General features: G+C 41.4%; 52 protein-coding genes, 1 tRNA gene and 1 pseudogene (2 of these 54 cut by a window edge). 17 read left to right on the forward strand and 37 right to left on the reverse strand.

Features of this window, described 5'->3' with window-relative positions:
• Positions 1-2160: the 5' portion of an MFS transporter gene (locus CF596_RS02160; protein WP_096901072.1), read on the reverse strand. 39 nt of this gene lie to the left of the window's left edge; 2160 of the gene's 2199 nt are visible here — the first part of the coding sequence; its start codon is at positions 2158-2160; its stop codon lies off the left edge, out of view.
• A gap of 227 nt (positions 2161-2387) precedes the next feature.
• On the opposite strand from CF596_RS02160, the gene CF596_RS02165 reads away from it, so the two are divergent.
• Positions 2388-5048, forward strand: a complete 2661-nt coding sequence (locus tag CF596_RS02165) for an ATP-binding protein (protein WP_242439120.1) — start codon at positions 2388-2390, stop codon at positions 5046-5048.
• A 121-nt stretch (positions 5049-5169) separates the two neighbouring features.
• Here the strand turns inward: CF596_RS02165 and grxD are convergent, their stop codons facing one another.
• Positions 5170-5511 carry a Grx4 family monothiol glutaredoxin gene (grxD, locus tag CF596_RS02170; protein WP_019837647.1) on the reverse strand — a complete coding sequence of 114 codons (342 nt, stop codon included), beginning with the start codon at positions 5509-5511 and terminating at the stop codon, positions 5170-5172.
• Between the two features lie 161 nt (positions 5512-5672).
• Here grxD and CF596_RS02175 point away from each other — a divergent pair, with 161 nt between their 5' ends.
• The gene (locus tag CF596_RS02175) at positions 5673-6884 is read left to right on the forward strand and encodes an aspartate aminotransferase family protein (RefSeq protein WP_096901074.1); all 1212 of its coding nucleotides are present in this window, start codon (positions 5673-5675) and stop codon (positions 6882-6884) included.
• An 82-nt stretch (positions 6885-6966) separates the two neighbouring features.
• Here the strand turns inward: CF596_RS02175 and CF596_RS02180 are convergent, their stop codons facing one another.
• From CF596_RS02180 to surE, 3 genes are all read right to left on the reverse strand, one after another.
• Entirely contained in the window at positions 6967-7896 is a 930-nt protein-coding gene (locus tag CF596_RS02180) for a LysR family transcriptional regulator (protein WP_096901075.1), read from the reverse strand.
• 95 nt (positions 7897-7991) lie between these two features.
• Positions 7992-8819 (reverse strand): peptidoglycan DD-metalloendopeptidase family protein, encoded by an 828-nt coding sequence (locus tag CF596_RS02185; RefSeq protein WP_096901076.1) that lies wholly within the window; start codon positions 8817-8819, stop codon positions 7992-7994.
• A 106-nt stretch (positions 8820-8925) separates the two neighbouring features.
• On the reverse strand, positions 8926-9702 hold the full coding sequence (surE, locus tag CF596_RS02190; protein WP_096901077.1) for a 5'/3'-nucleotidase SurE: 777 nt from the start codon (positions 9700-9702) through the stop codon (positions 8926-8928).
• A 211-nt stretch (positions 9703-9913) separates the two neighbouring features.
• On the opposite strand from surE, the gene CF596_RS02195 reads away from it, so the two are divergent.
• The 4 genes from CF596_RS02195 to CF596_RS02210 all read left to right on the forward strand — a co-directional run bounded on the left by CF596_RS02195 (position 9914) and on the right by CF596_RS02210 (position 12898).
• The gene (locus tag CF596_RS02195; protein ID WP_026438310.1) at positions 9914-10285 is read left to right on the forward strand and encodes a hypothetical protein; all 372 of its coding nucleotides are present in this window, start codon (positions 9914-9916) and stop codon (positions 10283-10285) included.
• Positions 10286-10602: 317 nt separating this feature from the next.
• A complete protein-coding gene (locus CF596_RS02200; protein ID WP_004971644.1) occupies positions 10603-10995 on the forward strand; it encodes a hypothetical protein in 393 nt (130 codons plus the stop codon).
• 117 nt (positions 10996-11112) lie between these two features.
• Positions 11113-12261 carry a D-alanyl-D-alanine carboxypeptidase PBP5/6 gene (gene dacC / locus CF596_RS02205; RefSeq protein ID WP_096901078.1) on the forward strand — a complete coding sequence of 383 codons (1149 nt, stop codon included), beginning with the start codon at positions 11113-11115 and terminating at the stop codon, positions 12259-12261.
• 106 nt (positions 12262-12367) lie between these two features.
• Entirely contained in the window at positions 12368-12898 is a 531-nt protein-coding gene (locus CF596_RS02210; RefSeq protein WP_004971648.1) for a gamma carbonic anhydrase family protein, read from the forward strand.
• 42 nt (positions 12899-12940) lie between these two features.
• Here CF596_RS02210 and CF596_RS02215 read toward each other — a convergent pair whose 3' ends face one another.
• Positions 12941-13123, reverse strand: a complete 183-nt coding sequence (locus tag CF596_RS02215) for a hypothetical protein (RefSeq protein ID WP_143228671.1) — start codon at positions 13121-13123, stop codon at positions 12941-12943.
• Positions 13124-13280: 157 nt separating this feature from the next.
• Here CF596_RS02215 and CF596_RS02220 point away from each other — a divergent pair, with 157 nt between their 5' ends.
• The 5 genes from CF596_RS02220 to CF596_RS02240 all read left to right on the forward strand — a co-directional run bounded on the left by CF596_RS02220 (position 13281) and on the right by CF596_RS02240 (position 17810).
• Positions 13281-13766: an NUDIX hydrolase gene (locus CF596_RS02220; protein ID WP_096901080.1), complete on the forward strand. Its 486-nt coding sequence runs from the start codon at positions 13281-13283 to the stop codon at positions 13764-13766.
• A gap of 4 nt (positions 13767-13770) precedes the next feature.
• Entirely contained in the window at positions 13771-14904 is a 1134-nt protein-coding gene (mnmA, locus tag CF596_RS02225; protein WP_096901081.1) for a tRNA 2-thiouridine(34) synthase MnmA, read from the forward strand.
• 12 nt (positions 14905-14916) lie between these two features.
• A complete protein-coding gene (hflD, locus tag CF596_RS02230; RefSeq protein ID WP_096901082.1) occupies positions 14917-15648 on the forward strand; it encodes a high frequency lysogenization protein HflD in 732 nt (243 codons plus the stop codon).
• A 55-nt stretch (positions 15649-15703) separates the two neighbouring features.
• Positions 15704-17092: an adenylosuccinate lyase gene (purB, locus tag CF596_RS02235; protein WP_019837658.1), complete on the forward strand. Its 1389-nt coding sequence runs from the start codon at positions 15704-15706 to the stop codon at positions 17090-17092.
• 91 nt (positions 17093-17183) lie between these two features.
• Positions 17184-17810, forward strand: coding sequence for a DUF2238 domain-containing protein (locus CF596_RS02240; protein ID WP_096901083.1), 627 nt, complete (start codon positions 17184-17186; stop codon positions 17808-17810).
• A gap of 30 nt (positions 17811-17840) precedes the next feature.
• On the opposite strand, the gene CF596_RS02245 is transcribed toward CF596_RS02240, so the two are convergent.
• The 8 genes from CF596_RS02245 to CF596_RS02280 all read right to left on the reverse strand — a co-directional run bounded on the left by CF596_RS02245 (position 17841) and on the right by CF596_RS02280 (position 28030).
• Positions 17841-18467 (reverse strand): cytochrome b/b6 domain-containing protein, encoded by a 627-nt coding sequence (locus CF596_RS02245; RefSeq protein ID WP_096901084.1) that lies wholly within the window; start codon positions 18465-18467, stop codon positions 17841-17843.
• 167 nt (positions 18468-18634) lie between these two features.
• Positions 18635-19597 carry a protease SohB gene (gene sohB / locus CF596_RS02250; RefSeq protein WP_096901085.1) on the reverse strand — a complete coding sequence of 321 codons (963 nt, stop codon included), beginning with the start codon at positions 19595-19597 and terminating at the stop codon, positions 18635-18637.
• A gap of 216 nt (positions 19598-19813) precedes the next feature.
• Positions 19814-20740 (reverse strand): phosphate ABC transporter ATP-binding protein PstB, encoded by a 927-nt coding sequence (pstB, locus tag CF596_RS02255; protein ID WP_096901086.1) that lies wholly within the window; start codon positions 20738-20740, stop codon positions 19814-19816.
• A gap of 13 nt (positions 20741-20753) precedes the next feature.
• A complete protein-coding gene (gene pstA, locus CF596_RS02260; protein ID WP_096901087.1) occupies positions 20754-22142 on the reverse strand; it encodes a phosphate ABC transporter permease PstA in 1389 nt (462 codons plus the stop codon).
• Positions 22142-23521, reverse strand: a complete 1380-nt coding sequence (pstC, locus tag CF596_RS02265) for a phosphate ABC transporter permease subunit PstC (RefSeq protein ID WP_004971674.1) — start codon at positions 23519-23521, stop codon at positions 22142-22144. The genes pstA and pstC overlap by 1 nt, the downstream gene beginning before the upstream one ends.
• A gap of 100 nt (positions 23522-23621) precedes the next feature.
• Positions 23622-24644, reverse strand: coding sequence for a substrate-binding domain-containing protein (locus tag CF596_RS02270; protein WP_096901088.1), 1023 nt, complete (start codon positions 24642-24644; stop codon positions 23622-23624).
• Between the two features lie 475 nt (positions 24645-25119).
• Complete coding sequence (locus CF596_RS02275; RefSeq protein WP_096901089.1) at positions 25120-26652, reverse strand: aspartate aminotransferase family protein; 1533 nt, start codon at positions 26650-26652, stop codon at positions 25120-25122.
• Between the two features lie 4 nt (positions 26653-26656).
• On the reverse strand, positions 26657-28030 hold the full coding sequence (locus CF596_RS02280; RefSeq protein ID WP_004971681.1) for a diaminobutyrate--2-oxoglutarate transaminase: 1374 nt from the start codon (positions 28028-28030) through the stop codon (positions 26657-26659).
• Positions 28031-28524: 494 nt separating this feature from the next.
• On the opposite strand from CF596_RS02280, the gene CF596_RS02290 reads away from it, so the two are divergent.
• Positions 28525-29229, forward strand: coding sequence for an SIMPL domain-containing protein (locus CF596_RS02290; protein WP_096901090.1), 705 nt, complete (start codon positions 28525-28527; stop codon positions 29227-29229).
• Between the two features lie 102 nt (positions 29230-29331).
• Here the strand turns inward: CF596_RS02290 and proB are convergent, their stop codons facing one another.
• Genes proB through CF596_RS14560 form a run of 3 tightly spaced genes read right to left on the reverse strand, consistent with a single transcriptional unit; the run spans position 29332 to position 31942 of the window.
• The gene (proB, locus tag CF596_RS02295; RefSeq protein WP_096901091.1) at positions 29332-30465 is read right to left on the reverse strand and encodes a glutamate 5-kinase; all 1134 of its coding nucleotides are present in this window, start codon (positions 30463-30465) and stop codon (positions 29332-29334) included.
• Between the two features lie 27 nt (positions 30466-30492).
• Entirely contained in the window at positions 30493-31707 is a 1215-nt protein-coding gene (gene cgtA, locus CF596_RS02300; RefSeq protein ID WP_004971687.1) for an Obg family GTPase CgtA, read from the reverse strand.
• A 46-nt stretch (positions 31708-31753) separates the two neighbouring features.
• Entirely contained in the window at positions 31754-31942 is a 189-nt protein-coding gene (locus CF596_RS14560) for a hypothetical protein (RefSeq protein ID WP_131261149.1), read from the reverse strand.
• Between CF596_RS14560 and CF596_RS02305 the strand changes: the two genes are divergently transcribed.
• Positions 31923-33119 (forward strand): MFS transporter, encoded by a 1197-nt coding sequence (locus CF596_RS02305; RefSeq protein ID WP_096901092.1) that lies wholly within the window; start codon positions 31923-31925, stop codon positions 33117-33119. The two genes, CF596_RS14560 and CF596_RS02305, sit on opposite strands and share 20 nt — an antisense overlap.
• Positions 33120-33183: 64 nt before the next feature.
• Here the strand turns inward: CF596_RS02305 and CF596_RS02310 are convergent, their stop codons facing one another.
• The 5 genes from CF596_RS02310 to uvrB all read right to left on the reverse strand — a co-directional run bounded on the left by CF596_RS02310 (position 33184) and on the right by uvrB (position 39385).
• Complete coding sequence (locus CF596_RS02310; RefSeq protein WP_096901093.1) at positions 33184-33546, reverse strand: helix-turn-helix domain-containing protein; 363 nt, start codon at positions 33544-33546, stop codon at positions 33184-33186.
• A 217-nt stretch (positions 33547-33763) separates the two neighbouring features.
• Entirely contained in the window at positions 33764-35221 is a 1458-nt protein-coding gene (locus CF596_RS02315) for a glyceraldehyde-3-phosphate dehydrogenase (RefSeq protein WP_004971695.1), read from the reverse strand.
• Positions 35222-35486: 265 nt separating this feature from the next.
• Positions 35487-36410: an EamA family transporter RarD gene (gene rarD, locus CF596_RS02320; RefSeq protein ID WP_096901094.1), complete on the reverse strand. Its 924-nt coding sequence runs from the start codon at positions 36408-36410 to the stop codon at positions 35487-35489.
• Between the two features lie 177 nt (positions 36411-36587).
• The gene (locus tag CF596_RS02325) at positions 36588-37187 is read right to left on the reverse strand and encodes a lipocalin family protein (RefSeq protein WP_004971700.1); all 600 of its coding nucleotides are present in this window, start codon (positions 37185-37187) and stop codon (positions 36588-36590) included.
• Between the two features lie 170 nt (positions 37188-37357).
• Positions 37358-39385, reverse strand: coding sequence for an excinuclease ABC subunit UvrB (gene uvrB / locus CF596_RS02330; protein ID WP_096901095.1), 2028 nt, complete (start codon positions 39383-39385; stop codon positions 37358-37360).
• A gap of 252 nt (positions 39386-39637) precedes the next feature.
• On the opposite strand from uvrB, the gene CF596_RS02335 reads away from it, so the two are divergent.
• Positions 39638-40426 (forward strand): hypothetical protein, encoded by a 789-nt coding sequence (locus tag CF596_RS02335; RefSeq protein ID WP_004971705.1) that lies wholly within the window; start codon positions 39638-39640, stop codon positions 40424-40426.
• 57 nt (positions 40427-40483) lie between these two features.
• Here CF596_RS02335 and CF596_RS02340 read toward each other — a convergent pair whose 3' ends face one another.
• A complete protein-coding gene (locus tag CF596_RS02340; RefSeq protein WP_004971707.1) occupies positions 40484-40663 on the reverse strand; it encodes a hypothetical protein in 180 nt (59 codons plus the stop codon).
• A 218-nt stretch (positions 40664-40881) separates the two neighbouring features.
• Between CF596_RS02340 and CF596_RS02345 the strand changes: the two genes are divergently transcribed.
• The gene (locus CF596_RS02345) at positions 40882-42117 is read left to right on the forward strand and encodes a pyridoxal phosphate-dependent aminotransferase (RefSeq protein WP_004971708.1); all 1236 of its coding nucleotides are present in this window, start codon (positions 40882-40884) and stop codon (positions 42115-42117) included.
• Between the two features lie 198 nt (positions 42118-42315).
• Here CF596_RS02345 and CF596_RS02350 read toward each other — a convergent pair whose 3' ends face one another.
• Positions 42316-43143 (reverse strand): DMT family transporter, encoded by an 828-nt coding sequence (locus CF596_RS02350; protein ID WP_096901096.1) that lies wholly within the window; start codon positions 43141-43143, stop codon positions 42316-42318.
• Positions 43144-43282: 139 nt separating this feature from the next.
• Positions 43283-43749, reverse strand: a pseudogene (locus CF596_RS02355) (hypothetical protein).
• A 250-nt stretch (positions 43750-43999) separates the two neighbouring features.
• Between CF596_RS02355 and CF596_RS02360 the strand changes: the two are divergent.
• A tRNA-Asn gene (locus CF596_RS02360) sits at positions 44000-44075 on the forward strand.
• 281 nt (positions 44076-44356) lie between these two features.
• Here the strand turns inward: CF596_RS02360 and CF596_RS02365 are convergent.
• From CF596_RS02365 to CF596_RS02415, 11 genes are all read right to left on the reverse strand, one after another.
• Complete coding sequence (locus CF596_RS02365; RefSeq protein WP_004971715.1) at positions 44357-45010, reverse strand: tRNA-(ms[2]io[6]A)-hydroxylase; 654 nt, start codon at positions 45008-45010, stop codon at positions 44357-44359.
• Between the two features lie 39 nt (positions 45011-45049).
• The gene (gene pdxJ, locus CF596_RS02370; RefSeq protein WP_026438307.1) at positions 45050-45775 is read right to left on the reverse strand and encodes a pyridoxine 5'-phosphate synthase; all 726 of its coding nucleotides are present in this window, start codon (positions 45773-45775) and stop codon (positions 45050-45052) included.
• Positions 45776-45786: 11 nt separating this feature from the next.
• Positions 45787-46500, reverse strand: a complete 714-nt coding sequence (gene recO, locus CF596_RS02375; protein ID WP_178865723.1) for a DNA repair protein RecO — start codon at positions 46498-46500, stop codon at positions 45787-45789.
• Between the two features lie 8 nt (positions 46501-46508).
• Positions 46509-46709: an NF038104 family lipoprotein gene (locus tag CF596_RS02380; RefSeq protein WP_019837686.1), complete on the reverse strand. Its 201-nt coding sequence runs from the start codon at positions 46707-46709 to the stop codon at positions 46509-46511.
• Between the two features lie 22 nt (positions 46710-46731).
• Positions 46732-47754: a GTPase Era gene (era, locus tag CF596_RS02385; RefSeq protein ID WP_171062564.1), complete on the reverse strand. Its 1023-nt coding sequence runs from the start codon at positions 47752-47754 to the stop codon at positions 46732-46734.
• A 2-nt stretch (positions 47755-47756) separates the two neighbouring features.
• Complete coding sequence (gene rnc, locus CF596_RS02390) at positions 47757-48458, reverse strand: ribonuclease III (RefSeq protein ID WP_004971722.1); 702 nt, start codon at positions 48456-48458, stop codon at positions 47757-47759.
• Entirely contained in the window at positions 48430-48801 is a 372-nt protein-coding gene (locus CF596_RS02395) for a DUF4845 domain-containing protein (RefSeq protein ID WP_096901098.1), read from the reverse strand. Before CF596_RS02395 ends, rnc begins: the two co-directional genes overlap by 29 nt.
• Positions 48802-48825: 24 nt before the next feature.
• Complete coding sequence (gene lepB / locus CF596_RS02400; protein ID WP_004971724.1) at positions 48826-49653, reverse strand: signal peptidase I; 828 nt, start codon at positions 49651-49653, stop codon at positions 48826-48828.
• Between the two features lie 21 nt (positions 49654-49674).
• Positions 49675-51492, reverse strand: a complete 1818-nt coding sequence (lepA, locus tag CF596_RS02405) for a translation elongation factor 4 (RefSeq protein WP_004971725.1) — start codon at positions 51490-51492, stop codon at positions 49675-49677.
• Positions 51493-51810: 318 nt separating this feature from the next.
• Positions 51811-52257: a thioesterase family protein gene (locus CF596_RS02410; RefSeq protein WP_096901099.1), complete on the reverse strand. Its 447-nt coding sequence runs from the start codon at positions 52255-52257 to the stop codon at positions 51811-51813.
• Positions 52258-52424: 167 nt separating this feature from the next.
• Entirely contained in the window at positions 52425-53807 is a 1383-nt protein-coding gene (locus CF596_RS02415; protein WP_096901100.1) for a Do family serine endopeptidase, read from the reverse strand.
• 331 nt (positions 53808-54138) lie between these two features.
• Between CF596_RS02415 and nadB the strand changes: the two genes are divergently transcribed.
• Positions 54139-55773 (forward strand): L-aspartate oxidase, encoded by a 1635-nt coding sequence (gene nadB / locus CF596_RS02420; RefSeq protein ID WP_096901101.1) that lies wholly within the window; start codon positions 54139-54141, stop codon positions 55771-55773.
• Between the two features lie 178 nt (positions 55774-55951).
• Here the strand turns inward: nadB and CF596_RS02425 are convergent, their stop codons facing one another.
• Positions 55952-57671, reverse strand: partial view of an HAD family hydrolase gene (locus tag CF596_RS02425; RefSeq protein WP_096901102.1) — the 3' portion only. It continues 410 nt past the right edge of the window; the window shows 1720 of its 2130 coding nt (coding positions 411-2130); its start codon lies off the right edge, out of view — the gene reads right to left on this strand; the stop codon is at positions 55952-55954.

A 57671-nucleotide genomic window follows, 5' to 3' on the forward strand; every position in this document is an offset into this window, starting at 1 on the left:
TTGATGGTCACGTAACAATTTCGCCACCCACACCACTAAAATTAAAATAGGGATTCCAATTAATGTGGTCATGAGGAAAAAGTTTGGATAACCAATATTGGTCACTATAGTACCTGAATAACCACCTAAAATCTTAGGAGTCAAGGTCATGAGTGAGCTAAAAATTGCATATTGCACAGCAGTAAATGACACACTGGTTAAACTGGATAAAAATGCGATAAAAGCCGCGCCCGCTAAACCTGAAGCCAAGTTATCGACAATAATCGCAAAATATAACCATGCTGTGCTATATGGCTTAATCACCTTGCCCTGAATTTCAACCATATTGTTTGAAGATGATTGAACGATCGGCAAAGGTTGTATATCTACATCCAAAGCATTGCCTTCATGTGTGTTTAAATCGACCTGATAGGTTTGGCTGTGTTGTTGTACAGTTTGCTGTCCATTTAATAATACAGCTTGCAGTTGTTTACTTGGTGAGTCTGCCAAAAGCTGCCCTGCAATCGCTGCCGTAAAAATTCCTTGTGCATCTAGTTTTGCATCAAAATTTTGACCATCTAGCTGCAGTACAATTTTTTGCTGTTCGGTTAAGGCAGGCCCTGCATATTGCCCACGTACGACAATACTGTTGCTGGCTTCATTTTCGCTAATACGATTATCCGAAGTCAGTGGTAAAAACTGGAGTTGTGCAGTTTCAATCTCAGTTTGGTGCAAATACGGCATCGACACTAAACGTGACGGCGTATCGCCCGTTTGGTATTGCGCACGTACCTGAATTTCATCCTGTGTTGCTAAAACCTGACTAGGCACAGCCACTTTCCAATATCCAACTTCATCGGCCTGGGTTTGATATTGTTGCTGCCCCACAGAAACTTGCACATCGCTCAGTTGCTGTCCTGACTTCACCAGACCAATAAAAATAAGATTGGTGGATGATGCCAACACCGCGCCAACAAACATTAATTTCATAATGTTCATACGCTGTGCCAGTAAACCGCCCAAGAAGCCACCCACTAAACTGAAAATGACCCCATAAACCTTAACCGCTTCGGCAATTTGTTCTTTGCTAAAGTTCAAATCCTGATAGAACACATTGGAAATTACACCTGCAATAATGTCTGAAACTCGATAAAAACCAATCAAGAGTAATAACACCAGTGCCAGTTTCATGCCGTAGCGTTTAAAGAAATCTGCAACAGGATGCACCCATGTTTCAAATGCCATCTGTTTATTGACTGCGCCCAATTTGACCAAAATTGTGCCCATGCCTACAGCAGCCGCACCCGATGCAATAAAACGTAAAGCTTCTATAGAAAATAATAAAAATGCATCTTTGAGTTGGAATTGTTGTTTTAAGGCTTCGGTAAAATTACCCGAAAAGACGTAGCACAATACAAAACTGAATACCGCAACAAAAAACACCGTAACCAGACGAAAATAGTCGCGTCGTTGATAATGCTTGCTGACCCGATTCACTTGCGGTTCACGAATCACCAAAGTCGTGATAATGCCAATCAGCATCACCGCAGCCATCGCCAAATAAGTAATTTTCCATGCACTATAAATATAGTTGCCTTTAGCAGTACCTAAAGATGCAGCCAAAAATAAAGCACCTGCCCCTGCAACAATCATCCCAATGCGATAGCCCGCGTTATAGGTCGATGCCAACACGGTTTGCATTTGAGTTTCAGCCAGTTCGATACGGTAAGCATCAATCACAATATCTTGCGTGGCTGCAGAAAAGCCCAGTAATACTGCACCCAATGCCATTTGATATAAATGCGCCTGTCCCAAAGCTGGGTCAGAAAATGCCATCACCGCAATTGCACAAACAATTAAACATTGGGCGATGAGCAGCCATGCCCGACGTCGCCCTAGTTTTTTGGTTAAATAGGGTACGGGTAATTCATCAATCAATGGTGCCCAAACAAATTTAAAGGAATAACCTAGAGCAGCCCAACTAAAGAAAGTGACCGCACTTTTGTCAATGCCTGCTTCGCCCAACCACAAAGATAGACTGGAAAAAATCAGTAAAATTGGAATACCTGCAGAGAAGCCCAAAAACAGCATAATCAGCGCACGACGGTCTAAAAATGCCGTAAATGCAGCTTTCCACCCTGTATTTTGTGCTGAAGTTTGCCCAGTCTGTTGTGTGGTCATTCGATTATTATTTTCTATCAAGTCAAATTGTTGTTATTCAATCGCGGAATAGCTTCTGTTTCAACAGTATTTATGAAATTATCCACAACAGCCTTGTCATTTTGTAGTAAAAATTACGGCTTAGCTTGAATTTTCCGCTTAAACCTGTATACCTTTAAACTTCTAACTGCAATATTTCGTTTTGGATTTCTACAGTGACCCAAAGACTTGATCAAATCACCCCATCAATGACAACCAACACAACAACAGCAGCGCAAGATGAACAACAACCGCTTCTCAGCTCTGCCTTTGAACAAAGCGAAATACAAACGACTTTAGAAAATACACGACTCAAAGCAACACAACTAACCCATATTCCAAATTACGATAACATTCCCGCTTCGACCCGACGCATTAAACCGCTGAATAATTTTTTAGGACAAGATCGGGCACGCGCTTCGGTGGAAGCAGGTATTTCCCTGCCATATTCTGGCTACAATATTTTTGCAGTGGGTACGGCGGGATTGGGCAAACGTACCATGGTCAAGCGTTTGCTGCAGCAACATGCCAAGAGCATGCCCACACCGAATGACTGGGTTTATGTCAATAATTTCAAACACCCGCGCCAACCGATTGCCTTGCAACTGCCTGCAGGTCAAGCGCCTAAATTTCAAAGTTTGTTACATCAAACTTGGCAAACTATTTTAAAGCAACTCGAACGTCGCTTTACCGCAGAAACCTATCACAACCGCATTGAAATGATTCGTCAGCAAGCGGGTGATGAACAGCAACAAGCCTTAGTTGAGCTGACCAGTGAAGGTGAAGAACTCGATTTAAAACTGATTGCGCAGGAAGATGAACATTGCTTTGTACCCGTGCATCTGAAAAATGACAAAATGCAGGAAATGTCTAAGGAAGATATTAACGCCTTGGACAGCAAAACCCGTGCAGAAATTGCGTCCAATATTCGTTATATGAATAAAAAACTGGAGCGTTTGGGTTTGCATTTAGGCGATTTAGAAGATGACGCACGTGACAAAGTACAAGACCTGAACCGTGATATTGCCAAACAAGTGGTAATGCCACGCATTGATATTATTCAAAATAAATATCCTAGTGTCGAAGGTTTGACTGAATATTTACAATACTATGCCGAAGATATTATTAATAATGTCGAGTTTGTTTTAGAACAGGAAGAAGATGATTTCCGTCCTGGCACCTTTAGCCGTATTCCTGCGCGCTACCAAGCCAATATTATTGTGACGCACAAACCCAACAGCGGTGTACCTGTTATTTTTGAAGATTTTCCAACCCATTACAATTTATTGGGGCATGTAGAACAACTCACGCAAAACGGCACCATTACCACTGACTTCACCTTAATTCGTGCAGGTAGCTTACATAAAGCCAATGGCGGCTTTTTGATGCTCGAAGCAGAGCAGTTACTGGAACAGCCTTATGCATGGCAAGGACTGAAACGCGCTTTAAAATCGGGGCAATTGAAACTTTCATCTTTGGAACACATGCTAACTTTAACAGGCAGCATTTCCATTGAACCGCAAGCCATTCCACTGAATATTAAAGTGATTTTACTGGCAGAGCCTGAAATTTATTATGAAATTTTAGAGCTAGAACCCGAACTTGGCAGCGTGTTTAAAATCCGTGCCGACTTTACCGATACATTACAACGTAATGACGAAAACGAGCAGGCATATATGCAGCTGATTGCCGACTATGTGCAATCTGACAAATTATTACCATTTGACCGTTCTGCTTTGGCGGCTTTACTTACTGACTCAAGCCGTCAAGCTGAAGATCAAAGCTCACTCTCCTTACATGCCCTCACCTTGGGTGATTTAATTCGTGAATCGCATCACCATGCGGCACAGGCGGGCGATAAAACGGTTTCCGAACAGCATATCAATACCGCACTGGATCATCGCAAATATCGCTTAGGCTATTTAAGAGAACTGTACTGGCAAGATTTATCACGCGGTACGCAGTTAATAGAAACTCGCGGACATCGTTTGGGGCAAATTAATGCCCTGTCGGTCATTCACTATGCCGATGTCGAATTTGGTCTGCCTTCGCGCTTAACTGCCTCAGTCTATCAAGGTGGCGGCGATATTTTAGATATTGAACGCAGTGTTGAACTTGGCGGTTCTTTACATGCCAAAGGTGTGTTGTTGATGGCCAGTTTCCTCAAAGCACATTTTGGTCGTGAGCAAATTTTGCATTTTTCTGCTGCCCTCGCCTTTGAACAAAGTTATGGTCAGGTCGATGGCGACAGTGCAACGGTAGCTGAGCTTTCAGCTTTGATTTCTGCAATTAGCCAACTACCTATTGACCAATCTTGGGCCATTACAGGTTCAATGAACCAACTTGGTCAAGTACAGCCAATTGGTGGCGTGAATGCAAAAATTGAAGGTTTCTTTGATGCCTGCAAACTGCAAGGTTTAACTGGCAAGCAAGGCGTGATTATTCCGCGTCAAAATATGCAGCACCTCATGTTACGTAAAGACGTGATTGAAGCCGTAGAACAAGGTCAATTCCACATTCACGCCATTGATACCATTGATCAGGCCTTAGAAATTTTAATGGCACGTCCTGTGGGTAAACTCACTAAAAAAGGACGTTACAGTAAAGGTTCAATTTACGCTGCAGTGATGGAACAACTTGAGTATTGGCAAGCCATTGAAGATGGTGCCGAAATTGAAGAAGAGCCGAAGAAAAAGAAAAAGTCCAAGAAAGAAAAGGACAAAAAGGACTCAGAGAAAAAGGACAAAGCGCAAAAAGCCAAGAAAAAACAGAAATCGGCTGAACCATCTGATGCGGCAACTTCTGATGAAGTCACTACCGAATCGGCTGAAATAGTTGAACTTGCAACTGAAAGCCCTGCGGTAAACTAAACGCAGTAATTCGAGTCAGCTATTCAAGTTAATTCTAGATATAAAAAAGCGCCAAGGCGCTTTTTTTATATCAACTTTTTGTATGGATGACTTTGACCTAGTTTGACCCAAGTCCAATACGTTAAGCTTCAGGTGCTGGGCTATATTGCTCAACCAAAGGTTTTAACTCACCTTTTTGGAACATATCCAACATAATATCGCTACCGCCAATCAGCTCGCCATTAATCCACAATTGTGGGAAAGTTGGCCAGTTCGCAATTTTTGGCAAAGTGGTACGAATATCTTGGTTTTCTAAAATATTCACGTAGGCAAAAGGACGACCAATTTGACTGAGCGCTTCTACTGCACGCGCAGAAAAACCGCATTGTGGAAATTGTGGTGTGCCTTTCATATAAAGAAGAACAGCATGTTTAGCAATTTGTTCACGAATTAACGCTTCGGTATCGCGTACTTGTTCAGTCATTGGTAAATCCTCAACTCATCTGTGTGGCATTATACCCAAAACCGAGCAAAACAGTACGTCTAAAGCAATAAATCCAATTTTATTTACAATTAGGCTTTTCATCTGCAGTAGATTTTGCTTATATAAGTTTTTCCCTCCAACCTAACAGATAAGAGTTAGTCATGAATAACATTACCCTTGCTCCTGTGCAAACTGATCAACCATCACATTTGATGCCTGTATTTGGTCGTCAGCCGATCAGCTTTGTCCGCGGTCGAGGTTCTTATCTTTATACTGAAGATGGCACAGAATATTTAGATGCACTTACAGGCATTGCCGTTTGTGGTTTAGGTCATGCACACCCTGCGATTACTGAAGCAATTGCCGATCAGGCGGCTACTTTAATTCACACCAGTAACTTGTTTGAGGTGCCATGGCAAACTGCTGCTGCACAAAAACTAGCTCAAGTTGCAGGCATGGAAGAAGTGTTCTTCTCAAACAGTGGTGCAGAATCTAACGAAGGCGCAATTAAAATTGCACGTAAGTTTGGTCATATGCAAGGCGTTGCCAATCCTAAAATTATTGTGGCCGATCATTCTTTCCATGGTCGTACCTTGGCAACCCTATCTGCAACAGGCAATAAAAAAGTTCAGGAAGGTTTTGCACCTTTGGTTGAAGGTTTTATTCGTGTGCCTTTTGGTGATGTCGAAGCCATTGAAGAAGCTGCGATTCAGTATCCTGATATTGTAGCTATTTTAGTCGAGCCGATTCAGGGTGAAGGCGGTGTGAATACTGCACCACAAGGTTTTAGTTACCTAGAAGATATCCGTCGCATATGCAATCAACACAACTGGCTGATGATGCTAGATGAAGTGCAAACAGGAAATGGTCGTACAGGTAAATTCTTTGCTTATCAACACACCAATATTGTGCCTGACGTTCTGACTACTGCCAAAGGTTTGGGCAACGGTTTCCCAATTGGTGCGGTGATGACACAAGGTCGCGGTGTGGGCGTTCTTACCGCAGGAAATCATGGTTCCACCTATAGCGGTACTGCGCTTGGTTCACGTGTCGTTTATACCGTGATTGACACCATCCAGAAAGAAAACTTGGTAGAAAATGCAGCAAAAATGGGCGGCTATATTGTGGAACAATTGCGTCAACAATTAGCAGACCAAAATGTAAGCGTGCGTGGTTTTGGTTTGATGATTGGTATTGAACTACCAAAACCATGTGCAGAATTGGTTGATATTGCCCGCGATGAATACAAAATGATTATTAACGTAACTGCAGGTTCTGTGGTGCGTTTATTACCAACTTTAAACATTACACAGGCTCAGGCAGATCAACTGATTGAACGCCTTGTAGCAATGATTAAAAAGTTCTTGGGTTAAATAAATCCCTAACAAAAAGCCGCAGTTTGAACTGCGGCTTTTTGCTAACTAAATGGTCGATCAGTATATTATCAACATTCAATTAAGATGCTTCTTGAAACACTCGCCCACCCGGCAATTGAGAAAAATATTGTTTTAAAGCTTCCAAACAGCGATGTACTTTCATCGGTTGCTGTTCGTGCTTAGAAATGATTGCATACAAAGTAAATGCGGGTAATTTCCACTCAGGCAAAATTTCAACCAAACTGCCATTAAGCAAATCTTTTTGAATATCCAAATGCAAAATTCGCGCAAGCCCATGCCCTTGCATACACAAAGATTTAGACACCAACACATTATTGGTCGATAGACGCGAGTCCAACTCTACATCCACACTTTCTGCAGTGCTGATATGCTTAAAATTGAGTTGCTGAAAATTTTTCATAATGGTTAATGGAATTAACTCGTGATGTTTTAAATCTTCAGGACGTGAAATGGGCGCGGTTTGATTTAAATAACTAGGTGATGCGACTAAAACTTGGTCAATATGGGCAATTGGAATCACATGCTGGTTTTGATCTTCAATTTTTGGACTCATACGCAGCGCAATATCAATGCGACCATCAATCAGGTCAATGTATTGATTGTCGGTTTCTAGATGGATAGATAAACCACGATGGGCCGACATCCAATGTGAAAGAGCAGGAATCACATGATTCGCACCTAACTCAGGAGTGGTGGCAATTCGTAAATCACCGACCAGATCATCTCTTAATTCATTAATGCGGATTTTTCCGCGCTCAGCAGCGGCGAGCATTTCTTGACAACTGTGGAAAAAAGCTTGTCCTGCTTCAGTCAAACTCAGTTTTCTAGTAGAACGATGCAGAAGCGTGACTTCCATATCTTGTTCTAGTGAACGGATTTGCTGACTGACGGCGCTGGTGGTGATCCCTAAATCACGTGCTGCACCGCTAAACGAGCTTTTTTCAACAACACAAGCAAATACACCCATTGCTCGAAGTTGATCTAACATAAATTCCCTCTGAAATTATAATCGTTGCCCTCATCTATCGATAAAAGCAACTTATTGTATTATACGGTGAAATTTATGCTTTGTATTCGTGATATTTAATTTATTGGTAAAACATTAGTTGGATTGATTGGCTTGCCATCTAGACGTACCTGAAACTCCAACATGGTACGTGTTGCACCAGAAGAACCCATTTCAGCAATCTTTTGACCCGCTGTGACATTTTGACCACTGCTCACATTCATCTTACTGTTATGTGCATAGGCGGTGATATAACCATCAATGTGCTTGATTAAAATCAAGTTCCCATATTCTTTTAATCCATCTGCAGCATAAACCACCTGCCCATCTGCTGCGGCATAAATTGGATCGCCCACATTGCCACCGTAACGAATTCCTTTGATATTACTTGCCAAATTAAACTGTGCAATCACAGCACCTTGTGATGGTTTCACCCAGCGCAATGTGCTGCTACGCACAGGTGTACTTGGTGTTGTTGAGCTAGTGGTCGTGGTTGTAGTCGATGTTACCGGTGCAGGTGTCACAGGTGTCGTTGGTAATGTGACTGTTTGACGTTGAATTGGTGCAGCCTGTGTTACAGGGCGAGTGCTTGTTGTACGTGGTGCATTGCCCGCTTTCAAACGAATCGACTGCCCGACATAAATACGATACGGCGGTGCAATATCATTCATTTCTGCAATGCTGAGATAGCTCAAACCATAACGTGCAGCGATACCACTTAAAGTATCACCCGAACGCACAGTATAAAAATTCGGCGCTGTTGCATAACGCGCAGAATTATTCACTTGAGGTTTAGAGGCACAACCACTCAACACGACGGTAGCCACAACAGCACTTGATAACACTAAGGTTTTCAACAATGCTGTTGGTGTGCTAAATAAACGATACTGAAACACCACAGGCATTCTTTCCTCTCTACAAATTCTAAATATTTTCTATTGCGCTAAGAGTAGCAAAAAAGTCCTTGTAATGAGGCTTACAAGCTACTTTTTCACAAAGTTATAACATTAGTTAGCCAATTTGGGAAAATTGACTGTGCAATGATTGCAAAACGTCATAATTGGTGGCATCCATCTGAATTGGTGTCACGCTGACATAGCCATTTGCTACCGCAAAAAAATCAGACTCAATTTCAGTTAAGCCTTTTTTCGGTGCAGCCACTGCCTCGCCCGACAAACCAATCCAATACACTTGACGCCCTCGTGGATCGACCTGACTAGTAATTGGCTTAGATTGGGTACGCTGTCCTTGATAGGTAATTTTTGTGCCCTGCAACACTGGCACATCTGGAATATTCACATTAAAAATATGTCGTGCAGGTAAACTTGGTAAACCTTGAGCAATAAAGTCATGTACCCACTGCGCTGCCTGCATATAATCTTGCGGATGCTGATAAGCACGTACATTATGCCCTGCAAGTGATACCGCAATCGCAGGCTGTTTCATCAAACGTCCTTCAAATGCCGCACCGACTGTGCCTGAGTACAGTACATCATCCCCTAGATTTGCACCGCTGTTAATGCCGCTGACCACCAAATCAAATTCGAAATCGAACAATCCATTCATCGACAAATAGACACAGTCTGCAGGTGTACCATTCACTGCCCAGACATCTTCAGCAATTTGCACAGGACGTAATGGTCGGTCTAAAGTCAGCGCACTCGAAAAACCACTGCGTTCACTTTCGGGTGCAACAATCACCACGCGACCCAAAGGTTTTAACGCTTTCGCCAAAGCTTGGATACCAGGTGCAAACACGCCATCATCATTGGCTATCAAAATATTCACAGAAAAATCTCAGATAAAACAAATATAAAGGTTATATACTAAAATATAGCAACGTCGGTTCAATCTTAAACTTGTTTGTGCCTGATTCAGGCCTAAGCACATTTAATAAGCACACGACAACAAAATGACTGATCAGCACATTTCATTGAAATATACAAAAGATTATATATATTTAGCGCTTAACATCCATCCAAAAATATATGTGATTCTCATGATTTTAGCTTTGTCATTTCGTCGTTTATTGGGTCTAGGTTTTGCTGCTGTATTAACGCAGTCTGTAATTGCAGAAGATTTGACTGCAGCAGAAGCCAATACGATTGTGAAAGAAGATGTTGCAGCGGCACAAGTCATGACTGAAATGTGCCCTGCACTGATTGGAAAAAATGCAAAATTAGATGCCAATATTCAAGCACTGATTCAAACTTATCTACAAGATTATTCAGAATCGAACATGACGCTTGCCAAACTACAAGCCGACGCAGAATATCAATCCGTTTTAGCTGAAGCGCGTGAAGCAGCAAAAGATACAGCCAAAGAAGAGCAAAAAGTAGTGTGTCAGGAAGCTTTAGAATTAGCACTTTAAATCACATGATTTAAATACTATTTTGAGCCTGTAAATAATTTTGCATACTCACCCTTTAAGGCAAACTTTCAAAGTTTGCCTTAAATTTTATGCTTAGTTTTTATATCTGGTATTTTTCCACTATTATTTTACGCTTTATATCAAGCCACTGATTTTCAAATTTCAGACTTTAATCTTCACTTTTTATACATGATTTGCGCTCAGATCACACAGCTTTAATACATTTTCACTCTTTCAATTCGCAAATAAATGATTCATCTTATAAGCACTTAAATGAATCGGTAGATTCAGTTCAAACAATATTTAAGGTACTTGATATGCAATTTTCTGGCTTAAAAAATTCACGTGCAGTTCATTTTTTTGGCGCAGTTGCGCTCAGTTTGGGTTTAAGTCAAGCCGCAATTGCGCAAGAAGAAAATATTGAAGTGACGCCATTACAACAAGTGACTCAGCAAGAATTAGCCGCTATTTATGTGTTATCTGAAGTTTGCCCTTCACTAGTCAAAGAACAAGATCAATTTCATCAGGGTTATACAAAACTTGCCCAAGAATATATGCCTAAAGAAAAAGACGCTGTTACTGCCTTAAGTAAACTCAGCAAACAAAAAAGCTTCCAGCCAATTTTAAAAGAAGCCCGTGCCGATGCCAAAGCTGCTGGAACAGCCAAAAACCAAGCAATTTGCCAAGAATTGACAGCATATAGCAGATAATACAATTTGGTTACAATACTTTTATCAATAAGCCGATTTCTCCCATAGAAGTCGGCTGAGCTTTGCCCTAAAATGCTAGCTCTTTTGTGCATACCTCAAGTATTGGAACCTCTTAGAATGACCCCAAAAAGCGCCCTTGCTGCATTATTACTATTACCAAGCTTTTCTTATGCAGCAACTGTCTTAGCTACACCACCAGAACTCAATAACAAATCATACGTTTTGATGGATTATGAGACGGGACAAATTTTAGCTTCAAAAAATGAAAACGAAAAACTCGCCCCTGCCTCAATGACCAAAATGATGACTAGTTTCATCATTGAACAAAAGTTATTAAAAGGCGAACTCACGGAAGATGAACAAGTCCGCATGAATGAGTCTGCATGGTGTCGTGGCAGCAGCACAGAATCATGTATGTATGTTCCTTTAAATGGCACAGCAACCGTACTTGAAATGCTACGCGGAATTATCGTGCAATCGGGCAACGATGCATCTAAAGCCATGGCAGAGCACATTGCAGGTAATGAAGGCACATTCGTTCACATGATGAATGAAGAAGCCAAACGTATTGGCATGAGCAATACCCAGTTTATGAACTCTACGGGTATGCCTGCTGAAGGTCACTTTTCTACCGCAAAAGATATGGCGACTTTAGCGCAGCACATCATCCATGACAGCTCAAAATACTACCCAATTTATTCTGAAAAAGAGTTTTCTTTTAATGGAATTAAACAAGGCAACCGTAATGCCCTGTTATATACCGACCCAAGCGTGGATGGTTTAAAAACAGGTCATACCAACGAAGCGGGTTACTGCTTAACCACTTCATCTAAACGTGGCCCAATGCGTTTAATTTCGGTGATTTTTGGTGCGCCAACCATGCAAGCTCGTGCAACTCAAACTCGTGAATTGTTAGCTTGGGGTTATGCAAACTACGAAACTGTACGTGTACAGCCTGCCAACCAAGTCTTAGCTAAAGCAAAAGTATGGTACGGTAAAAGCAAAGAAGCACAAATTGGTTTGCCAGAAAACTTTAACGTGACCATGCCAAAAGGCAAAGCCAACCAAATTAAAACTCAATTGGTGGTTCAACCTAAATTGACTGCTCCTTTGAAAAAAGGTCAAGTGATTGGTAAATATGTCGCAACCTTAGATGGTAAAGTGATTGCTGAAAAACCATTGGTGACGTTGCAGGAAGTGGAAGAAGCGGGTTTCTTTGCACGTATGCTAGACCATATCAAACAATTCTTTAGCAACTTATTCTAAGATTCATAAGCTTAGACTAAAGCGCAAAGCACACATGCCCGCATGTGTGCTTTTTTATTTTATACTGTCCTCAATCCTAAATTTATAAGCTAAAGATTTGTCCATCATGAAAAAAAATGTGCGTGCTTATTTAGAGCAAACCCCAAAAATTGACGCAAGCTGTTATGTAGATGAATTGTCGGTGGTGATTGGTGATGTGCATTTGGCCGCAAATGTATCGGTTTGGCCATTTGCCGTGATTCGTGGTGATGTTAACCATATTCGGATTGGTCAAAATTCCAATGTGCAAGATCATGCCATGCTGCATGTTAGCCATAAAAAAGCCGACAAACCTGAAGGTTCACCGCTGATTATTGGCGAAGATGTCACAGTTGGACATGGTGTGACCTTACACGGCTGCACCATTGGCAATCGGGTGTTATTGGGCATCAACACAATTGTTTTGGATGATGTCATTATTGAAGATGATGTAATGATTGGCGCAGGGTCTTTAGTGCCACCGCGTAAGCGTTTGGAAAGTGGCTATTTGTACGTGGGTAGCCCTGTGCAAAAAGTTCGTCCTTTAACCGACAAGGAAAAAGAGTTTTTGCCTTATTCTGCACGGCACTATGTAAAAGTGGCGGGGAATTATCAATAATCCACCCCTCAAAGTTCTTTTTGATTGTTGTAATTTGAGGGATTACACGTTCTGCACCGTTAATTTTAAACTCAGTGTATGAATGACATGATTAATCTTATCAAATCGAGAGGCTGAATCTTGACTTAGAGTTTTATACAAAGCTTTACGGTCAATATCTGCCTCTTTTTCTATTTGTGCAATACCTTTGACTTTGGCAACAACACCTAGCGCAAATGAGATCACATCCAGCATCACCAAATGAATCAAAGAACAAAGTACCCCTCACATCTTCCCACAACTACACAAACCTACATTTACAGTTTTAAAGAAATCCCCTTTCAACATAGCCACATCCCCCTAAATTTTGTAGAATATGCGTTTTACCCCATGGTGCTTTTCAATGACCGCTTGGACTGCTCACGTTACTGTCGCCACCGTTATCGAAAAAAACGGAAAATTCCTGTTTGTTGAAGAACATACAGAAGGTGTGACGCATAGCGTGTTTAATCAGCCTGCAGGGCATGTTGAAGCTGGCGAAAGCTTAATTGAAGCAGCAATACGTGAAACCATGGAAGAAACTGGGCATCGGGTGAAAATTAATGCCTTACTCGGTATTTATAGCTATACTCCGCCTATGTTTCCTGACCGCACCTATTATCGCTTCTGCTTTCTAGCCGAATCGCTGCAACATGATGCGCAAGCCCAGCTCGATCCCGATATTATTGGTACAGTATGGATGTCTGCAGACGAACTGGCTGAATCAGCACGTGCCCGAAGTCCGTTGGTACTGAAAGCGGTTCAAGATGCGCTCAGTGGTCAATCTTATCCTTTATCGCTCATTTACGAGCACCAAAATTCTCCCCTTATTTCTAGTTTGGATGCCTAATTCTATGCAACAACGTGTCATCGTCGGTATGTCAGGTGGTGTAGATTCATCTGTTTCTGCTGCACTTCTACTTCAACAAGGTTATCAGGTTGAAGGGCTTTTCATGAAAAACTGGGAAGAAGATGACGGCACCGAATATTGTACGGCAATGGAAGACCTTGCCGATGCTCAAGCGGTATGTGACAAGCTCGGCATTAAATTGCATACAGCCAACTTTGCGATGGAATATTGGGACCGAGTTTTTGAGCATTTTCTTGCCGAATATGCCGCAGGACGCACGCCAAACCCAGATATTTTATGTAATAAAGAAATTAAGTTCCGTGCTTTTTTAGATCACGCCATGAATTTAGGCGCAGATTTTATCGCCACAGGTCACTACGCTCGTCGTGGTGGAACGCAGTACAACTCCAAAGGTGAAGCATACGCTCCACTGTTACGTGGTTTAGATAAAAATAAAGATCAAACCTATTTCTTACATGCAGTGCATGGTCGTGAAATCAATAAAACCTTGTTCCCTGTGGGCGAAATTGAAAAGCCGCAAGTCCGAAAAATTGCCGAAGAACTAGATTTAGTCACTGCCAAGAAAAAAGACTCGACAGGGATTTGCTTTATTGGTGAACGTCGCTTTAATGATTTCTTAAAACAATATTTGCCTGCTCAAGCTGGAAAAATTGTTTTAGACGATGGCAAAGAGGTTGGTGAACATCACGGCTTAATGTACTATACGCTCGGTCAGCGTGGCGGGATTGGTATTGGCGGCTTAAAAGGTGTTGCTGAAGGTGCATGGTTTGTCCTGCATAAAGATATTGAAAACAATCGTTTAGTGATTGGTCAAGGTCATGAACATCCACTCATGCAAAGCACTATTTTATGGAGCGAAGCAATTGATTGGGTGGCAGGTGAACAAGAAATTCCAGCGTCAGGCTTCCGTTGTACTTGTCGCACTCGCTATCGCCAAGATGATCAGGACTGTGTAATTTTCAATGATGACAGCATGCCTGGCGGTGTACGTGTGGAATTTGATGAACCACAACGTGCAGTCACTCCTGGTCAAAGTGTCGTATTCTATTCAGGCGAAATGTGTTTAGGCGGTGGTGTGATTCACCATACCAATGCACCTAAACCCGATTTTATTTAAGGATTGTTTTGGATGACAGAGTTACCGTTTCAACAGTCACCAACTCTGAATGTTCGCCAAAATCGTGCCTTGGCGTTAGCGGGTGTGTTTCAAGCCACCCAGCTCACGCACATGACTGCACTCACAGGCAGACAAAGTATTGGTGAAAGCGGTAACTTTTATTTTGAGCAATTAATTAAAGCCAGTTTAAATATCCGTCCAAGTAGCAATCACAGTTCGCAAACTTTGGATTTTTTTAATCATTTGGCCGATATTTCTTTGGGTTTAAAAACGCTAGAAAGCAGCATCAACCAACCTTTTAATACTGCTCCTAAATCGCGTTTACCTAAACTATCCAATACCAAACTACCCATGTCGTATGCGATGGCACTCTTACAATTAGAAAAGAAAGTGTATAGCAATCCTAAATACGTCCAAATTATTGAGCAGTCACAGCAAAAAATCTTAAAACAACTTTCATTTTTTGATCATAACTATTTGCATCCCAGTATTATTGCCAATTTAGCCCAAACCTATGTCGATACTGCGGGACAAATTAACCCGCGCATTATGGTACGTGGCAATGCAGAAGCATTTAAGGATTCTGCACATACCAACCGAATTCGAGCTTCGCTTTTTACAGGCTTACAAATGGCACACCTTTGGCGTCAACTTGGTGGCAGTTCATGGGGCATGGTATTTAGCAAACGTAAATTATTACGTGATATTCAAGATCTGGCGCGTTTACAGTATCAGGTGGTTTAAACCATGCTGAACACGCTTTTGTTTTAGGTTTAATTCCAAAGTTTAAGGAATCGATATGAACGCTTTAACCGCACTTTCTCCATTAGATGGGCGCTATGCAAGCAAATGTGATGCTCTCCGCCCTTTCCTCTCTGAGTTTGGTTTAATCCATGCTCGTGTGACTGTTGAAGTGCGTTGGTTACAAGCGCTTGCCAATCGTCCTGAAATTACCGAAGTACCTGCTTTCAGTGCTGCAACGAATGCTGCATTAGATGCAATTGTTGCAGATTTCTCTGAAGATGATGCCAATCGCATTAAAGAAATTGAACGCACCACCAACCATGACGTAAAAGCAGTTGAATATTTCTTAAAAGAAAAAATTGCCAACATTGATGAGTTAAAAAATGCAGGTGAGTTCATTCACTTTGCTTGTACTTCAGAAGACATCAACAACTTGTCACATGCTTTAATGCTTAAAAATGGTCGTGAAGTATTGGTTGCAGCGATGCAGCAAATCATTGATTCGATTGTTGCATTGGCAGAAAAACACGCAGATCAACCAATGTTGTCACGTACTCACGGTCAAACTGCAAGCCCAACAACTTTGGGTAAAGAAATGGCAAACGTGGCATATCGTCTTGCACGTCAAATCAAACAGTTCAAGCAAGTTGAGCTTTTGGGCAAAATCAATGGTGCAGTAGGTAACTACAACGCTCACCTTTCTGCATACCCAGAAATCAACTGGCCTGCACATTCTCAAGCATTTGTAGAATCTTTAGGTTTAAGCTTTAACCCATACACGACTCAAATTGAGCCACACGACTATATGGCAGAATTGTTTGATGCGCTACGTCGTTTCAACACCATTCTAATCGACTTCAACCGTGACGTTTGGGGCTACATCTCACTTGGTTTCTTCAAGCAAAAACTGAAAGAAGGTGAAGTTGGTTCTTCAACCATGCCGCACAAAGTAAACCCAATTGACTTTGAAAACTCTGAAGGTAACTTGGGTATCGCCAATGCAGTCTTGGCTCACTTAGGCGAAAAATTACCAATCTCTCGCTGGCAACGTGACTTAACTGACTCGACTGTATTGCGTAATATGGGTGTTGGTTTTGCACAAAGCTTGATCGCATTTGAAGCTTGCTCTAAAGGTATTGGCAAACTTGAATTGAACGCACAACGTATTCTTGAAGATTTAGACAATGCTCAAGAAGTATTGGCTGAGCCAATTCAAACTGTGATGCGTCGTTATAACATCGAAAAACCATACGAAAAATTAAAAGCTCTTACACGTGGTCAAGCTATGACACGTGACATGATGGTAGATTTCGTGAATGGTAATGAGTTGGAAGGCGTTCCTGCAGCAGATCGCGCACGTTTAGCGACAATGACGCCTGCAACTTACACAGGTAATGCAGCTGAACAAGCAAAACAAATTCAAGATTTAATTGCTAAAATCTAATTTGTAAAAGCATTCATCACAATACAAAAATGCGAAGCTTCGGCTTCGCATTTTTATTAGAATAAAACAAATCTTCCAACTTAAACATCACATGCAAAATCAATTCCGCATTCAACATTACTGTGCTTTAGGCTTGGTTATACTCGCCATGTTGGCTGCCAGTATTCAACCACTGGAATTTGAGTCATATTTACTGCATCAGGCAGGCACAGTTTTTATGATGGCTGGTTTGCTGATTGCCTTTAAAAAAGTAGGACTGAGCTTTTCCAGTTTTGTGCTGTATTTAATATTTTTACTGATTCACATTGTCGGGGCACATTATCTGTATTCTTATGTGCCCTATAATGATTGGATTTTGCACAGCTTTGGCTTTAATTTAGATCAAAGCATGGGCTGGTCACGCAATATGTATGACCGCTTTGTGCATTTGACTTATGGGATTTTGCTCTACCCTGTTTTATTACGTTTGTTTGAAATCTGGTTTCCAAAAAATAAACCGATAGTTTTATATCTTTTGGTCATTCAATTTGTCATGGCAAGCAGTTTGATTTATGAATGGGTGGAATGGCTCATTGCGCTTGGCTTATCACCAGAAGATGCTGAAAATTATAACGGACAGCAAGGGGATATTTGGGATGCACACATGGATATGCTTTTAGCGACAATAGGGGCAATACTGATGGGCTGTTTCTACTTAATCAAGAAACCCACCCCATAACAGAATACCCCTTGCTGACTAAACCCAAATTTATTGCCAATACCACCACCAAAAACCAGCTAAACTTGCAACTGAAATCATCCAGACCAGCACTGTGAATACTGTGGGTTTACCTGAACCCCAAAACATAGTTTTGGCAAGCCATTTTTTAAACAATACACTGCTTAAAGTTAAGCTTGCTAAATGCACCAACACTGCAGCTAAGAATAAATTTGCAGCAAATTCATGCACCTCTTTTAAGGTATGACTTTGGGTATAATCGGTGAAAAATCCAGCCAACACAGTTAAAGGCAATGCTAACCAAATCAACAAAATACTAAATTGAAACGCACTGGAACTACCCGACTTTAAAAACTGCAGTGAAAAATACTGCTGAGGCTGTTTCCAATAGCGTTTTATAAATTGTTGGATCATGCCTAAACGTCTAGAAATCCCTGGTGGCTGTGTGCTGTTCAACATACTCAACACCTGCCACACTATTCGTAAAGCTAAACTAATTCCCAAAGTGTAACCAAAAGCCATGTGCAACTGATGCCATTCTTCCGCATCGCCTGTTAAATATGCCCCTGTAAAGCTCAGTAGCATCACCATATGTAAAAAACGAATCATTAGATCTGTAGATGTTGATTGCTTCGCTGGCACAATATTTGTTTGCATATTCAACCTGGCTAGGTGTTTTTTTCTTATTACCAAGATATCGCATCAAGCTGAATTGAAAATTAAGATGCTTAAATCAAAGACCTAAAAACTTTAATTTTTTATAAAATATGAATAAAAAAATTGCGCTCAATTGAGCGCAATTTATAGAAGTTAGATGATCCCTATTATAATTTGGGATCACGAATTTGCAGCAAACTACCATTGGCTTTGCTTAGGCTATCGACCAGTTTATTCATTACAGCTGGAATCAGACTGTCTGCCATTTGTGCCGCTTGTAAACCCAGTTTTTCACCCAATGTTGGTTTTTTACGAGTTTGAATTACATAAATATCATGCTGTGGCAATAAGCTCAGTAAGTACTCATCTGAAGTTTGTAGTTTATCCACCAAATTTAAATCTAAAGCATCCTGACCATACCAATGCTCACCTGTTGCGACTTTTTCAACATTCAGTTGTGGGCGGTACTTTTCAACAAAGTGCTTAAACAGAATATGGGTTTGCTGCAACTCTTGTTCAAATTTTGCTTTGCCTTCTGCGGTATTTTCACCAAACATGGTCACGGTGCGTTTATATTCACCTGCGGTGTACATCTCAAAATCTATATTTTTTTCTTTCAGCAAACGATTAAAGTTCGGTACTTGTGCCACTACTCCAATAGAACCCAAAATGGCAAATGGCGCTGACACAATTTCTGAACCAATGCATGCCATCATATAGCCACCACTTGCCGCAACTTTATCGACACAAATGGTTAAATGAAATCCTGCATCACGTAAACGTACCAATTGCGCAGCAGCAAGTCCATAGCCATGTACCATGCCACCAGGGCTTTCTAGGCGCACCACCACACGGTCACGACCTGCTTTTGCTGTTGCCAAAACCAAAGTGATTTCTTCACGTAATTGCTCTACTGCTGATGCGGCTGTATCGCCTTTAAAGTCAAGTACATAAATTTTTTGATTGTTCTTTTTACGGGCTCGTGCTTCACGTGCCATTTGTTGGCTAAGTTGCAACAACTCAAGTTTAGATGCCGTAGTTTGCGCAATTTTTTTTCGTTGTTCGTTAATTCGCGCATTTAAATGGCTAATACGAATTTCGGCAGGTAATTTAGGTAAATGAAATAACATAGATCCGCAATTCTCAATTTTATTTGTGCTTAGCTTAAGATGAGGGCTGAACTTAAAAATTCAATATCACCTTGTTGATTTGCTTAATTTAATCGATTTTAAATCTCATTACCGTTTAATTTGTGCAAAAGCAAAATCATGCTAGGTACTAAACATTCGTCATAAAAAAACCGCAAATCGGTTTGATTTGCGGTCCTTTTATACAGATTTTGAAAATTAACCAAAACGACCTGTAATATACGCTTCTGTTAATTGATGGTCTGGCTGAGTAAATACTTTTTCAGTTGCATTCACTTCAATCAAATCACCCAAATGGAAGTATGCAGTACGGTCAGATACACGTGCTGCCTGTTGCATAGAGTGCGTTACAATTGCAATTGTATATTGAGTAGAAAGTTCAGAAATTAATTCTTCTACTTTTGCCGTTGCAATTGGGTCAAGTGCCGAACATGGTTCATCCATTAAAATTACTTCTGGACTTACCGCAATGGTACGTGCGATACAAAGACGTTGTTGCTGACCACCCGACAAACCAGTACCTGGTTGATTCAAACGGTCTTTCACTTCATCCCACAAACCAGCTTTACGCAAACTGTTTTCTACAATTTCTTCCAAATCGTATTTATCGCGCGCTAAACCATGCAGTTTAGGGCCATAGGCTACGTTTTCAAAAATTGATTTTGGAAATGGGTTTGGCTTTTGGAACACCATACCAACTTGCGCACGTAATAATACGACGTCAAGGTTAGGATCATAAATGTCTTGGTTATCCAACATCACTTTACCCGTTACACGACAGCTATCAATGGTGTCGTTCATACGGTTTAAAGTACGCAAGAAAGTAGATTTACCGCAACCAGATGGACCAATAAATGCAATCACTTCATTTTCATAGATATTTAAATCAATACCTTTGATGGCTTCAGACTCACCATAATACACATGCACGTCATTGGTGCTTAACTTTACATTTGAAGATTTCGCTTCTTTTTTGCTAGACGCTTGTGTATCAAACTGTGAAACAAACGAAGTTGATGATTGCTTCTGCTCTACATCTGGAGATGTAAATTGGCTTTGCTGTGGATTCACTTGTTTATCCTGTTCTAAGGAATTTGGTTTTTCTGTGCTTGCTACAGTATTCATATTCTGCCCTCAATTACCAGCGTACTTCAAACTTCTTACGTAACCAGATTGCAAGGCTGTTCAAGCCAATCATTAACGCAAGCAATACGATAATGGCTGCAGCGGTACGTCCTTCAAAGAAGTTACGCAATTCATTACCCTGCCATAAGAAAATTTGCACAGGTAACGCAGTAGATTGATCAAATGGAGTTGCTGGTACACTGGCAACAAAGGCACTCATACCAATTAATAACAATGGTGCAGTTTCACCTAAAGCTTGTGCGACACCAATAATTGCACCCGTTAAAATACCCGGTAATGCAAGTGGGAGTACATGGTGGAACACAGTTTGTAAACGCGATGCGCCCAAACCTAAAGCTGCCTGACGAATAGACGGTGGCACTGCTTTTAACGATGCACGTGTGGTAATAATTACGGTTGGTAAAGTCATTAAACTTAACACTAAACCACCCACCAACGGTGCAGACAATGGTAAGTGCATCCAACCAATAAAGATGGCAGCACCTAACAAACCGAACACAATAGAAGGTACAGCAGCCAAGTTGTTAATGTTCACTTCAATAATATCAGTAATGGCATTTTTTGGCGCAAATTCTTCTAAGTAAATTGCCGATGCCACACCAATTGGAATCGAAATAAAGATCACAATTAGCATCATGAATAAAGAACCCATGAATGCACCCGCCAAACCAGATGTTGCAGGAGAACTACGTGAGTCTGGGCTAACAAAAATGTTGGTATTGAATGTACTTTCAATAATGCCTTGTGACTCTAACTTGTCTGCCAATTGACGTACTTCAGGGCTTAACTGTTGCTGCTCATCTGGCAGGCTACGGTCAATATTACCTTCTAACCATACATCTACGTTAGCATCTGCAAGTACTTTCACTTCTTTGGTTTGACCAATTAAAGAAGGATCAGCCAAGACCATGTCACGAATACGGTATGCTTCAGAACTGGTATATAAGTAACCAAGATCATCACGCTTAGCTTCAAGCGCTTTGTCTTTCGCCACAATACCATTCACGATTAAAGCATCCCAATCGACCATACCCATTTCGGTTTGCCACGCAATCATACGGTCTTCGTATTGTGCTGGTGACTCGCCTGCAATCGCCTTAGGTTTTGGACCTGCATTGACAATCGCTGGATCGAAGTAAATTGGAAGGCTCATGCTGCTTTGCCAGAACGCAGGCAAACCTTTAGATAAGATACTGCCGAATAACAATACGACAAAGAATAAACCTGCAATAACTGCCGAGAAACCCATCAAGCGGAAGGTTTTTTCCTTACGATGACGCTTACCCAATGAACTGGCGATGGTTTTTTTACGTTGTTCACGTAATTCGGCAGCAGCTTGTGGATCTAACTGATCCAAAGACGATGTATTTGAAGTACTCATTAGTCGTATTGCTCACGATATTTACGCACGATGTATAGTGCAACAATGTTCAAACCTAAGGTAATCACGAACAGGGTCAAACCAAGTGCGAAAGCAACCAATGCCTGCGGACTTGCGAAATCTGTATCACCTGTTAATTGGTTCACAATCGTAATCGTAACCGTAGATACCGCTTCTAATGGGTTTGCGTGTAGTAAAGGACTATTACCTGCAGCCAACACCACAATCATGGTTTCGCCAATTGCACGTGACGCAGCAAGTAAGAATGCACCAATCACCCCTGGTAATGCAGCTGGCATCACCACGCGACGAATGGTTTCAGATTTGGTTGCACCCAAGCCTAAAGAACCATCACGCAGCGCACGCGGCACTTGCGTAATAATGTCATCAGACAATGAAGATACAAAAGGAATAATCATGATGCCCATCACTAAACCAGCGGTTAATGCACTCGTGGCATTAATATCTAGTCCAATGATTGCACCCGCAGTTTTAAGGAACGGGCCGATGATCATCATGGCAAATACACCGTACACAATGGTCGGAATACCTGCTAAAACTTCAATGGTCGGCTTTGCCCATGCACGGAATTTAGGCGATGCATATTCTGCAAGGTAAATGGCGATCATTAAACCAATAGGTACTGCAACTAATAAAGCAATACCACTCACCATCAATGTACCCCACAGTAATGGAAGTAAACCATAACTGCCATCTGCACTACCCGAGGTGCTAAAACCAGGGTTCCAGACTGTACCAAAGAAGAAATCCAGTGGGCTAACGAAACTAAAGAATCGCATCGCTTCACTGAACATGGACATCACAATACCAACCGTAGTTAGAATCGCAACACCAGAACATAATGCCAAAGAAATGTTGATGATTTTTTCAACTTGGTTACGTGCGCGGAATTGTTGTGAAACACGTTTCTTTGCCCACAGCAAACCAAATAAGGCCGCACAGATCACCACCGCAAGTTTGGCATAAGAACCAATGGTTTCAATTTTCGCTAATTGCTCTGCCGCTGCAACTTCGTATGCAGCAGGTGTATCACTTACACCAAAACCAGATGCAATGGCTTGTACGCGATCAACCAAAACACTTGTACTTGCAGGGTCTAGGCTTGCAGCAATGTGCGCTGGCACATTATTAATTACCACTTGCTCTAGAATACTTGGTTCAACCAAGTTCCAAACAATCAAAATTAAAAAAGCAGGAATACCACACCATAATGCTACCAACGCGCCATAATATCCTGGGCGTGAATGTAACATTGCAGAGTTATTTCCCTTACCTGCTAGGTTACGGCTCTTGCTTAACCCGATTTGATAGGCTACGGCGATAATCGCCAATAACACACCTATGAGTAGCAGATTCATGTATTCTCCACTGTTTTTTCAATTTGTGTTTTTGAAAAAACATTTCTTAGCAAAAAGCCGATGGCAGGTTGTTCCCTGCCATCAGCTGCTTTAACTCAAATTACTTAACCGCTTTACCAGCTTTGAAGTTAGCAAGAACTTGTGCACGCTCTTTGTCAGACATAGAGATCAAACCTGCTTTGTCTAATTTAGAACCTTTACCAGATACTTTCTTGCTCAAGAAGTATTCAGTAAATTGCGGTAAACCTTTGATTGATTTAAGGTGCTCACCTTTCACGTAGAAGAACAATGGACGTGATACAGGGTAAGAACCATTTAAAATTGTGTTTTCAGATGGCGCTACGTTGTTTACAGTTGCAACACGTAAACGGTCACGGTTTTGGTCATAGAAACCTAAGCCGAATACACCTACTGCGCTTGGAGAAGTTTTCAAACGTGCCAGTGTTTCTGTGTAGTCACCCGCGATTTCGATTACACGACCATCCTTACGGAAAGTAGTACACGCTTTCTTTTGCGCATCTTTGTCTAATGCTTTGATTGCAGCATAAGCTTCACAGCCTGCATCAACCATTTTCTCTTGGAACACTTCACGTGTACCGTGGTTAGACGCTGGAATTACAAGTGTAATAGGCTCGTTTGGAAGTGTTTTGTCAATTTGGTTCCAACGTGTATATGGGTTAGCAACCATTTTACCTTTAGATGGTAATTGAGCTGCAATTGCTGCATATACATGGTAAGGCTTTAATTTGTAAGCCGCTTTGTTTGCGTTAGAAGCAAATACGATACCGTCGTAACCAATTTTAATTTCTAAAACTTGGTTTACGCCTGCTTTTTTACAAGCAGCTAATTCTGAATCTTTAATTTTACGAGATGAGTTCGCGATGTCGATTGTGTTATCACCCACACCTGTACAGAACTGCTTCAAACCACCTGAAGAACCGCCTGAACCAACAACTGGAGTTTTGAATTGTGGGAAAGTATTACCAAATTCTTCTGCTACAATACTTGCGTATGGTAGAACGGTTGAAGAACCCGCGATTTGGATGGTGTCACGAGCTGCGTTAGCAGTTGTTACAGCTGCTGCAGATACGGCTAAAGCAATGGCGATGTTAGTAAAGCGCATTCTGTTCTCTCTCATAGTATGCAAGTTCGGAGTACGTCACTTGTTATTAAGTTTTGTACTTATTTCGATAACTGCATTGTGGTTTTATAATATGACAACCATGTTACAGCTTTGTTACGCTTTGGTTATATTTGCTTTTCGTATCTGAAATAATTTTTAAATGATTTAAAATCAATAACTAATAAAACACTAGAGTGCTTATTTTTTTTCAGTATTTAAATTTCAAATTGTAATAATTCATGCCAATGTCATCATTATTTATGGTTTTTTCTACCAAAATTGATGGTTTATTCGCCAATTGCGTAATTTTTATGACATCCGCAGTGCATTATTTGAGCCCAAAACACCCAATCCATCACAAAATTCAAGCAAGAACGGTACAACACTTCACTGCAATATTTTTAATCAGACACAAAAAAAGCCACCGTAGTGACTTATTTTGTTGTATTTCATAACAATCTGAATAATGAAAGCATTAGTCGATTGGTGGCGTATAAGTACCCGCGACAATCGCATCTTTAATGCGATCTGCTTCTGCCAATACTAGGCCTAACAAGTTTTTCACGTTTTCAAGTGTTGCCACTGGACTTAAAGTCGTCATCTTCAATGATTGAACATTACCGACTTTAGTTACACCAATATTGGCCTCACCACGTGCAAATAATTCATCTGCCACGTTTTGGTTCAAGCTATCCAAGAACTCTGCAGGATAACCTTCAGGCACAACACGGAACAACACTGAAGCAAATTGTGGTTCAACCAACAATTCTAAACCTGCAGTCGCTTTAATATAATCAGCAACGTCACGGGTTAGCTTCACACCATGATCAATCATAGAACCGTAAAGCTCTTCACCTAATGCTTCAATCGTCATCCAAAGTTTCAACGCATCAAAACGACGCGTTGTTTGCAATGACTTAGACACCAAGTTTGGTACGCCATGTTCTTCATCATAAGCAGAGTTCAAATATTCTGCTTCATAGTGCATGAAACGATAGTTCGCTTCATCTTTCAGTAAGAATGCACCGCACGAAATAGTTTGGAAGTAATGCTTATGGAAATCCAGTGTCACAGAATCAGACAGCTCAATACCATCAAGCATGTCACGATGACTGTTAGAAAGAATTAATGCACCACCCCAAGCTGCGTCAATGTGCATCCACGCGCCATATTGATTAGTGATGTCACGAATCTTTTTAAGCGGATCAATCGCGCCTGCATCGGTTGTACCTGCAGTCGCAACCACACACGCAACGATCTTACCTTCAGATTTTAAATGCGCCATGGTTTGCTCAAGTGCAACCACGTCCATTTGTGCATTTTCATTAACAGGTACAGTAACAACCGATTGGAAGCCCATACCCATCATCGCCATGTTCTTTTGCACAGAGAAGTGTGCATTTTCAGAACAAATGACTTTCACATTACGCATTGCATCGCTTGGAATACCATCGCGCTGAACAGACCACGGATTACCGTTTTCATCTTTCCAGTTCTTTGCAATACACGCATCACGCGCCAATAACACACCCATCAAGTTTGACTGCGTACCACCTGAAGTGAACACGCCCGCTTGACCTGCACCATAGCCAACTTTTTGACGTAACCAGTCAATTAGTTGTACTTCCATCAATGAACCTGCAGGGCTTTGATCCCAAGAGTCCATAGATTGGTTGGTTGCGTTAATGAGAACTTCTGCAATTTGGCTTGCCACCATAGTTGGACAATGCAAATGTGCCAAAGAATGTGGATGATGAACTTTTAAACTTTTGTTTAAGAAAAGCTCAACCATGCGTTCCAATGACTTTTGTACACCCAAGCCTTCTTTTGCAGGTTGGAAAGAAATCGCTTCACGCAATTCTTTAATGCTACCGCCTGTGTACATTTTGTCATTTTGCAACCATGCCGCGACTGCTTGAGTCGCTTGTTCCATTGCTGCACTGTAGTCAGCAATGGATTGAGCATCATTGCAGAGTAACGCTTTACGATGTTCTGCAAAATCTACCATAAACTTATGCGCCTCGAACTGCGACTAACGCTTCAGCAACTGCTTTCTTGAAGCGAGCGATAACTTCTACACACTCTTCTTGAGTAATGATGAGTGGACAAAGTAAACGGATTACCGTACCACCACGACCACCTTTCTCAAGCAACAATTTGTTGTCAAAACATGCAGCCTGAACAGCAGCAGCCAATTGAGAATCTGCTGGATAAGCACCTAAACGGTCTTTTTCTTGGCGTTCATCTACAATTTCGATACCAATCATTAAACCGCGACCACGCACGTTACCAATACATGGGAATTCAACAGCTAATTTTTTCAATTCAGCTTGTAAGAACTCACCACGCTCTTGTGCGTTTTGTGCCAAGTTTTGTTCTTTAATGGTTTTAAGTACTACAAGACCTGTACCCATTGCCAATTGATTACCACGGAAAGTACCCGTGTGACCTGCAGGCTGCCATGCGTCAAACTTACGTTTAATTGCAAGTACAGCCAATGGCAAACCACCACCAACAGCTTTAGACATTACAATCACGTCTGGCTCAATACCTGCATGTTCAAATGCAAACATTTTGCCTGAACGTGCAAAGCCCGCTTGAACTTCGTCTAAAATTAAAACGATGTTGTGCTTTTCAGTCACTTCGCGGATTTTTTTCAACCATTTAATTGGTGCAGTCACTACACCGCCTTCACCTTGAATTGCTTCAAGAATCACAGCTGCAGGCTTAGTTACACCGCTTTCTACATCTTCAATGAAGTTTTCAAAATAATACGTTAAAGCATCTACACCCGCTTCACCGCCAATACCAAGTGGGCAGCGGTATTCATGCGGATATGGCATAAATTGAACACCAGGCATTAAACCATTGACTGCGTTTTTTGCAGACAAGTTACCTGTCATCGCCAATGAACCATGAGTCATACCATGATAGCCACCTGAGAAGCTGATGACTGAGCTACGACCTGTATAGGTTTTTGCAAGTTTGATTGCCGCTTCTGTGCCATCTGCACCTGTAGGACCACAGAACTGCAAGCAGTATTCTTCTTGACCACCAGGCATGTGTGAAAGTAACGCTTCAGTAAAAGCATCTTTCAAAGGTGTCGTTAAATCTAGGGTATGTAATGGCAAACCACTCGCTAAAGTGTCTTGGATGCTTTGAACCACCGCAGGATGGTTATGGCCCAATGCCAAGGTTCCTGCCCCAGCCAAACAATCTAGGTACTCAGTACCTTCAACATCGGTAACCCAACAACCCAGTGCTTTCGCTATCGCTAACGGTAATTTACGAGGATAACTACGCACATTCGATTCCATCTGACTTTGGCGAGTCAAGTAGTATTCGTTTGTGGAATGGTTGGCAGGGTTTACAGAAGTAACGCTCATATCGAATTACCATCTCTGATATGGGTTGAAAGAAATAAGTCTGGTGACTTGCGGTCCTTTGACTCGGTGCTTTTTTGATCTAGCGAGATAGAGTTTTGTTCTTCAAGACTAGGAAGCGGGATAATACCTAATTTTTCTAGAAAATAAACAGGTTTAACCCAAATATTGCCTAATTTCATCGAAAAAACATATCTTGCAGATGATTCGATTGAATTATCATCTTACATTGTGACAAAGGAAAGAAAATTTAACTCTTTCCACTTCCTTTATACGTTTTTTTGCACAATCTCTCAAGTCATGCAGCATTTATTTTCAAAATAGTATAGATCATTATTTTTATTGAATTTTATAAATGCTTTTTTGCTGCAATTTTTAACGCATATTTTACAAAGCCACCACAAATTCAACTAAAAATCCTCACAAAGCAAAGTTACTATTTAAATCAATTCAAACGCTTTTCATAAATCCTGATCCCCTGAATAATAGGTCAAAATATGCGCTTACTTTCTCTCGCTGCTACCCTGTTGGCTGTTGGTGCTGCAAGCACTGCTTTTGCCCAACAAAATGAATCTTTAAATTACAATATCGTCAATGTTCAAGCCGAAGCTACACGCGAAGTTTCAAATGATCAAATGCACGCTGTGTTATATATTGAAAAAAGTCACAAACAGCCTGCTGAACTTGCATCACAAATTAACCAGTTAATGAGCCAAGCCATTGCAACTGCACGTAAGTATCCACAAGTGAAAGTTGAAACGGGCTCACAAACCACCTATCCAATTTACGACAATGACAGTCGTAAGTTAAAAGAATGGCGCGGTCGTGCAGAGGTACGGGTACAAAGTACCGATTTTAAAGCAGCAAGCCAATTGGTGAGCGAGCTACAACAAAACTTTCAGACCCAATCTATTAATTTTAGCGTGTCTGATGCACAACGTAAAAAAGTTGAAAATGAGTTGATGGTCGAAGCATCTAAAAACTTTCAACAACGTGCGCAAATGTTAAGTCAGGCTTGGAATAAATCGGGCTATAACTTGGTAAACTTGAACCTAAACACCAATTCTTATTTCCCGCAGCCTGTTATGCGCGCAAGCATGGCAAAATTTGCAGTCGCAGAAACGGCTGTAGCTGATCAAGATATGGCAGCAGGTGAATCTAAAATTACAGTCAATGCAAATGGAACGATTCAGTTTAAATAAACCTGAAGCATGACATGCGTTGTTTAAGTAATAAAAAACCCGCTTAGATATTCCAAGCGGTTTTTTTTGATAACTTCAATTGAATGATAACTTACAGCATCATCAATAAATCGCCATGTGATTGCGATGGATCATCTCCAACGAACGTGCCTCGCCTAACACCTGATGCACTTTGTCAGAAGCCAAGCCTTTGACCAAATCTGCAGAACGTGAACTAAAATTAACACGTCCCACAGCGACACGATGACCTTGTGTATCTACACACTCCACCACATCGCCACGTTCAAAATGCCCTTCTACCGCTTTTACACCCACAGGCAATAAACTGCGATGATTTTCTTTAATGGCTTTGACTGCGCCATCATCAATCACCAAACGTCCTGCCGTTTGTAAATGTGCCGCCAACCACTGTTGATGCGCTGCAATACGGTCATTGTCGGTAATGAACAGCGTACCCAACATTTCGCCCGCCATTAAACGCGCAAGCACGTTGTCACTTTCACCACTGGCAATTAAAGTTGGACAACCCGATTTAGCCGCTAAACGCGCTGCACGGACTTTGGTCAGCATGCCGCCGCGCCCGAACTTGCCGCCACCACCTGCCATATCAAACAGACTTTCATCTAAAGCACGTACAGTATGGAACAGTTTTGCATTTGGATTAGAACGTGGATCGGAGTCAAACATACCTTGTTGATCGGTCAAAATAATCAACAAATCTGCATGTACCTGCCCTGCTACCATCGCAGCCAAAGTGTCATTATCACCAAAGCGAATTTCATCAGTAGAGACTGTGTCATTTTCATTGATGACAGGAATCACGCGCCATTCAATCAGGTTTTGCAATGCATCACAGGAATTTAAATAACGACGACGATCTGCCAAATCATCATGGGTTAATAGGACTTGTGCAGTTTGAATCTGGTGTTTTTCCAGCACACTTGACCAAGTCTGAATCAGACCCATTTGACCAATGGCAGCGCATGCCTGAAGACTGGGTAGATCAGTGGGTCGATGCTCAAGTTTCATTCGCACCATACCTTCAGCCACAGCTCCCGATGACACCAAAATAATTTCGTGTCCAGCATTGTGTAGATCTGCAATTTGTCCCGCCCAATGCGAGATTGCATCCAAATCTAAACCTTGCCCATTGGCTGTGAGTAAAGATGATCCGATTTTAACAACGATTCGTTTACAACCCTTGAGCTGACGTTGCCCATCTACCACTTCTATCATCTTGTCCTCAGTCACTTTTTGTAGCGCTTAGCGTACGTAGTACACTTCTACTTCGCCATCTTCACCATCATCGTCTTCGTCATCATCGCCCAGCATACCTGCAAGACGTTGCTGACGGCGCATCTCACGATACGCTTCTTTCGCGGCAATGGTTTGTTCACGTGTTTCAGCTTCCAGCTGATCACGGAATGCTTTCATTTCTGCTGCGTACTCAGGATCTTCAACTTCGCGTTCGCGTTGTTGTTCAATTTGATCCATCAAGTAATACACCACTTGCTGTGTACCCTCAGACATTAAACCTGAAGTTTTGAACACAGGGCCATCCCACTGCAATTCTTCAAGAATGTGTTTACACCATTCTTCACGTGAATCTTCAGGAAGTTGATCAAGTTTATTCAACACCAACACGATTGGTAACTTTGCCAAAGTTGGAGAGAATTTTTCCAACTCTTGCAGAATTGCTTTGGCATTGTACGCAGGATCAGAACCATCAATAGGTTGAACATCCACAATGTGCAACAAAATACGAGTACGCGCCAAGTGTTTCAGGAAGCGAATCCCCAAACCTGCGCCTTCTGCTGCACCTTCAATCAGTCCTGGAATATCTGCCATGACAAAAGAACGATGACGATCTGCATCCACCACGCCTAAATTTGGCACCATGGTGGTAAATGGATAGTCAGCAACTTTTGGTTTTGCCGCAGACACGGCACGAATAAAGGTCGATTTACCCGCATTTGGCATGCCCAGCAAGCCTACATCGGCAAGGACTTTCAACTCCAGACGGATTTCACGAAACTCACCTTTCGTACCATGCGTGAATTTACGCGGTGTACGGTTGGTAGATGATTTAAAGTGAGTATTCCCTAAACCACCATCACCGCCTTGAGCGACCAATACTTTCTGACCGCTTTCGACTAAATCTGCAATAATATCGCCAGAGTCTGTATCAACAATGGTTGTGCCCACTGGAACGGTCAAAACGACAGATTCACCACCACGACCTGCACAGTTTGCGCCCGAACCGTTTTTACCACGTTCAGCGCGAAATTTACGGGTATAACGATAATCTACAAGGGTGCTTGCGTTGTCGTCGGCTTGAATAAAAATACTGCCGCCACGACCACCATCACCGCCATCTGGCCCACCAAATGGTACAAATTTCTCTCGGCGAAAACTGGCTACGCCATTGCCACCGTCGCCAGCCTCTACGGTAATGACTGCTTCATCAACAAAGCGCATCTTGCCAATCCTCTAAAACTTTAAAAGCCGTATATTCTGCCATATTTTAGAGAATTTCTCGAATTATATTTATGCAATCGTATGCGTAGATGCTTTTTATCCTTGATTGTTCAAAACACTCATTTCTTTTAGCAATGATATGATCGTTTTTTCTTATTTCTCCTTCGCCATCTAAGTTCTTATAGTGCTTTAACCCTTGTTTGCTTTCTGCCGCCATGTCTAATGCTGTTGCCACCACAACCACGCCTGCTTTATCGCCTAAATTTATTTTACTCATGGCAACCGCCTGTGGCTTGTGTGCGGGATCGGCATATTTTAATCAGCCTTTAATTTATTCAATTGAAAAAAGTTTAGGAATTAGCACCAGTCAGGCAGGCTTTGCTGTGGTTTTGGCACAAATAGGCTATGGACTAGGTTTAATGTTACTCGTGCCTTTAGGTGACTTGCTAAATAAGCGTAAATTGATTGTCAGTCTGATGGTTTTTGCTGCGTTTTCGCAAATTTTGCTGTCTTTTAGCAGCAATTTAGCCATGCTGTATTTCTTTACCGTATGTGCCACTTTTGGTGCGATTTCTGCACAAGTGCTTATTCCATTTGCATCTAGCATCAGTCCACCTGAATCGAGTGCTGCCATTGTCGGCAAATTGATGAGTGGCTTGGTAATGGGGATTATTTTATCGCGCACTTTCGCGGGTTTTGTATCGACCTATTGGTCTTGGGAAGCTGTCTATTTCAGCAGCGGCATCATCACCCTACTTTTTGCAGGCTTAATGTGGACAAAACTTCCCTCTACAGCTGCCAATAAAAATTTGACTGTGGCAGGCATTTATCGTTCTTTAATTCAGTTGGCTATAACCCAACCACATTTAATTCGTAGAGCGTGCGCGGGCGCTTTGGGCTTTGCCATTTTGTCCTTGGTTTTTACTTCCATGACTTTTGTTTTAGCCAATCCGCCTTATTATTTTAGTGATTTTCAAATTGGGCTTTTTGGTTTATTGGGTGTGATTGGAATTTTCTCGTCAAGTTGGTCGGGTAAAACGGTCGGCAAAGGTCGTGAGAATTTTGTCGCAATATTATGTATTGGCTTGATGTTGTTTTCTTGCATTCCACTCTTTTTTGCACAGCAGAATATTGTGGCTTATGCCGTTGGCGTATTGATGAGTTATTTTGGTCTAACTGCTTTTCACGTATTGAATCAAAACTTGGTGTACCGAATTGATGCCACCGCACGTTCCCGCATTAATGCGGTATATATGACTATTTATTTTTCAGGTGCAGCACTTGGTTCACTGACGGCGGTCTACGCATGGCAACACCGGGGCTGGATGGGTTGTGTTGTCAGTATTTTGGTATTTGCCATCGGGATTTTGCTGATTGATCGTTATGATTTTTCACATCGACGCACTATTTAATCATCCAGAATGTGCTTTGGAGTAGGAACATCTACAGCGACTTCCCTAAAAGATGAGTAATCCATTAGTGAGAAGATTGCTGTGAAGTTTCAGGCAAATGCTGTTCTAAATACTCAATCAGTTGATTCACTCTTGCTGCAATTTGTGAGCCTTCAAAAGTGAGTTGATATTCCACTTTAGGCGGCACCGTTGGGTAAACTGTACGTAAAATTAACCCATCTTGCTCAAGAGTTTTCAGGATTTGCGCCAGCATTTTTTCACTCACCCCTTCAATGCGCTGTCTTAGCTCACTAAAGCGGTGCAAACCTTCGCTTAAACAATGCAACACCAACATTGACCATTTATTGGCTAAATGTTCTAAACGAATCCGTGATGGACAATCTTTAGCAAGGACTTGCCCGAGTAAGTGACTGGTTGCATATTGCATAACGGTATCCTTCTGTTATTTCTATTGTTCAGGCTTTGAAAGCTTGAAAGCAAAATCAAATCTACTTACTTTTTAGCATAGACTTTATTTTGGTAAGTTTAGGATAGCGTATTAGGTGGAAATTTCAACACTCATCCTTATATTTAAGAATGAAATAAATGCAAAAAAAAGAGCTTCATTTGAAGCTCTTTTTGATTTTAAATTCTGTATCTACAAATTATGCATTTGTTTCAGCAGGAACTTTAGGATAGCTTACGCCGCCCATTTGTTCAGCAATACGCAATACTTGGCAGCTATAACCTACTTCGTTGTCATACCAAACGTAAGCAGTTAAACGGTTGCCTGAAGTAATGGTTGCTTGCGCATCAAATACACCTGCAGTACGCGAACCAATGAAGTCACTTGAAACCACTTCAGTCGAGTTGGTATAACCAATTTGACCTTGAAGATTAGAGTGAATTGAAATTTGACGAATGTATTCGTTCACTTCTTCGCGATCTACTTCTTTCTCAAGCGTTAAGTTCAAGATTGCAAGTGATACGTTTGGCGTTGGAACACGTACAGAGTTACCTGTTAATTTACCTTGTAATGCAGGCAATGCTTTCGCCACTGCTTTTGCTGCACCTGTTTCGGTAATAACCATGTTTAATGTTGCTGCACGACCACGACGATCTGCCTTGTGATAGTTATCAATCAAGTTTTGGTCGTTAGTGAATGAGTGAACAGTTTCAACGTGACCATTCACAACAGTGTACTTGTCATGCAACACTTTTAAAGTTGGTGTAATTGCGTTTGTTGTACAGCTTGCTGCAGAAATAATGGTATCTTCATCAAGAATGTCTGCTTGGTTAACACCGTACACCACGTTTTTCATGTCACCTTTACCAGGTGCAGTTAAAATTACGCGTGCAGCACCTGGGCATTGAAGGTGTTGTGCAAGACCTTCTGCATCACGCCATTTACCTGTGTTGTCAATCACCAATGCATTGTTGATGCCATAAGCCGTATAGTCTACTTCAGATGGGTTAGACGCATAGATCACTTTAATGAAGTTACCATTTGCGATAATTGCTTCATTTTCTTCATCTACAGAAATCGTGCCTGCAAATGGACCGTGAATAGAGTCACGACGCAATAAAGACGCACGTTTTTCTAAATCACCATCAGACGATTTACGTACCACAATTGCTTTAAGGTTTAAGCCACGGCCAAGACCAGATTGACCAATGATTAAACGCGCAAGGATACGACCAATACGACCAAAACCGTAAAGTACAACATCTTTGCTTTCTACAGTTGTTGGATTGCCCGCTAAAGATTTCACAGCGTCTGCAACAAATGCATTTACATCGCCGCCTTTTTCTTTATATTCAACAGCAAGTTTACCTAAGTCGATTTCTGCTGAACCGATGTTGTCTACTTTTGCCAAAGCTTCAAGCAATGGGAAAGTGTGAACAACTGAAAGTTCTACGTCCATCATACGAGTACGACGGTGTGCTTTCAAAATTTGAATCACAGAACGGTTAACTAAAGAACGACCAAAAACTGAAACCATGATATTTTTTTCACGGTACAACTGACCGAGTAAAGCAATCATACGTTCCGCGATTTCTTCACGGTTTTTCCAGCGACCTTGGTGCTCTGCGTGTAGGGCGATGATAGTCTCTTTGCTCACAGATACGTCCTCTAATTAATTGTATATCTAGGCATGAATTTCAAAACCCGATAATTGTAATGGAATTGTCGTCAAGATTGAATCAAAAGCTGGTACTGACCCGACTATTTTCCTATATATTCACTATAAATTCATAAAATAGTTGTAATTATTTTTGTGATTTTAGTTTTTTCAACAAAAGTTCAATTTTTTAGAAGAAAAAGAGGATGATGCCAAACTCGATTATCCTCTTGGAAATTTGAATATCTCACCACAGCGACGGCTTTTATTGTCCAGATGACTGTTGAATCTTCTGCTGTAAATCTTGCTGATTCATTTTTTGTTTTCTTAAATGCAAACACCCTTCAACCACCAATAATGCAACTGCCAACCAAATTGGGATATAAGTCAGCCATTCCCCTGCTTCAACTCGTTCACCTAACAACATAGACACAAAAGCCAACAGCACAGGTTCTAAATAACTCAGTAAACCAAAAATCACAAAAGGCAAATGGCGGCTGGCCAAAATATAACTGCCAAGTCCCAATGCACTTAAAAAGCCCAATCCAAGTACCGACCAAATTAAATATGGAAAAGCTGCGATGACATTTACACTGTCACTATAATAAAAGCCTAAATATACCGCGACAGGAATAACTAGCAGTAAATCCCACCAAAACCCGCCCAAGTGATCGGTTTGAAAGACCCGACGTAAAAAGAAATATAAAGGATAGGCAAATGCCACATATAAGGTTTCCCACGCCACCGTGCCAATGCGCCAGATTTCATGACTGACACCTAGCACGGCTAAGGCAACTGCTGCCATCTGCCAAGTCGATAACTTTTCTTTATATAGCACACAGCCAAGCAAAACCATGATCAAAGGCAATAAGAAATAACCCAAAGAAACCTGCAAACCACGCCCGTTAATCGGCCCCCACAAAAATAACCACAATTGCGTAGTGCATAAAAAAGAACTAAAAATCAGCCAAATTATGAATTGTGGTTGTTGTTTGAGCCGCTGAAAAATCGCGGAAATATGTTTTAAATCTCCCGACCACCACATAAACAAAGTTAGGAATGGCAAAGTTGCCAACATACGCCACGCAAAAGTTTCTTCGCTGTCTAAAGGTTTGAGTAATTGGGTATAAAAATACAGCACCCCAAAAGTGACCGATGCTAAAACCGATAGTGCAATGCCTTTATACATCCGACTCTCCCCTATATCAGTCGGCATTATACTCATATATACGTTGTTTTAGAGATTGATCGAATGTTCAAAATTTAAAATGACAGGATATAAAAAACCACGCAGCTTTTGCGTGGTCAATTGGTCTGCATACGTTTGTCTGCTTATATCTATAAGTAGCTCTGGAGCTGCTGCAACTTAGTCTGACTTTTTAGTTTGCGTATGTCTGGTATAAATCACATCACTTAAGTCATAACCGAGTGATTTGGCATAGTTCAGATATTCAGTCACGACAGCCTGATCAGGATGCGGCGTACGTGAAAGTACCCATAAATATTTACGGCGTGGTTCACCCACCAAGGCAGTTTGATAGTCATCATCTAGCTTTAACACCCAATAATCACCACGCCCTACAGGTAACCAACGAATGACTTCAGGTAAAAAGCTAACTTTGAGTTTGCTGTTAAAAGGCGCATTTTGTACAAAAGCTTCGCCCAAAGCACGCATTTGTTTGCCATCTTTTGCAATACAACGGTTATCCACCTGCACATTGCCATTTTCATTCAATGTATATGCTGCTGTTACATTTGAACCGCATTTGTTTTGGAAATATAAAGGCTTTCTTGCAACCTCATACCAAACGCCTAAATATTTATCTAATTCGACTTTTTCTACCGTTTTCATCGGTTCATTGGTTTTGGAATATGCCATAGTCGCAGCACCCAAACCAATCAGCACCACACCACCAAGGGCAATTTTGGCAAGTCGCGCACCTGCAAACGGAAGTTTTTTAGCCATTGTCCCAACCTCTAAACTCTAATGTTCAGTCAATTTTGTTTATCTTCTTCAAAAATAACCGCAAGCATTTCAATTTACTGTATGGATATGTAATTTTTGCAACTCAAATTTTACATAGCAAGTTTAGTATGCAAACTCGCACTTACACTGACAGTGCAATTCGCCCCAATTTAGCCAGATTGCAACATTTGCGCTTTTAAACGCAAAATTTCATCACGTAAACGAGCCGCTTGTTCAAATTGCAGTTCTTTAGATGCTTTCAACATCTCTTTTTCAAGTTTGGCAATATGTTTGGCATACAGTTTAGGATCAGCCAAAATGTGCTGTTCATCGTCACTTAAAGCACGGCTTTGTGCATTGATTTTTTCATCAGTTTGCTCATCGTTCAGCACTTCACCTGTGTCGATTTCTTTAATCACCTGACGCACTGCACTACGTGGAGTAATGCCGTGCAATTCATTAAATTCAATTTGTTTGGCACGACGACGCTCTGTTTCATCTATCGCCTTTTGCATTGAATCGGTAATGCGATCTGCATATAAAATTGCTTTACCTTTCAAGTTACGTGCTGCACGTCCAATGGTTTGAATCAACGAACGTTCTGAACGTAAAAAGCCTTCTTTGTCGGCATCTAAAATTGCCACTAAAGACACTTCAGGCATGTCTAAACCTTCTCGTAACAGGTTAATGCCAACCAAGACATCATGCACGCCTGTACGTAATTCGTGAATAATTTTGACGCGTTCTACGGTATCAATATCAGAGTGTAAATAAGCCACTTGAATGCCGTATTCTTTTAAATACGAGGTCAAATCTTCAGCCATGCGTTTGGTTAAAGTGGTGACCAACACCCGCTCATTCAATTCTTTACGCAAATTGATTTCAGACAGCACATCATCCACCTGCGTTAACACAGGACGAATTTCAATTTCTGGGTCAATCAATCCTGTTGGACGCACCACTTGCTCTACAATTTGTTGCGATTTTTCCAACTCATATTGTGCAGGTGTAGCGCTCACATAAATTGTGGATGGGACGATGCGCTCCCATTCTTCAAATTTCATTGGACGGTTGTCTAACGCACTAGGTAAACGGAAACCATAATTCACCAAGTTTTCTTTACGTGATCGGTCACCTTTATACATCGCGCCAATTTGCGGAACGGTCACGTGCGATTCATCAATAATCAGCAAGGCATCATCAGGTACATAATCAAACAAAGTGGGCGGTGCTTCGCCTGCAGGTCGTCCAGACAAATGTCGTGAATAGTTTTCGATGCCGTTGGTATAGCCCAATTGCTGCATCATTTCTAAATCATAGCGGGTACGTTGTTCTATGCGCTGCGCTTCTAGCAATTTGTCATGTTCGCGAAAAAACACCAAACGCTCTTTTAGTTCTTCTTTAATGGTACCAATCGCACGTTCCAAATTATCCTTAGGCGTAACATAGTGACTTTTAGGATAAATAGTCACGCGCGGCACTTTACGCACCAATTTGCCTGTTAATGGATCAAACCAACGAATCGAATCGACTTCATCATCAAATAATTCTATGCGAATAGCATGCTGATCAGATTCAGCAGGGAAAATATCTAAAATTTCACCACGAATACGGTAAGTACCGCGCAAAAACTCTAGCTCATTACGGCTATATTGCATTTCCACCAAACGACGGATCAAATCATCACGATTCACCCGATCACCTTGCACCACATGCAGCAACATGCTCATATAAGCATTGGGGTCACCCAAACCGTAAATTGCAGATACCGATGCGACAATAATGGCATCACGACGCTCTAGCAAAGCACGTGTGGCCGAGAGTCGCATTTGGTCAATATGATCATTAATAGCCGCATCTTTTTCAATAAAAGTATCGGAAGATGGTACATAGGCTTCAGGCTGATAATAGTCATAATAACTGACAAAATATTCGACTGCGTTGTTCGGAAAGAACGCTTTAAACTCACCATACAACTGCGCTGCCAGCGTTTTGTTATGTGCCATGACAATGGTCGGACGCTGTGTTCTGGCAATCACATTGGCCATGGTATAAGTCTTACCTGAGCCTGTAACCCCAAGTAATAGCTGATCATGATAGCCCTGTTCTATCCCTTGAACCAATTTTTCAATGGCTTGTGGTTGGTCACCCGCAGGTTGATAGTTGGTGACTAAATCGAAAGGTTGCTTATCACTCACAAATGCAGCTCTCAGGTTTGATGCGACCTAATATTTTAGCAGATTTGCCTACACTCAGGACATCCGAATATGTTGTGGCGATGTTGCGTAGCTACAAAGCCATTGCTCGGTTTTAATTCTGTAGTGGACGCTGTTAGAACGAAGATGTGCTACGACTAAATTGAGCACGGGGAAACTGCTTTAAGACTTGACCCACTGGCTATTCAAAGGCAACATGAAATTTCAGGACGACAACCATAAAAGCACACATTCATGACTTACCAATATCACGACGAATCAATTATCAAAAGCCTCCCTGAAGATACTGTTTTCGTATTTGGCAGTAACATGGCAGGACAACATGCAGGTGGTGCAGCACGAACAGCCAAAGAATTTTTTGGTGCCGTTGAAGGCGTCGGGCGCGGTTGGGCAGGACAAAGTTTTGCCATTCCAACCATGAATGAACATTTACAACAAATGCCACTATCGCAAATTCAGCACTATGTGGATGACTTTAAAATCTATGCCAAAAACCATCCTAAAATGAAGTATTTTTTAACTTCAATTGGTTGTGGTATTGCAGGTTATACGGTTGAAGAAATTGCCCCTATGTTTAAAGGCATTGCCCATAATGTGATTTTTCCTGCGTCGTTTCGTCCTTTTGTCGAAAAAGCATTGCCTAAACTAACGCAAAAATTACTACACACCATTTACCGTGATTCTGTGATTTTTACCCCTGCCACCGATGAATTAATTGAAGTCTTGGCATTGAGCGATAATGAAAAAGCCTTGGCTAAAATCATATTGAATACACAAATGTACCCAACTGACAGCAATGGGCGTGATCGGGTCTTTGAAATTCAGGATATTTTGCACAACTTAAATGGTAAGGTATTCGAGTTCCAAAATAATTCAGAAGGCCCAATGCTATTTGGTGCAGCGATTTTGGCTTTATTGGAATTGTATAATATCAACGAGCAAGATTTTAGCGATGTATGGCATGGCGTACGTGAAATCTCGCCGCCAAAACCTGCCAACAAAGCGCGTAAGCATGTTCGTTAATTTCAATACTTTTAAATCCCCATCAATAAAAAATGCCACGTAATTGTGGCATTTTTTTTAGCGCTTACCCATCGAACGACGAGTACCACGTGGCGGTGGCCAAGTCTTATCCGCATATTGCTCAGGTTTAGGACGCACCGAATTATGTACCGCCTGATCATTATCCTGCGCTGTGTTTGGCATTGGGAATGGGAGATTCACCAATGGTTTTTTTGAAGTAGGCTGCTGCTTACTCATGACCATCACTCTTATAAAATTTGGACTATTTTAAAGTTTTTTGCCGCCCGATGCGAGAAACTTCCACCTCACAGCAGTTTTAATCACGATTTCATAGGAAATTGGTCTAATTTGGTGATTTTTTATTAATTTGATGCAATTTTAAACGACGCAGACATCGAATTTAGGCTAAGATAATATGCTTTTTATTTTTTTATCCCTATAAGAAGGAATATGCCGTGGACGTACGTCTCTCTGATCGTGTCAATGCCATCAAACCGTCCCCAACACTTGCAGTAACCAATAAAGCCGCTGAACTTAAAGCTGCGGGTCATAACGTTATTGGTTTGGGTGCAGGTGAACCGGATTTCGATACACCACAACACATCAAAGATGCAGCTATTGCAGCAATTAATAACGGTTTTACAAAATATACTGCTGTTGACGGTACGCCTGGTCTTAAAAAAGCCATTATCGCAAAATTAAAACGTGACAATAATCTTGACTACCAAGCGAACCAAATTTTGGTGTCTTGTGGTGGTAAGCAATCATTCTTTAACTTGGCGTTGGCTTTGTTAAACAAGGGTGATGAAGTGATTATCCCTGCACCGTTCTGGGTAAGCTATCCAGATATGGTGATTATTGCTGAAGGCGTGCCAGTCATTGTGGAATGTGGTGAAGAACAACGTTTCAAAATCACGCCTGAACAATTAGAAGCTGCGATCACTGACAAAACACGTTTAGTGGTGTTAAACAGCCCATCTAACCCTACAGGTATGATCTACACCAAAGCTGAATTAGAAGCTTTGGCTGCTGTACTACGTAAATACCCTGAAGTATTCATTGCATCTGACGATATGTATGAACCAATCCGTTGGGATGATGAGTTCTATAACATCGCAACAGTTGCACCAGACCTTTATGACCGCACAATCGTATTAAACGGTGTGTCTAAAGCTTATGCAATGACTGGCTGGCGTATTGGCTATGCAGCGGGCCCTGCTAAACTAATTGGTGCGATGAAGAAAATTCAATCTCAATCGACTTCTAACCCAACTTCTATTTCGCAAGTTGCTGCAGAAGCTGCATTGAACGGCCCACAAGACGTACTTGAGCCAATGGTTGAAGCATTCAAACGCCGTCACGACTTAGTTGTAAATGGTTTGAATGACATCAAAGGTATTTCTTGCTTACCTGCAGATGGCGCATTCTATGCGTATGCAAACATCAAACCATTGATTCGTGCGAAAGGCTTAAAATCTTGCACAGAATTCTCTGCTTGGTTATTGGAAGAAACTGGTGTTGCCGTTGTTCCTGGTGATGCGTTCGGTTTAGGCGGTTTCATGCGTATTTCTTATGCAACTGCAGACGAAGTGCTTGTAGATGCGCTTGCACGTATCAAAAAAGCAGCAGAATCAATTGAAGGTGTAGATGAAGCGATTGCTTCAATCGAAGCTGAAAAAGCTGCCAAATAATCTAAACCTGTTTAGATGAACAAAACCCACGATTGAACCGTGGGTTTTTGTTTTAATTACGTTTTTTCACTCATCATTTTTCCTCATTTCTGAGGAGAGAGATCACAAATAACGCTTTTAAAAAGCCTCAAGATCATTTCTTGATTGATATAAAAATTCCAATACAAAAAAATCAAAACAACAGCAATCTAAACGGTTTTATACACGAGGTTTGGTTAAAATCACCATCAAAATACCACACAACACGATCAAGGTTGCCACGACCATCAACAGGGTGAGTTGTTCACCTAAAAAAATCACACCGCCTAAAATCGCCAAACACGGTACAGAAAGTTGCACAGTACTTGCGGTAATGTGATCAATTTTTTTCACAATGCTGTACCACAACACATACGCGCCAGCCGAAGCCAATGCACCCGACAACACTGCCAAAACCACACCCTGCCAAGTGATAAAACTTTCAGGTAAATGCCAAAGAAAAAATACAGCAACAAGTGGTGTCGCCAGAATGAAATTAGATAGAGTATTGGTTAAAGCATGCTGCATCGTCTTTGCAGCAATACTGTAAAAACCCCATGCAATACCTGCCAGTAACATCATCAATGCATATTTGAACGTTGGCGTACTGGCTTCAGGCAATAGCAACAAACCCATCCCCAATATAGCACAACCTAACCCGACCCAGCGCGGCAAAGTCATGCGCTCACCATGCAAAATCGCATAACTGATCATGGTGATTTGCACTGCGCCAAATAGAATCAATGCGCCTATGCCTGCGTCTATATGCAAATATGCTAACGAAAAACCGAGCAGATATACAGCAAGGCTGAGTGCAGATTTCCATTGGAATTGAATTGGTTGTTGAACCTGCAAAACAGCATAGAACAGTCCTAAGCACACTGCTCCACTGCCAACCCTGAGCAAACTAAAACTAATAGGGTCAATTTGCTGTTCAGCCAATGCCAAACGACACAGCAAGGAATTTGCAGCAAATGCGAGCATGGCAATGCATATTTTAATCCACACGGCTGAATATCCTTTTCAAGCTGTTCGCAAATCTTTATCGCAGTTTAGAACACTATTTTAGTGCAAGTCATTTCGCTCAATTCAATACAAATCTATTTGGCTGAAATGATAAATCATCTTAGATTAAATACTATTTAGATTAGATACTGTTTTTCAATGCTGCGATCAACTCTGATTTAGACACTACAGGTTGAGTTGTCGCTTTATATTCACATAAATAGCGAAAAGCAGAGTCTAATTCTACACGCAATTGTTTTTGTTCAGACACAGACCACACGCGTGAACGGTTGCTCCCCGAAAGCGCACTACCCGCCAGTTGGTACAAATATAAATCATGATCACGCTGTAATGGTTTTTTGGTGCCGTTGTCTGGATGGTCTGAAAGCAATTGGCAGGATGATTGAATGAGCCATTTTTCACTAAACCACAACTGCAATAAATCGCCCAAATACAAATCTTGAGGTGCCAAAGGCCAGACATGAATAAACGCGCCTTCTACAGCAGTGTAGTATTGTTCAGGCGTAGACAAGATAGAAAGATAGAAAGATAATGTTCTTGATAATAAGAAAATTGAGAAAAAATGTCAGAAATGCTGAGCGTATTCATTCGCTTACTCCGATTTAGCCATTTTAGTGCTGGCAAGTTGGGTTAAATCCACACTGTTTAAGATGCTACTTAAACGCTTTGTTCTGTCACTCAGACTAACAACCGATTTTGTGTAACGCAAGTCTTGTGGGTGATTTTTTAATAAAATTTTGTTTTTTGTTCAAATAAAAAGCATATAAAGTCAAAATGAAAGAAACATGACAATTTATGCTTGACCCTTGCTTAAATCTGCTTATAATCGCATTCAGATTCTCCCATAGCTCAGTCGGTAGAGCGACGGACTGTTAATCCGCAGGTCCCTGGTTCGAGCCCAGGTGGGAGAGCCAAATTCTAAAAAGCCCAAGCATAACGACTTGGGTTTTTTATTGCCTAAAATTTATGGATGATGTGGTCTGTAAATAACCAAGCAGCGATTCATGCCTTAATCATTCAAAAAGATGAATGTAACTGTTTTGGGCAATTCAGCTTAATGTAATTCCTAATCTTAGCCTTGATCATTTCTAAGTGACTTAGGCAACAATCCACAATCAAAATACCTAAGCAATAACTTGATTGATAAAAAAACGGAACCGAAGTTCCGTTTTCTATCTTAGATCATCTACAAGTTTTAAGCGGCTTGCACAGGCACACCACTATGAAAACGGAACAGATCATCTGGACTTAAAATAAGATTCTTTTCCACTTCACGTATATGCTGAATTCGCCCCTGAATATCTTCTTCAGGGTTTTTCAGTTTTGCTGTTTTTGCTACATCCAAAGCCAGTGCCAAATAATCTTCATAATGCCGTGATTCTGATTTCAGTAAATAACGGTAATACTTACCTAATTCTTCATCTACCAATGGCGCAAGCGCATAAAACCGCTCGCATGAACGTGCTTCTACAAAGGCACCTATCACCAAAACATCAATTAGTGCTTCAGGTTCATAGGTACGGATTTCTTTACGTAAACCGCCTGCATAACGCCCTGCACTTAAACCCTGCCACATTTGCCCACGCTTTGCCATGAACTCTAGCACCTGCTCATAATGCAGCATTTCTTCGCGTACCAACTGTGCCAGTTTGACCTGCAAATCGGTAAAAAAGCTGTAACGAAACATCAGATTCATGGCTGTGCCTGCTGCTTTTTTCTCACAGTTAGCATGATCTTGCATCAAAATATCTAAATTATTTAATGCTTCGTTCAACCATTCTTTGGGTGTTTCGCAGCCTAAAAATGCTATCACAGGCTGCATCAATTCATCATAATTTATGCTGGACATAACGTTTCAAATTTTATCTTTCAATTTTAAATATGCAGATTAACGCGCTGCATCAATCGCAGCTTTCATGCGTTTAACAGCCTGTTCCAAGCCGACAAATACAGCATCACCAATTAAAGCATGACCAATATTTAACTCATGGATGTGTTGAATAGCGGCAATTGCACCTACATTGTCCAAGTTCAAGCCATGCCCTGCATTAATCACTAAGCCACGGCTAGCTGCATATTCTACGCCCTGAACAATACGGGTCAATTCGGCTTGCTGTGCAGCTTCATTTTCTGCATTGGCATACGCGCCTGTATGAATTTCAATGGTCGGTGCACCACATGCAACGGCCGCATCAATTTGTGCAAGATCTGCATCAATAAACAGTGACACATCACAGCCAATTGCTGTTAATTCCTGAGTAGCGGCCTTAACTGCTGCAAAATTACCTACTACATCCAAACCACCTTCAGTGGTTACTTCTTCACGGCGCTCAGGTACCAAACATACATGCTGTGGACGAATTTCCTTGGCAAACTCGATCATTTCTTCGGTGACTGCCATTTCCAAATTCATGCGGGTTTTCAACAACGGACGCATACGACGCACATCATCATCCTGAATATGACGACGATCTTCACGCAAATGCAAAGTAATCCCCTCTGCACCCGCCTGTTCACAAACTAATGCGGCCTTCACAGGGTCTGGATAGTTCGTGCCACGCGCTTGTCTTAAAGTTGCCACATGGTCAATATTGACACCGAGTAAAGCCATAATAGGTTCCTACATTACGCTTGGGTTTGAGAATTCTGAATCCACAATTGGCGACTTTTTAAAGGTCGATCACCCAACAGTGAACTAATCATTTGTCGATACAGCCGAGACAGTAATTGTAACTGCTCTGGGTTAAAATCCCTACCTTTTTCATAGTCGCACATACTGAGGATCTGTGTACCGACTAAGTTAGCCCGTGATGCTTGTGCGGTAGGGATAAAACCATCATTCAGTTGAAAATGATAATGTAGATTGGGCTGAATTGGCTCTTGGTTCGCATCGACTGAAAAATCAATCGCATAGCCTAATTCTTCCAATAATGCATGTTCAAACTGACGTAAAATTTGTCTTAAGAATAGATTGGGATTTTCCTGACTAGATAAGTGTTGTAAATGCGCCAAAGTCTGGTGATATTGCACAAAAGTTTCTGGCATTTCCACTTCGGCAGAACATAAGCGCAGCACGATTTCATTTAAATAAAAGCCTGAAAAAAATGCATCACCAAAGAAGAAAACCGGTTGATTGACAATTTCCAGCTTGGTGAAATTTTTAAGGTCTGATTTTCCCGAAGCTTGTATGCGAATCGGTTGATATTGTGGCGGTGGCATTTGTCTTAAAATACCATCAACCCGCCCATGTTCGCGGGTAAACAAGTGCACAATATGGCTACGTTCGCGGTATTTTCGATGATGGATTAAATAACCATGCAAGATTTCATTACGCATGATAGCGTCAATTAATCCTGTTCTTTAGAGGATTCTTGTTTGGATTTTTCTTCGTCATCACCATCTGGAATGACAGCACCAACTACAGCAGCAGTGCCTTTCACCACACCCTTTGTAGTTTTGTAGGCAACTTTTACGGGAACTGTCACAACTTTGTGAATACAACCTTGCAAGACAAACATACATGCCACAATGGCCAACACTTTCATCATCACAGTTCCCTTTTCGTCAAACTTAGATATCGCTATATCCTAAGCTTTTTAATGCACGTTCATCATCAGACCAACCACCTTTGACTTTCACCCAAAGCGTCAGCATGATTTTTTGCTCGAACATTTTTTCCATGTCGACCCGTGCATCCATACCAATTTTTTTCAGCTTCGCGCCTTTTTCACCAATCACAATGGCTTTTTGACCAGAGCGATCTACAAAAATAGTGGCATCAATATAGGTACATGGTGCTTTCATACGACCCGTTTTTTCATTTAAAACCGCATCTTCAGTTTTAAATGATTCGATTTGCACGGTTAAATCGTAAGGCAGTTCTTCGCCCAATTGGCGCATGATCTTTTCACGGATAATTTCAGATGCCAAGAAACGTTCTGAACGGTCTGTGATTTGATCTAGCGAATACAACGGTGGCTGGAATGGCAAATAGCGTTCAATCGTGTCACGCAAATGATCTAGGTTCGCGCCGCGCAATGCCGATACAGGTACAATTTCGGCAAAGTTCATTAACTTGGCACGTTCTTGAATAATCGGCAAAGCCTGATTTTTATTCTCAAAAGTGTCGAGTTTGTTAATCACCAGAATCACTGGCATTTCTGCATTTTTCAGCTTTTCTAGGACTAACTCATCATTTTGCGTCCATTTTTGTGCATCCACCACAAACAAAACCAAATTCACATCGCGCAAAGCAGACGATGCAGCACGGTTCATCATTTTGTTGATGGCACGGACTTCTTTTTTATGCATCCCTGGTGTGTCTACAAACACAGCCTGAGATTTTTCACGTGAATCAATTCCCACAATTTTGTGACGTGTGGTTTGTGGCTTACGTGAAGTAATGGATAGTTTTTGACCTAACAAATGGTTCATGAGGGTTGATTTACCCACATTCGGGCGACCAACAATCGCAACAAAACCACTGCGGAAATCAGATGGAATTTCAGTTCCCTGACCGCTAAAGAATTGGTTAATTAGGTCATTGGCGTCGTTATTCGACTCGTGATCAGCATCTACGTGATCGGAATGGATGGTCATTCAGACTTTTGCTCCAAGAATTTTAAAATATCTGCCGCAACTGCCTGCTCGGCAAAGCGACGGCTTGAACCTTCACCCTTCATTACAGGCAAACTATCGACTCGGCATTCCACAATGAAATGCTGATTCGGTGCATCGCCCTGAATATCTACAACCTCGTAAACCGGGAGAGGTTTTTTACGTGCTTGTAAATACTCTTGTAAGCGTGATTTAGGGTCTTTGAGTTGATCGGTTGGCTCAATATGATCTAAATAAGGGCTATACCATTTTAGCACAATCGTTTGCAGCAAATTCAAATCACCGCTATCGACATAAATGGCGCCAATAATCGCTTCTACGGTATCTGCCAGTATAGACTCACGATGATGACCACCAGATTTCAATTCACCTGTACTGAGAATTAAATTTTGGCTGAGCTTTAAATCATTGGCAATTTTACCTAAGGCTTCCTGACGCACCAGTGTTGCCCGCATGCGCGTTAAACGCCCTTCATTTTCATGTGGATAAGCCACATATAAATAATTGGCAACAATCATTCCCAACAACGAATCGCCTAGAAATTCCAGACGTTCGTAATTGTGTTTATGACTCACCGAGCGGTGAGTCAAAGCCAATTTAAGCAATTCAGGTTGCTTAAACTGATAACCGATTCGGCTGGCTAGACGGGTCTCATTTAGCTTGGACTGAGCTTTGATCAAAACTTTTCTCGAACTTCATTACAATATCAACATTCAATAAGAAAGGTTTTCTTATTTCATATTCTTTTTTCACTTCTAAACCATCGACGTTAGTCACTTGAGCCACATCTGCAAATTTAATATCGCGAATGTTGTTCATGCTTAAACGCTTGTCCATTTCACCAATAAACTGTTGTGGTGATAGATTTTTTGGCCCATTTAACAATTGTTCTTCAATTTGATTGTCCAACATTCGATCATCGAAATATGGTGCCCAAACTGCAACTGCTACTTTTGCCATAAATGCAAAACCAATAATTGCAATTAAAATTGCAATATAGGATGCCCCTTGTTGATGACGCATTTTTTATTTTCCTAATCTGCTTTATTAATCAATTTTGCCGTTACGACTAAATGACGGCAAATTAAACCCAGGTTCTTTATGCATCCAGACATAGAATGCACGGCCTGTTAGGTTTTCCTCTGGTACAAAGCCCCAAAAACGACTGTCAGCACTTTGATCGCGGTTATCCCCCATCGCGAAGTAATGACCTTCAGGTACTTTGACTTCCCAATATAAACCATTTTCTGCTGAATATTTACCATTGTCTACATAGTTCAGGAATGGTGCCTGACGCGCCACGTTTACACCTTCAAGCTCGCGCATGGTAAATGTATGCGCCCCTAAAGTTTCCTGATGGTAAATTGAAGTAGGTGTATCTAGACTGTCTTTTTCACGGCTAAACTGGATTGGGGTTTTCGTTACTTTCTCGCCATTAATGCTCAGCTGACCATGATCATAAACAATATGATCGCCTGGTAAACCGACAATACGCTTAATATAACTAATGCTTGGTTGTGGTGGATAACGGAACACCGCAACTTCGCCACGCTCAGGCGAACCCACATCTATAATTTTGCTGTTAATAATTGGCAAACGCACGCCATATTCAAACTTGTTCACCAAAATAAAATCGCCCGTTTCTAAGGTTGGCACCATAGAATCTGACGGAATATTAAATGGTTCATACAGGAATGAACGCAGTACCATCACCACTGCCAAAACAGGCCAAAAATCATAAGCCCATGTGATAATGAAGTTTTCATTGCCTCGCCCTTTCGTCGCTCTTTGTTTAAATACAAATTTATCGAGCAGCCACACCGCAATAAAAAATAATGTGGCAGGAACGAGAATCAAATTAAAATCAAAATCCATGGGCTTGTTATCCTTATAATTTTAGCGTTCGACTTTAAGTACGGCCAAGAAAGCTTCTTGCGGGATTTCAACACTTCCCACTTGCTTCATACGTTTCTTACCTTCTTTTTGCTTGGCAAGCAGTTTCTTCTTACGAGAAACGTCACCGCCATAACACTTCGCAAGTACGTTTTTACGCATCGCTTTCACGGTTGAGCGCGCAATAATTTGTGCACCAATGGCAGCCTGAATAGCCACATCAAACATTTGACGCGGAATCAAGTCTTTCATTTTTTCAACCAAGGCAATACCACGGTGACGTGCATCCTGACGGTGACAAATCATCGCTAAGGCATCAACTTTTTCACCGTTAATCAGTACATCTACTTTAACCAAAGATGAACTTTCAAAACGCACAAAGTTATAATCTAACGATGCAAAACCACGTGAACATGACTTCAATTTATCAAAGAAATCCATCACGACTTCTGCCATTGGAATTTCAAAAGTAATAGACACTTGGTTACCCAAGAATTTCATGTCTTTTTGCACACCACGACGCTCAATACATAGGGTCATGACGTTACCCAAGTATTCTTGCGGCACTAAAATATGACATTCCGCAATCGGTTCACGCAAATCTTCTACAGTTGAACCATCAGGCATTTTAGATGGACTGTCGATATAAACCGTTTCGCCATTTTTCATCACAGCTTCATAAATAACCGTTGGAGCTGATGAAATTAGGTCTAAATCGTACTCACGCTCTAAACGCTCTTGTACGATTTCCATGTGCAACATGCCCAAGAAACCACAACGAAAACCAAAGCCCAAAGCATCTGAACTTTCAGGTTCAAAGAACAATGCTGAGTCGTTAATTTGTAGTTTGTGCAATGCTTCACGGAACGGTTCAAAGTCGCTGGCATCAATTGGGAATAAACCCGCATAAACCTGCGGCTTAACTTTTTTAAAGCCTGGTAAGGTTTCTACTTCTGGTGTCGTTGCAAGTGTGATGGTATCGCCGACTGGCGCACCGAAAATATCTTTAATACCCGCAATAACAAAGCCAACTTCACCTGCTTCTAAAATACCTGTTTCGGTATGTTTTGGATTAAAAATACCAACTGAGGTAATGATGTGCGTTTGACCTGTCGATTTCATCAACATTTTATCGCCTTTACGCACACGACCTTGCTTGATACGTACCAACGACACAACGCCCAAATAGTTATCAAACCATGAGTCAATAATTAAGGCTTGCAATGGCGCATCGCGGTCACCTTGTGGTGCAGGAATGACATTCACCAAGGTTTCTAATACATTGTCGATGCCTAAACCTGTTTTAGCCGAACAGGTGGGTGCATCTTGCGCTTCGATACCAATAATTTCTTCAATTTCATGAATCACGCGCTCAGGTTCTGCCTGCGGTAAATCAATTTTATTCAGTACAGGTAAAACTTCTAAGCCTTGCTCAATTGCGGTATAGCAGTTTGCAACTGATTGCGCTTCTACCCCTTGTGCCGCATCGACTACCAATAGCGCACCTTCACAAGCTGCCAAAGAACGTGATACTTCATAGGAAAAGTCAACGTGTCCTGGGGTGTCAATGAAGTTTAACTGGTATTCCTGACCATTTGGATGGTTGTAGTATAAAGTCACTGAGGTGGCTTTAATGGTAATCCCACGCTCACGCTCAAGCTCCATAGAATCCAACACCTGAGCTTGCATCTCACGATCTTGTAAACCACCACAGGTTTGAATGAAACGATCTGCTAGAGTCGATTTACCATGGTCAATATGGGCAATGATCGAAAAGTTACGGATGTTTTTAATATCAACAGTTTTTTTAGCTTGCGCCATGGGTTACCTTGAAAAATAACACGCTCTGCACCTCAAAATTCATGCAGAGCAAAAGCCGAATAGAAATTGCGAAGGATTATAGCAGATGGATTTTTCAATGTATCCATAATAATGACTTCCTTTTGCAGCCTCACGCGTTTTTCTTTTTATTCGAGAGTTTCAGGCTTTTTATGCAGAGATGTATGTCGTGATTAAAGTGAAAATTGAAAGCCACATCATGCTGTTTGAAATGGGCAAACACCCTCTTTGACAACATCTAGAGCAATAACATGCGGCAACTTTCAATGACGCTACACTTGGTGCTTCAATTCCTCTTAATTAATCATACTCACTAAAATCCAACGGATTCACATCAGCAGCAAGGGGTTGATAGGCTTGCGTAAATGTCGGTGACATGCGTTTTGGACGACCTGTAGCAATTTCCACACAAGCCCATTGTGTATTGCCCATAAACAGCAGACTTTTATCTTGAGGGCGATAAAACGCATATTGGCGGAATGAATACAACGCATTCAAATCACTTAACCATGTACGCAAAATCAGCTCCTCACCTTCGAGTGCCACTTTACGATATTGCACATGATGTTCCACCGCCACCATCGCATGTTTTAGTTTTAAGTATTCCAGCACCCCTAAACCTAATGTTTCGATATGTGCCGATGCTACATCCTGCATCCACTGCACATACACCACATTATTGACATGCCCTAAAATATCAATATGTTCTGGCTGTACGGTGATTTTTAAATCAAATATGCTGCTCATGTCATCCTTTTAACTAAAACGGCGATGTCGGTCTAGTCTAACAAAAATACCGAGTTACATAAAAAAGTCGCCCTAATTCAAGAGCGACTTCCTTAAAATAAGTGGCTATTTAAAGTTTAGCAAGATTCTAAATTTTAGATAGATTTACGATTTTATGCCACATCAACTTATTGAATACGCATGCCAATAATCGCACGTTGCCCTTGACGGATAATCACCACACGCGCAATTGTACCTTGTTTCAAGGTAGATACTGTTTCAACAAATTGGTTGGCATTTTGGATGGTGGTGTTATTCAGTTGCACAATCACATCACCTGGCATAATACGTGCCTGAGCTGCCGAACCACCACGACGCACTTCCTGAATCAGCACACCGCCTTTAATATCTAATTGGCGTTGTTCTGCAACGCTTAAATCACGAATCGACACCCCTAAAACAGGGCCTTTGGCTGCTGTGTCAGGGTTGTTTTTGGCAGGCGTGTCGTCAGGTGCTGTGCTCACCGTAGCGGTAATATTACGGCGTTTATCATCGCGTAATACTTCAAGCTGAATACTTTGATTTGGCACTGAACGGTTTAAATAGTTCAACAATTCAGACGTTCTGGAAATAGGTGTGCCGTTGTATTTAAGAATCACATCGCCCGCGCGCAAACCTGCACGTGCCGCAGGTGAGTTTGGTGCAACTTGAGTAATTAATGAACCTTCAGGCTTACTGAGTTTATAAGATTCTGCCAAATTGCGGTCAATATCTTGCAAACTCACCCCTAAATAAGAACGAGTCACTTTACCGTTACGCTTTAACTGATCGGCAACATCCATGGCAACATCAATAGGAATGGAGAATGACAAGCCCATATAACCACCCGTACCACTAAAAATACGGGAGTTCACGCCGACCACTTCACCGCGCTGGTTAAATAGTGGCCCGCCTGAGTTACCTGGGTTAAGCGCCACATCGGTCTGAATAAATGGCACTGAAGTTTCACCCATCATATTACGCATTTTGGCACTCACGATTCCTGCCGATGCAGAATAGTCAAAGCCAAATGGTGAACCAATCGCAAGTACAGGCTCACCTACACGTAATTGATCGACATTGCCTGTACGCAGTTCTGGATAACTGCTGCCCTGCACTTTTAATAACGCGACATCGGTACGTTCATCACTACCCACGACAGTTGCATCAAGTTCACGGCGGTCATTCAGTACAATGGTAACTTTAGAAGCATCTTCAACAACGTGGTGATTGGTTAAAAGGTATCCATCTTTACTGATAAAAAAGGCACTGCCGTAACCTGTTTTTTCTTGTGGAATTTGCTGTTGAGGAATAATCACTTGATTGCCAAAAAAACGGCGTAAAATTTCTGGAACCTGTTGTTGTAAGAGTTCTTCCTGACTCATTTTTTTGACAACATTGACACTCACCACCGCAGGACTAACCAGCTCAACCAAATTAGAAAAGTCTACTGGTGGTGCTGCTTGAGTCTGCACAGTTGCCATAGTAAAAACAGCCGCATATAAACCTTTTTTTAAGTTGCGATTTTTCATAAATAGCATTCACTCAATAATAATTATGACTTTGAACTCACCTTATTTAGCACAAAATAATAGGCTTTTGCGTAATAAAATGTTGAATCTTTTTCAATTACGGTTTGGCAGGCACTGTGGAGGATAGCTGAGATAGCATCTTATATTTGACCCATCAAAAATGATGCGCCAAAGTGCTATAAATGAAAAGCGTGGAATCGAATCACAATAACAGTGGGATATTCCATAAAAGTTGCCAGTTTATTCTTTTTTTTCATTATTCAAATCCACTTCGCACTTGCCTTTTTCTGTAAAAAGGGGTGTCATTATCCAACTTTTTTCAAATTAGCTGATGGACATGCCTAATTTAAACACAACACATCAATTTGATGTGATTATTGTGGGAAGTGGTGGTGCAGGTTTGAGTTTAGCGCTCTCATTACCCCAGCATTTCAATATTGCCGTTTTGGCGAAATCTACCCTCACTGAAGCCAGCACCTTCTATGCGCAAGGCGGTGTCGCGGCAGTGCTTGATGAAACAGATTCAATTGAACAACACATAGATGACACTATGATTGCAGGTGCGCATTTATGTGAAATGGATGCCGTCAAACAAACCGTAGAAGGCGGCAAACCTTCGGTAGATTTTCTGCTGAGACAAGGTGTTCAATTTACTTTAGATGAACAAGAACAGTTGCACTTAACCCGTGAAGGCGGTCACTCACAGCGACGTATTATTCATGCAGCCGATGCAACAGGACGCGCAATTTCGACCACTTTAGTACAACGTGTCCAAGAACAGCAAAACATCACCATTTTTGAAAATTTTATTGCGATTGACCTAATTACCTCGCAAAAATTAGGTTTAAATGAAAGCAATCGCACTTTAGGCTTATATGCACTAGATGAAAAAACACAAAAAGTGCATAGCTTCCTTGCTCCGTTTACCGCACTTGCCTGCGGTGGTGCAATGAAAGCCTATCTATATACATCTAACCCAGACATTGCCACAGGTGATGGTATGGCCATGGCATACCGTGCAGGTTGCCGTGTGGCAAATATGGAGTTTAATCAATTCCACCCGACCTGTTTGTATCATCCCCAAGCACGTTCGTTTTTAATTACTGAAGCCATGCGTGGTGAAGGTGCATATTTGCGTTTACCCGATGGTGAGCGTTTTATGCTGCGTTTTGATGAGCGTGCAGAATTGGCGCCACGTGACATTGTAGCACGTGCGATTGACTATGAAATCAAACGCTTAGGTATTCGTCATGTGTGGTTAGACATCACCCATAAACCTGCAGAATTTGTGAAAGAACACTTCCCAACGCTGTATGCACGTTTACTGGAATTGGGCATTGATATCACTACCGATATGATTCCTGTTGTACCTGCTGCCCACTACACTTGTGGTGGTGTGATGGTGGATGAACATAGCCAAACCGATATTGCAGGTTTATATGCGATTGGTGAAACTTCTTATACAGGTTTGCATGGCGCTAACCGTATGGCAAGTAACTCTCTTTTAGAATGTTTTGTCTATGGAATGGCGGCCGCCAAACATATTGAAGCTCATTACACCGCAGATTATAGCTCGCCTGACGTCCCTGCTTGGGATGATTCTCAAGTCACTAACCCTGACGAAGATGTGGTGATTTTACAAAACTGGGATGAGCTACGCGCAACCATGTGGAACTATGTCGGCATTGTACGCACCACCAAGCGTTTAGAGCGTGCCTTGCACCGCATTGAAATGCTGAAACGTGAAATCACCGAGTATTATCAGGACTATCAAGTCAGTAAAAACTTAATTGAACTGCGTAATTTGGTTTTAGTTTCGGAAATGATTGTGCGCTGTGCCATGCAACGCAAAGAATCGCGTGGTTTACACTTCACGCTAGATTATCCTGAACTCGCACCTGAATTGCGTAAGACTGTGCTTATTCCACCAAATTTCCAAGTGGAAACCCCATTGGTGAATGAGTGATCTGATTGCTTGTTACACAACAGCATTTGCATAAAAGTATCTGTGAATAAAGTGCATTTGAATTCTAATGCAAGAAAGCACCGAATCGTGTTCCATAACACGATTCGGTATTTTATCATTTTGAATATGATGACGTTAACTTACTAAACCTCCCCCCAAGAATTCATCAAGTTGAGTTTTAGATTACGGCTGCAACTTGAGTACCATCTTGAATAAATGCTTCTAAGCGAACTTGACCAGCCAATAGTTGCTGTAATTGGTGGCTAATTATGTACTGCAATTGCTGCCGTGTCTGTTCGTCTATAGGCGCATTTTGCAATTGTTTTGACAAATGCTGTAATGCTGCTTGAGCCCCCAACTGCTGCATTTTAATTGCATACAGATAGCCCAACACCACTCCTTTCTGCACATAATTTGCAGCTAAATCATGCTGCAGATGATAAATCAAAGCACCCATCACCCGTTCATTGGCTGAGAGTTTACGCAAAGGGTCACGTGCCACACGCTGACACGGGTCTTTATAGGCATGTTCACATGAGTCTAGAAAGCTCTGTGCCAGATGCTTTAAGTTTTGCTGACGATGCGGCAACTGTGCAGCTAATCCCAACGCTACTTGTGCCGAAACAGCGCGGGTAAAATCTGCAACCAATGGGTCTGCCATTGCGACACCAATACTGTTATGCCCTATTAAACTGGATAACCAAGCCATCATGGCATGTACACCATTCCATAAACGATTTTTAATGAGTTGGATTTCGGCAATATCATCTACCAAAATCATTTGACGCATGTGTTGCAATAATGGACTGGCATTTTCCACATAAATAGGCATGTCACTTTCAGCATGAAATAAAATTAAATCCATACTTTGCAAAATGTGACTGGGCTGAAAATTGCGTCTTAAATCTTCTACATATAAGGTGGCTTGACGCTCTTGCTCAGGCTGCAATCGAGTATTGTCTTCAATTTCAATTGGCTCTGCTTCGTCATCCAACTGAAATTGCTTAAAAATATTATACTTGATGCGTAATTGGCGATATAAGTTTTGATCGCTTAATTTAGAGACCATTCTATTTACGACAGTATCGCAAAAATAATGCTGCGCCATAATTTTGGCTGCCGTATCGGGATCCAACAACGCCTCTAACGCCTGATAAATATGCGTCATCAAGAGCTGTTTTGCCCCAACTTTATTTAAAATTACCAAAATAGTTAAAGGCTGTTGGAGTTCAAATTGCGCTATAAAACGGGCATATAAGCCCTGCGCAATTACTTTAGCCTCTTGCTGTAAAGCATGTTCAGGCAAACATAATGCAATTAGGCTCGACTCCACATACATTTGCTGCATCTGCTGCAAGTTCTCCGCATCAATGATGTGCATATTTTCAATTCGTTCATCATAAGAACATTGTCCATAACGAATTGAATACGTTCCAAAGGCGTTTACTGCAGAACGATATAAGGTATTCCGTGTAGAAGCATAAATACGTTTAGGACGGGTATAGCCATCCCAGTGCGATAAAATTTGGGCCAAATAGCCCCCACCTATTGCACCAAAACCATGAATCCCCACACTCAACTGATTTAAAGTTTGCGGGAAGGCCTCTTGTAAACTCGGCATTTCCAATACAGGAATAACTTGATTTAAGTCATCTAAATAAGCTTGCATACTTGCGTAATAATGCTGCGTGAGTGACAACATATTAGCATTAGGTTTTTTTATATCCCGAAATAGTATGGTTATGCCACCCGCTGCATGTGCAGATTTGATTCCATTTTCAGAATCTTCCAGCATGAAACATTCGCTGGGTTCTAGATTAATTTTTTGTGCGGCTGTTATAAAAATTTCAGGATGTGGCTTGCCCTGTTGCACCTCATCGCCACAAACTAATACATCA

The organism is Acinetobacter sp. YT-02 (assembly GCF_002412355.1).
Lineage (GTDB): Bacteria > Pseudomonadota > Gammaproteobacteria > Pseudomonadales > Moraxellaceae > Acinetobacter > Acinetobacter towneri.

Excerpts from the sequence above, each read along its gene's own strand:
- mnmA (WP_096901081.1), top strand. The coding sequence starts at position 13,771 with ATGCAACAACGTGTCATCGTCGGTATGTCAGGTGGTGTAGATTCATCT.
- CF596_RS02200 (WP_004971644.1), top strand. The coding sequence starts at position 10,603 with ATGCAATTTTCTGGCTTAAAAAATTCACGTGCAGTTCATTTTTTTGGC.
- pstC (WP_004971674.1), bottom strand. The coding sequence starts at position 23,521 with ATGAATCTGCTACTCATAGGTGTGTTATTGGCGATTATCGCCGTAGCC.
- CF596_RS02165 (WP_242439120.1), top strand. The coding sequence starts at position 2,388 with ATGACAACCAACACAACAACAGCAGCGCAAGATGAACAACAACCGCTT.
- CF596_RS02195 (WP_026438310.1), top strand. The coding sequence starts at position 9,914 with ATGATTTTAGCTTTGTCATTTCGTCGTTTATTGGGTCTAGGTTTTGCT.
- rarD (WP_096901094.1), bottom strand. The coding sequence starts at position 36,410 with ATGTATAAAGGCATTGCACTATCGGTTTTAGCATCGGTCACTTTTGGG.
- pstA (WP_096901087.1), bottom strand. The coding sequence starts at position 22,142 with ATGAGTACTTCAAATACATCGTCTTTGGATCAGTTAGATCCACAAGCT.
- CF596_RS02305 (WP_096901092.1), top strand. The coding sequence starts at position 31,923 with ATGTCTAATGCTGTTGCCACCACAACCACGCCTGCTTTATCGCCTAAA.
- CF596_RS02325 (WP_004971700.1), bottom strand. The coding sequence starts at position 37,187 with ATGGCTAAAAAACTTCCGTTTGCAGGTGCGCGACTTGCCAAAATTGCC.
- CF596_RS02340 (WP_004971707.1), bottom strand. The coding sequence starts at position 40,663 with ATGAGTAAGCAGCAGCCTACTTCAAAAAAACCATTGGTGAATCTCCCA.
- sohB (WP_096901085.1), bottom strand. The coding sequence starts at position 19,597 with ATGTTATTTCATTTACCTAAATTACCTGCCGAAATTCGTATTAGCCAT.
- lepB (WP_004971724.1), bottom strand. The coding sequence starts at position 49,653 with ATGGATTTTGATTTTAATTTGATTCTCGTTCCTGCCACATTATTTTTT.
- CF596_RS02220 (WP_096901080.1), top strand. The coding sequence starts at position 13,281 with ATGACCGCTTGGACTGCTCACGTTACTGTCGCCACCGTTATCGAAAAA.
- CF596_RS02270 (WP_096901088.1), bottom strand. The coding sequence starts at position 24,644 with ATGCGCTTTACTAACATCGCCATTGCTTTAGCCGTATCTGCAGCAGCT.
- pstB (WP_096901086.1), bottom strand. The coding sequence starts at position 20,740 with ATGAATACTGTAGCAAGCACAGAAAAACCAAATTCCTTAGAACAGGAT.
- hflD (WP_096901082.1), top strand. The coding sequence starts at position 14,917 with ATGACAGAGTTACCGTTTCAACAGTCACCAACTCTGAATGTTCGCCAA.
- nadB (WP_096901101.1), top strand. The coding sequence starts at position 54,139 with ATGGACATGCCTAATTTAAACACAACACATCAATTTGATGTGATTATT.
- CF596_RS02335 (WP_004971705.1), top strand. The coding sequence starts at position 39,638 with ATGACTTACCAATATCACGACGAATCAATTATCAAAAGCCTCCCTGAA.
- CF596_RS02175 (WP_096901074.1), top strand. The coding sequence starts at position 5,673 with ATGAATAACATTACCCTTGCTCCTGTGCAAACTGATCAACCATCACAT.
- CF596_RS02415 (WP_096901100.1), bottom strand. The coding sequence starts at position 53,807 with ATGAAAAATCGCAACTTAAAAAAAGGTTTATATGCGGCTGTTTTTACT.
- CF596_RS02365 (WP_004971715.1), bottom strand. The coding sequence starts at position 45,010 with ATGTCCAGCATAAATTATGATGAATTGATGCAGCCTGTGATAGCATTT.
- CF596_RS02210 (WP_004971648.1), top strand. The coding sequence starts at position 12,368 with ATGAAAAAAAATGTGCGTGCTTATTTAGAGCAAACCCCAAAAATTGAC.
- proB (WP_096901091.1), bottom strand. The coding sequence starts at position 30,465 with ATGATAGAAGTGGTAGATGGGCAACGTCAGCTCAAGGGTTGTAAACGA.
- CF596_RS02310 (WP_096901093.1), bottom strand. The coding sequence starts at position 33,546 with ATGCAATATGCAACCAGTCACTTACTCGGGCAAGTCCTTGCTAAAGAT.
- CF596_RS02185 (WP_096901076.1), bottom strand. The coding sequence starts at position 8,819 with ATGCCTGTGGTGTTTCAGTATCGTTTATTTAGCACACCAACAGCATTG.
- purB (WP_019837658.1), top strand. The coding sequence starts at position 15,704 with ATGAACGCTTTAACCGCACTTTCTCCATTAGATGGGCGCTATGCAAGC.
- CF596_RS02410 (WP_096901099.1), bottom strand. The coding sequence starts at position 52,257 with ATGAGCAGCATATTTGATTTAAAAATCACCGTACAGCCAGAACATATT.
- CF596_RS02180 (WP_096901075.1), bottom strand. The coding sequence starts at position 7,896 with ATGTTAGATCAACTTCGAGCAATGGGTGTATTTGCTTGTGTTGTTGAA.
- cgtA (WP_004971687.1), bottom strand. The coding sequence starts at position 31,707 with ATGCGCTTTGTTGATGAAGCAGTCATTACCGTAGAGGCTGGCGACGGT.
- CF596_RS02240 (WP_096901083.1), top strand. The coding sequence starts at position 17,184 with ATGCAAAATCAATTCCGCATTCAACATTACTGTGCTTTAGGCTTGGTT.
- CF596_RS02380 (WP_019837686.1), bottom strand. The coding sequence starts at position 46,709 with ATGATGAAAGTGTTGGCCATTGTGGCATGTATGTTTGTCTTGCAAGGT.
- CF596_RS02245 (WP_096901084.1), bottom strand. The coding sequence starts at position 18,467 with ATGCAAACAAATATTGTGCCAGCGAAGCAATCAACATCTACAGATCTA.
- CF596_RS02280 (WP_004971681.1), bottom strand. The coding sequence starts at position 28,030 with ATGAGCGTTACTTCTGTAAACCCTGCCAACCATTCCACAAACGAATAC.
- dacC (WP_096901078.1), top strand. The coding sequence starts at position 11,113 with ATGACCCCAAAAAGCGCCCTTGCTGCATTATTACTATTACCAAGCTTT.
- CF596_RS02275 (WP_096901089.1), bottom strand. The coding sequence starts at position 26,652 with ATGGTAGATTTTGCAGAACATCGTAAAGCGTTACTCTGCAATGATGCT.
- lepA (WP_004971725.1), bottom strand. The coding sequence starts at position 51,492 with ATGGCGCAAGCTAAAAAAACTGTTGATATTAAAAACATCCGTAACTTT.
- grxD (WP_019837647.1), bottom strand. The coding sequence starts at position 5,511 with ATGACTGAACAAGTACGCGATACCGAAGCGTTAATTCGTGAACAAATT.
- CF596_RS02395 (WP_096901098.1), bottom strand. The coding sequence starts at position 48,801 with ATGCGTCATCAACAAGGGGCATCCTATATTGCAATTTTAATTGCAATT.
- CF596_RS02290 (WP_096901090.1), top strand. The coding sequence starts at position 28,525 with ATGCGCTTACTTTCTCTCGCTGCTACCCTGTTGGCTGTTGGTGCTGCA.